53 protein-coding genes, 3 tRNA genes, 1 rRNA gene and 1 riboswitch (1 of these 58 running past the window's edge) are annotated in these 57671 nt (G+C 53.5%); of the genes, 36 read left to right on the forward strand and 21 right to left on the reverse strand.

Features of this window, described 5'->3' with window-relative positions; all coding sequences use genetic code 11:
* The 12 genes from rrf to thiH all read left to right on the forward strand — a co-directional run.
* A 5S ribosomal RNA gene (gene rrf / locus E6C74_RS17045) occupies positions 1 to 101 on the forward strand; the annotation flags it as partial.
* A gap of 85 nt (positions 102 to 186) precedes the next feature.
* Positions 187 to 263, forward strand: a tRNA-Asp gene (locus E6C74_RS17050).
* A gap of 89 nt (positions 264 to 352) precedes the next feature.
* A tRNA-OTHER gene (locus E6C74_RS21010) sits at positions 353 to 438 on the forward strand.
* Positions 439 to 471: 33 nt separating this feature from the next.
* Positions 472 to 548, forward strand: a tRNA-Trp gene (locus E6C74_RS17055).
* Positions 549 to 714: 166 nt separating this feature from the next.
* On the forward strand, positions 715 to 2097 hold the full coding sequence (locus E6C74_RS17060) for a multicopper oxidase family protein (RefSeq protein ID WP_136487256.1): 1383 nt from the start codon (positions 715 to 717) through the stop codon (positions 2095 to 2097).
* 140 nt (positions 2098 to 2237) lie between these two features.
* Positions 2238 to 2621: a fluoride efflux transporter CrcB gene (crcB, locus tag E6C74_RS17065; RefSeq protein WP_136487257.1), complete on the forward strand. Its 384-nt coding sequence runs from the start codon at positions 2238 to 2240 to the stop codon at positions 2619 to 2621.
* Positions 2622 to 2673: 52 nt separating this feature from the next.
* A riboswitch (TPP riboswitch) is annotated at positions 2674 to 2772 on the forward strand.
* Between the two features lie 108 nt (positions 2773 to 2880).
* The gene (gene thiC / locus E6C74_RS17070; RefSeq protein ID WP_136487258.1) at positions 2881 to 4830 is read left to right on the forward strand and encodes a phosphomethylpyrimidine synthase ThiC; all 1950 of its coding nucleotides are present in this window, start codon (positions 2881 to 2883) and stop codon (positions 4828 to 4830) included.
* Positions 4831 to 4832: 2 nt separating this feature from the next.
* The gene (locus E6C74_RS17075; RefSeq protein ID WP_136487259.1) at positions 4833 to 6059 is read left to right on the forward strand and encodes a thiamine phosphate synthase; all 1227 of its coding nucleotides are present in this window, start codon (positions 4833 to 4835) and stop codon (positions 6057 to 6059) included.
* Entirely contained in the window at positions 6049 to 6807 is a 759-nt protein-coding gene (locus E6C74_RS17080; RefSeq protein ID WP_136487260.1) for a HesA/MoeB/ThiF family protein, read from the forward strand. The genes E6C74_RS17075 and E6C74_RS17080 overlap by 11 nt, the downstream gene beginning before the upstream one ends.
* A gap of 4 nt (positions 6808 to 6811) precedes the next feature.
* A complete protein-coding gene (gene thiS / locus E6C74_RS17085) occupies positions 6812 to 7018 on the forward strand; it encodes a sulfur carrier protein ThiS (protein ID WP_136487261.1) in 207 nt (68 codons plus the stop codon).
* A gap of 5 nt (positions 7019 to 7023) precedes the next feature.
* Positions 7024 to 7848 (forward strand): thiazole synthase, encoded by an 825-nt coding sequence (locus tag E6C74_RS17090; RefSeq protein ID WP_136487262.1) that lies wholly within the window; start codon positions 7024 to 7026, stop codon positions 7846 to 7848.
* A gap of 15 nt (positions 7849 to 7863) precedes the next feature.
* Complete coding sequence (gene thiH / locus E6C74_RS17095; RefSeq protein ID WP_136487263.1) at positions 7864 to 8976, forward strand: 2-iminoacetate synthase ThiH; 1113 nt, start codon at positions 7864 to 7866, stop codon at positions 8974 to 8976.
* 113 nt (positions 8977 to 9089) lie between these two features.
* On the opposite strand, the gene choV is transcribed toward thiH, so the two are convergent.
* The 8 genes from choV to E6C74_RS17135 all read right to left on the reverse strand — a co-directional run bounded on the left by choV (position 9090) and on the right by E6C74_RS17135 (position 19079).
* Positions 9090 to 10274 carry a choline ABC transporter ATP-binding protein gene (gene choV / locus E6C74_RS17100; protein WP_136487264.1) on the reverse strand — a complete coding sequence of 395 codons (1185 nt, stop codon included), beginning with the start codon at positions 10272 to 10274 and terminating at the stop codon, positions 9090 to 9092.
* Between the two features lie 2 nt (positions 10275 to 10276).
* Positions 10277 to 11113, reverse strand: a complete 837-nt coding sequence (choW, locus tag E6C74_RS17105; RefSeq protein WP_136487265.1) for a choline ABC transporter permease subunit — start codon at positions 11111 to 11113, stop codon at positions 10277 to 10279.
* A gap of 45 nt (positions 11114 to 11158) precedes the next feature.
* Positions 11159 to 12088 carry a choline ABC transporter substrate-binding protein gene (locus tag E6C74_RS17110; protein ID WP_136487266.1) on the reverse strand — a complete coding sequence of 310 codons (930 nt, stop codon included), beginning with the start codon at positions 12086 to 12088 and terminating at the stop codon, positions 11159 to 11161.
* A 10-nt stretch (positions 12089 to 12098) separates the two neighbouring features.
* A complete protein-coding gene (gene betA, locus E6C74_RS17115; RefSeq protein WP_136487267.1) occupies positions 12099 to 13820 on the reverse strand; it encodes a choline dehydrogenase in 1722 nt (573 codons plus the stop codon).
* Positions 13821 to 13829: 9 nt separating this feature from the next.
* The gene (gene betB / locus E6C74_RS17120; protein WP_136487268.1) at positions 13830 to 15290 is read right to left on the reverse strand and encodes a betaine-aldehyde dehydrogenase; all 1461 of its coding nucleotides are present in this window, start codon (positions 15288 to 15290) and stop codon (positions 13830 to 13832) included.
* A 23-nt stretch (positions 15291 to 15313) separates the two neighbouring features.
* Positions 15314 to 15916 carry a transcriptional regulator BetI gene (gene betI, locus E6C74_RS17125; RefSeq protein ID WP_136487269.1) on the reverse strand — a complete coding sequence of 201 codons (603 nt, stop codon included), beginning with the start codon at positions 15914 to 15916 and terminating at the stop codon, positions 15314 to 15316.
* Positions 15917 to 16181: 265 nt separating this feature from the next.
* A complete protein-coding gene (locus tag E6C74_RS17130; protein ID WP_136487270.1) occupies positions 16182 to 17972 on the reverse strand; it encodes an aminopeptidase P family protein in 1791 nt (596 codons plus the stop codon).
* 156 nt (positions 17973 to 18128) lie between these two features.
* On the reverse strand, positions 18129 to 19079 hold the full coding sequence (locus E6C74_RS17135) for a LysR family transcriptional regulator (RefSeq protein WP_136487271.1): 951 nt from the start codon (positions 19077 to 19079) through the stop codon (positions 18129 to 18131).
* 147 nt (positions 19080 to 19226) lie between these two features.
* Between E6C74_RS17135 and E6C74_RS17140 the strand changes: the two genes are divergently transcribed.
* Both E6C74_RS17140 and E6C74_RS17145 read left to right on the forward strand, forming a co-directional pair.
* On the forward strand, positions 19227 to 20387 hold the full coding sequence (locus E6C74_RS17140; RefSeq protein WP_206208438.1) for a multidrug effflux MFS transporter: 1161 nt from the start codon (positions 19227 to 19229) through the stop codon (positions 20385 to 20387).
* Between the two features lie 119 nt (positions 20388 to 20506).
* Entirely contained in the window at positions 20507 to 20788 is a 282-nt protein-coding gene (locus tag E6C74_RS17145) for a hypothetical protein (protein ID WP_136487273.1), read from the forward strand.
* A 192-nt stretch (positions 20789 to 20980) separates the two neighbouring features.
* Here E6C74_RS17145 and asnC read toward each other — a convergent pair whose 3' ends face one another.
* Entirely contained in the window at positions 20981 to 21445 is a 465-nt protein-coding gene (asnC, locus tag E6C74_RS17150; RefSeq protein ID WP_136487274.1) for a transcriptional regulator AsnC, read from the reverse strand.
* A 228-nt stretch (positions 21446 to 21673) separates the two neighbouring features.
* On the opposite strand from asnC, the gene E6C74_RS17155 reads away from it, so the two are divergent.
* Positions 21674 to 22456 carry a class I SAM-dependent methyltransferase gene (locus tag E6C74_RS17155; protein ID WP_136487275.1) on the forward strand — a complete coding sequence of 261 codons (783 nt, stop codon included), beginning with the start codon at positions 21674 to 21676 and terminating at the stop codon, positions 22454 to 22456.
* A 172-nt stretch (positions 22457 to 22628) separates the two neighbouring features.
* Positions 22629 to 23057 (forward strand): hypothetical protein, encoded by a 429-nt coding sequence (locus E6C74_RS17160; protein WP_136487276.1) that lies wholly within the window; start codon positions 22629 to 22631, stop codon positions 23055 to 23057.
* Between the two features lie 112 nt (positions 23058 to 23169).
* Here E6C74_RS17160 and E6C74_RS17165 read toward each other — a convergent pair whose 3' ends face one another.
* Positions 23170 to 24054 carry a carboxylate/amino acid/amine transporter gene (locus tag E6C74_RS17165; protein ID WP_136487277.1) on the reverse strand — a complete coding sequence of 295 codons (885 nt, stop codon included), beginning with the start codon at positions 24052 to 24054 and terminating at the stop codon, positions 23170 to 23172.
* A 57-nt stretch (positions 24055 to 24111) separates the two neighbouring features.
* Positions 24112 to 24537 carry a universal stress protein gene (locus tag E6C74_RS17170; RefSeq protein WP_136487278.1) on the reverse strand — a complete coding sequence of 142 codons (426 nt, stop codon included), beginning with the start codon at positions 24535 to 24537 and terminating at the stop codon, positions 24112 to 24114.
* Between the two features lie 163 nt (positions 24538 to 24700).
* Here E6C74_RS17170 and ftnA point away from each other — a divergent pair, with 163 nt between their 5' ends.
* The 3 genes from ftnA to E6C74_RS17185 all read left to right on the forward strand — a co-directional run bounded on the left by ftnA (position 24701) and on the right by E6C74_RS17185 (position 26920).
* On the forward strand, positions 24701 to 25228 hold the full coding sequence (gene ftnA, locus E6C74_RS17175) for a non-heme ferritin (protein ID WP_136487279.1): 528 nt from the start codon (positions 24701 to 24703) through the stop codon (positions 25226 to 25228).
* A 77-nt stretch (positions 25229 to 25305) separates the two neighbouring features.
* The gene (uspB, locus tag E6C74_RS17180; protein WP_136487280.1) at positions 25306 to 25629 is read left to right on the forward strand and encodes a universal stress protein UspB; all 324 of its coding nucleotides are present in this window, start codon (positions 25306 to 25308) and stop codon (positions 25627 to 25629) included.
* Positions 25630 to 25732: 103 nt separating this feature from the next.
* Positions 25733 to 26920, forward strand: coding sequence for an NAD(P)/FAD-dependent oxidoreductase (locus E6C74_RS17185; RefSeq protein WP_168797050.1), 1188 nt, complete (start codon positions 25733 to 25735; stop codon positions 26918 to 26920).
* Positions 26921 to 27004: 84 nt separating this feature from the next.
* On the opposite strand, the gene yjfF is transcribed toward E6C74_RS17185, so the two are convergent.
* The 7 genes from yjfF to E6C74_RS17220 form a co-directional block, all read right to left on the reverse strand.
* Positions 27005 to 27994 (reverse strand): galactofuranose ABC transporter, permease protein YjfF, encoded by a 990-nt coding sequence (gene yjfF, locus E6C74_RS17190; protein WP_136487282.1) that lies wholly within the window; start codon positions 27992 to 27994, stop codon positions 27005 to 27007.
* Positions 27991 to 29007 (reverse strand): galactofuranose ABC transporter, ATP-binding protein YtfT, encoded by a 1017-nt coding sequence (gene ytfT / locus E6C74_RS17195; RefSeq protein WP_136487283.1) that lies wholly within the window; start codon positions 29005 to 29007, stop codon positions 27991 to 27993. Before ytfT ends, yjfF begins: the two co-directional genes overlap by 4 nt.
* Positions 29008 to 29017: 10 nt before the next feature.
* The gene (gene ytfR / locus E6C74_RS17200; RefSeq protein ID WP_136487284.1) at positions 29018 to 30523 is read right to left on the reverse strand and encodes a galactofuranose ABC transporter, ATP-binding protein YtfR; all 1506 of its coding nucleotides are present in this window, start codon (positions 30521 to 30523) and stop codon (positions 29018 to 29020) included.
* 111 nt (positions 30524 to 30634) lie between these two features.
* Positions 30635 to 31594 (reverse strand): galactofuranose ABC transporter, galactofuranose-binding protein YtfQ, encoded by a 960-nt coding sequence (gene ytfQ, locus E6C74_RS17205; RefSeq protein ID WP_136487285.1) that lies wholly within the window; start codon positions 31592 to 31594, stop codon positions 30635 to 30637.
* A gap of 349 nt (positions 31595 to 31943) precedes the next feature.
* Positions 31944 to 32930: an L-arabinose ABC transporter permease AraH gene (gene araH, locus E6C74_RS17210; protein ID WP_136487286.1), complete on the reverse strand. Its 987-nt coding sequence runs from the start codon at positions 32928 to 32930 to the stop codon at positions 31944 to 31946.
* 17 nt (positions 32931 to 32947) lie between these two features.
* Positions 32948 to 34462 carry an L-arabinose ABC transporter ATP-binding protein AraG gene (gene araG, locus E6C74_RS17215; protein WP_136487287.1) on the reverse strand — a complete coding sequence of 505 codons (1515 nt, stop codon included), beginning with the start codon at positions 34460 to 34462 and terminating at the stop codon, positions 32948 to 32950.
* A 76-nt stretch (positions 34463 to 34538) separates the two neighbouring features.
* Positions 34539 to 35537 (reverse strand): arabinose ABC transporter substrate-binding protein, encoded by a 999-nt coding sequence (locus E6C74_RS17220; RefSeq protein ID WP_136487288.1) that lies wholly within the window; start codon positions 35535 to 35537, stop codon positions 34539 to 34541.
* A 361-nt stretch (positions 35538 to 35898) separates the two neighbouring features.
* Between E6C74_RS17220 and E6C74_RS17225 the strand changes: the two genes are divergently transcribed.
* From E6C74_RS17225 to E6C74_RS17250, 6 genes are all read left to right on the forward strand, one after another.
* Positions 35899 to 37593, forward strand: a complete 1695-nt coding sequence (locus E6C74_RS17225) for a ribulokinase (RefSeq protein WP_136487289.1) — start codon at positions 35899 to 35901, stop codon at positions 37591 to 37593.
* Position 37594: 1 nt separating this feature from the next.
* Complete coding sequence (locus tag E6C74_RS17230) at positions 37595 to 38344, forward strand: L-ribulose-5-phosphate 4-epimerase (protein WP_136487290.1); 750 nt, start codon at positions 37595 to 37597, stop codon at positions 38342 to 38344.
* A gap of 13 nt (positions 38345 to 38357) precedes the next feature.
* Positions 38358 to 39860 (forward strand): L-arabinose isomerase, encoded by a 1503-nt coding sequence (araA, locus tag E6C74_RS17235; protein WP_136487291.1) that lies wholly within the window; start codon positions 38358 to 38360, stop codon positions 39858 to 39860.
* Between the two features lie 57 nt (positions 39861 to 39917).
* Positions 39918 to 40460 (forward strand): hypothetical protein, encoded by a 543-nt coding sequence (locus E6C74_RS17240; RefSeq protein WP_136487292.1) that lies wholly within the window; start codon positions 39918 to 39920, stop codon positions 40458 to 40460.
* Between the two features lie 65 nt (positions 40461 to 40525).
* Positions 40526 to 41365 carry an arabinose operon transcriptional regulator AraC gene (gene araC, locus E6C74_RS17245; protein WP_136487293.1) on the forward strand — a complete coding sequence of 280 codons (840 nt, stop codon included), beginning with the start codon at positions 40526 to 40528 and terminating at the stop codon, positions 41363 to 41365.
* A gap of 80 nt (positions 41366 to 41445) precedes the next feature.
* Positions 41446 to 42276, forward strand: coding sequence for an HDOD domain-containing protein (locus E6C74_RS17250; protein WP_136487294.1), 831 nt, complete (start codon positions 41446 to 41448; stop codon positions 42274 to 42276).
* A 9-nt stretch (positions 42277 to 42285) separates the two neighbouring features.
* Here E6C74_RS17250 and E6C74_RS17255 read toward each other — a convergent pair whose 3' ends face one another.
* Positions 42286 to 43191, reverse strand: coding sequence for a DMT family transporter (locus tag E6C74_RS17255; RefSeq protein WP_136487295.1), 906 nt, complete (start codon positions 43189 to 43191; stop codon positions 42286 to 42288).
* Positions 43192 to 43318: 127 nt separating this feature from the next.
* Here E6C74_RS17255 and rmuC point away from each other — a divergent pair, with 127 nt between their 5' ends.
* From rmuC to tatC, 7 genes are read left to right on the forward strand one after another with little or no spacing between them, the layout of a single operon-like run.
* A complete protein-coding gene (gene rmuC / locus E6C74_RS17260; protein WP_136487296.1) occupies positions 43319 to 44842 on the forward strand; it encodes a DNA recombination protein RmuC in 1524 nt (507 codons plus the stop codon).
* Positions 44843 to 44890: 48 nt separating this feature from the next.
* Positions 44891 to 45670, forward strand: coding sequence for a bifunctional demethylmenaquinone methyltransferase/2-methoxy-6-polyprenyl-1,4-benzoquinol methylase UbiE (ubiE, locus tag E6C74_RS17265; protein ID WP_136487297.1), 780 nt, complete (start codon positions 44891 to 44893; stop codon positions 45668 to 45670).
* A 9-nt stretch (positions 45671 to 45679) separates the two neighbouring features.
* Positions 45680 to 46285, forward strand: coding sequence for an SCP2 domain-containing protein (locus tag E6C74_RS17270; RefSeq protein ID WP_136487298.1), 606 nt, complete (start codon positions 45680 to 45682; stop codon positions 46283 to 46285).
* Positions 46282 to 47916, forward strand: coding sequence for a ubiquinone biosynthesis regulatory protein kinase UbiB (gene ubiB, locus E6C74_RS17275; protein WP_136487299.1), 1635 nt, complete (start codon positions 46282 to 46284; stop codon positions 47914 to 47916). The genes E6C74_RS17270 and ubiB overlap by 4 nt, the downstream gene beginning before the upstream one ends.
* Positions 47917 to 47966: 50 nt before the next feature.
* Entirely contained in the window at positions 47967 to 48212 is a 246-nt protein-coding gene (gene tatA / locus E6C74_RS17280; protein ID WP_136487300.1) for a Sec-independent protein translocase subunit TatA, read from the forward strand.
* 3 nt (positions 48213 to 48215) lie between these two features.
* Positions 48216 to 48608 (forward strand): Sec-independent protein translocase protein TatB, encoded by a 393-nt coding sequence (gene tatB, locus E6C74_RS17285; RefSeq protein ID WP_136487301.1) that lies wholly within the window; start codon positions 48216 to 48218, stop codon positions 48606 to 48608.
* Between the two features lie 57 nt (positions 48609 to 48665).
* Entirely contained in the window at positions 48666 to 49418 is a 753-nt protein-coding gene (gene tatC / locus E6C74_RS17290; RefSeq protein ID WP_136487302.1) for a twin-arginine translocase subunit TatC, read from the forward strand.
* A 144-nt stretch (positions 49419 to 49562) separates the two neighbouring features.
* On the opposite strand, the gene E6C74_RS17295 is transcribed toward tatC, so the two are convergent.
* Positions 49563 to 50324, reverse strand: coding sequence for a TatD family hydrolase (locus tag E6C74_RS17295; protein WP_136487303.1), 762 nt, complete (start codon positions 50322 to 50324; stop codon positions 49563 to 49565).
* Positions 50325 to 50555: 231 nt separating this feature from the next.
* Between E6C74_RS17295 and hemB the strand changes: the two genes are divergently transcribed.
* From hemB to polA, 3 genes are all read left to right on the forward strand, one after another.
* Entirely contained in the window at positions 50556 to 51599 is a 1044-nt protein-coding gene (gene hemB / locus E6C74_RS17300) for a porphobilinogen synthase (protein ID WP_136487304.1), read from the forward strand.
* 73 nt (positions 51600 to 51672) lie between these two features.
* Positions 51673 to 52101, forward strand: a complete 429-nt coding sequence (locus tag E6C74_RS17305) for a GNAT family N-acetyltransferase (protein ID WP_136487305.1) — start codon at positions 51673 to 51675, stop codon at positions 52099 to 52101.
* Between the two features lie 675 nt (positions 52102 to 52776).
* A complete protein-coding gene (gene polA, locus E6C74_RS17310) occupies positions 52777 to 55578 on the forward strand; it encodes a DNA polymerase I (RefSeq protein WP_136487306.1) in 2802 nt (933 codons plus the stop codon).
* Positions 55579 to 56393: 815 nt separating this feature from the next.
* Here the strand turns inward: polA and yihA are convergent.
* The gene (yihA, locus tag E6C74_RS17315; protein ID WP_136487307.1) at positions 56394 to 57056 is read right to left on the reverse strand and encodes a ribosome biogenesis GTP-binding protein YihA/YsxC; all 663 of its coding nucleotides are present in this window, start codon (positions 57054 to 57056) and stop codon (positions 56394 to 56396) included.
* A gap of 146 nt (positions 57057 to 57202) precedes the next feature.
* Between yihA and E6C74_RS17320 the strand changes: the two genes are divergently transcribed.
* Positions 57203 to 57671: the 5' portion of a c-type cytochrome gene (locus E6C74_RS17320; protein WP_136487308.1), read on the forward strand. Its footprint extends 149 nt past the window's final position; 469 of the gene's 618 nt are visible here — the first part of the coding sequence; the start codon lies at positions 57203 to 57205; its stop codon lies beyond the right edge, outside the window.

Consider the following 57671-nt stretch of genomic DNA (forward strand, 5'->3'; position numbering starts at 1 on the left):
GTTTTGGACCCACCTGACTCCATTCCGAACTCAGAAGTGAAACGAAACAGCGTCGATGGTAGTGTGGGGCCTCCCCATGTGAGAGTAGAACATCGCCAGGCTTTAATTACTTGCTTCAGATTGCTCCTTTTTTAAGGAATAGCCTGAAAGCAAAAACGAGAAAAGACTTAATAGTCTGACCAATGCGGAGCGGTAGTTCAGTTGGTTAGAATACCGGCCTGTCACGCCGGGGGTCGCGGGTTCGAGTCCCGTCCGCTCCGCCACTTATTCGAAACCCTAGCAGCAATGCTAGGGTTTTCTCAAATCTGGTGTTTCATAATCTGCCAGAGACAATTTGGGTACCTATTTCTAGGGGTGTAGCTCCAATTGGCAGAGCAGCGGATTCCCCTGATTTTGGGAATTGGCGCGTGTTGGGAGTTTGAATCTCTTCAAGACCCAAAGTATCCAGATACAATTTGATGACCTATTTCTAGGGGTGTAGCTCCAATTGGCAGAGCAGCGGATTCCAAATCCGCGTGTTGGGAGTTCGAATCTCTCCACCCCTGCCATATTAAGAAGCCTCAGCAGTAATGCTGGGGCTTTTTTACGTTTAGAAGCACAAATACTTATCCAATCTACTCCCCATATCTGGCATATTTCTGCGTCCTGTCATTTACATTTTGTGGCCAATCAGTTTTATTACCAATATCAAGGTTATATTTATCAGGAATGGTTATGGAACTCACTCGGCGCCGCTTGCTGCAATTCGGTTCGGCGATTGGAATTGGAGCGGCGTTGCCAGCATGCTCTTTGCTGCGTCTTAGTTCAGACGAAGACAGTTATGTGTATCACCTGACCGCACAACCCGCTACCGCTGAACTGGTTCCCGGTTATCAGACCGACGTCCTCGGTTTCAATGGTTCCATTCCGGCGCCGACGATTCGTTGTCGGCAGGGTAAAAAGGTGACCATCCATTTCACTAACAAACTGAACCAACCGACGACCATTCACTGGCATGGTTTGCGTATACCGATTGCGATGGATGGCGTCCCTTTCCTGAGTCAGGCTCCGATTATGCCGGGTGAGACTTTTACCTATGAGTTTACTCCGCCGGATGCGGGGACTTTCTGGTATCACCCGCATATGAACAGTGTCAATCAACTGGGTATGGGGCTAGTTGGTATGCTGGTTGTGGAAGAAGCGGATCCGGTTGTGTTTGATCAGGAGTTCTCCCTGATGCTGAAACACTGGCACATCGATAAGCAGGGGCAGTGGAAACAGCGTATGATTCCACGCTACAGTGCTCGTATGGGGACTCCTGGCGAGTGGGGTACGGTTAACGGGCAGCATAATCCCCAGTACCCGATTAAGCACAATGCAACCGTGCGAGCGCGTATCGCCAATGTTGACAACACCATCACCTATCCGATAGCGGTGCAAGGCGTCGATGCCTGGATCGTGGCGATTGACGGCAACCCGATTACTACCCCGTATTTACTCAAAGAACACAAGATGGGCCCGGGGATGCGCCTGGATATCGCCTTCATTGCACCAGCCGCCGGGCAGACGGTTTACATTCGCCAGATGAAAGGTAAATTTGCATTTCCGCTGTGTGAGTTTGTCAGTCAGGAATCCTGGCTGGCTGAGGAGAAATCGATTCCCCGTCTGCCATTAAATCCGATTCCTGAAGTGGACTTATATCGTGCCGAAGAGATCGATTTTGTCTTTGAGTGGGAGGGGGCGGTGACACCCGCAGATGAGTCCGGAAACGCGGTACCGGATTTCTGGTTGATCAATAAACGCGCCTGGGAAGGGATGAGTGCCGGTAATATTCCTAAGCCGCTTGCGACGCTGACGCGCGGTAAAAGCTATATTTTTAACCTGCGCAATGTTACTCAGTATCACCATCCGATTCACCTGCATGGTCATACCTTTACCGTGATTGAACTTAATGGTCAGCCTGTTAAAGAGCCGTTTCATACCGATACCGTGTTACTGGGCAAGAATGGTAGCGCCAAGGCGGCATTTGTGGCTGATAACCCGGGACGCTGGATGTATCACTGTCATGTGATAGAGCATATGCATACCGGGCTGATGGGCTATATTGAAGTGGTCTAGATGTGACTCCTGTAACTTTTTTAAAATCGGCTGTTTAATGTATCAGGCTACTGAAAAAGAAAACTATTTTTTCCTTTCTCCGCGCTGATCTTGAGCGATAAATCGTTACAATAGGTTACAAATTAGTACGGAGAGGTTACATGGGACAATTATCAATTTTGGGCCTGATAGCTTTAGGTGGGGCGATTGGTGCCTGCTCACGTTATCTGGTCTCAGAGTGGTGCATTACTTTATTCGGGCGCAGCTTTCCATACGGTACTCTGACCGTGAACATCGTAGGTTCTTTCATCATGGGATTATTGATTGCTGCGTTTGAAAATGAATGGCTGGCACCTTATCCGTGGCGTCAGGTGGTTGGGTTGGGATTTCTCGGTGCCTTGACTACTTTCTCGACCTTTTCAATGGATAACGTATTGATGATGCAACAGGGCGCTTTTGTGAAAATGGGCCTGAATGTATTGCTTAATGTCACGTTGAGTATTTCTGCTGCCTGGCTCGCTTACCAGTGGTTAGTTCGAGCCTGATTAAAAACTCGACATTAACACTTGGTTAACGCAACACGATTCTCTATAATCGATTCACTTGTCGGAGTGCCATAAGGCTGAGACCGTTTATTCGGGATCCGTTGAACCTGATCTGGTTAGTACCAGCGAAGGGAACAAGAGAAGACTTTCTCTGGCGATCTGTGGATCGTCATATCTTCAGTAACCAGATTTGTCTGCTTACCTCTTGTCGCAACTATCCGCCAAGCATTTATCCCTAAAATCCTAAAAGGAAAATGCTATGTCGTCGAATCGCAAACAAGCGAGACTGGAAGCTCAACAGTTTATTGAATCGCTTTCTGTTCAACCTTATCCCAATTCTCAAAAAACATACGTCACCGGCTCTCGTCCGGACATTCGCGTGCCGATGCGTGAAATTTCTCTGGCTGACAGTCTGATCGGTGGCAGCAAAGAGCAGCCGGTTTACGAGCCTAATGAGCCGGTGAGTGTCTACGATACTTCCGGTGTGTACACCGATCCCGAGCATACCATTGACCTTTATCAAGGGCTGCCAAAGCTACGTGCTGAATGGGTGGCGGAGCGCGACGATACCGAGCTGCTGGATGCGATGAGTTCCGAGTATGCCCGTGAGCGTCTGGCTGATGAAACACTAGATGAACTACGCTACGGCAATCTACCGCAGATTCGCCGCGCGAAAGCAGGTCAGTGCGTCACTCAACTGCATTATGCCCGTCAGGGAATGATTACCCCGGAAATGGAGTTTATCGCCATTCGGGAAAATATGGGCCGACGTCGTTACCAGGATGAGCAACTTAATCAGCAACATCCGGGGCAAAACTTCGGCGCAAATCTGCCACGGGAAATTACGGCAGAATTTGTGCGTCGTGAAGTGGCCGAAGGACGAGCCATTATCCCGAGTAATATCAACCATCCTGAATCTGAACCTATGATCATCGGCCGTAACTTCCTGGTCAAAGTCAACGCCAACATCGGTAACTCTTCGGTCAGCTCCTCGATTGAAGAAGAAGTTGAGAAACTGGTGTGGGCGACGCGCTGGGGTGGTGATACCGTGATGGATCTGTCGACCGGACGTAATATTCATGAAACACGCGAATGGATTCTGCGTAACAGCCCGGTGCCGATTGGTACCGTACCTATGTATCAGGCGCTGGAAAAGGTCAACGGTATTGCTGAAAACCTGACCTGGGAAGTGATGCGTGACACCTTACTTGAACAAGCAGAGCAGGGGGTGGATTACTTTACTATCCATGCCGGTTTGTTGCTGCGCTATGTGCCTATGACTGCCAAACGGGTCACTGGCATTGTTTCCCGCGGTGGATCGATTATCGCCAAATGGTGTCTGGCACACCATGAAGAGAACTTCCTTTATACTCATTTTCGAGAGATATGTGAGATCTGTGCCAAGTACGATGTGGCGTTGTCGCTGGGTGATGGCCTGCGTCCAGGATCGATCGCAGATGCTAATGATGAAGCTCAGTTTGCCGAGTTGCGTACTCTGGGTGAGCTGACTAAGGTGGCGTGGGAATACGATGTGCAGGTGATGATTGAAGGCCCGGGGCACGTTCCGATGCACATGATTAAAGCCAATATGGACGAGCAGCTGGAGCATTGTCATGAAGCGCCGTTCTACACCTTAGGCCCGCTAACTACGGATATTGCCCCGGGTTATGACCACATTACTTCCGGTATCGGTGCGGCGATGATTGGTTGGTTTGGTTGTGCGATGTTGTGCTACGTCACCCCCAAAGAGCACCTTGGCCTGCCGAATAAAGAGGATGTGAAGACTGGCCTGATTACCTACAAATTGGCCGCCCATGCTGCTGATTTGGCCAAAGGTCATCCTGGTGCGCAGATCCGTGATAATGCTCTGTCGAAGGCGCGTTTTGAGTTCCGCTGGGAAGACCAGTTTAACCTGGCGCTGGATCCGGTGACTGCCCGAGCTTTCCATGATGAAACCCTGCCGCAGGAGTCAGGTAAGGTTGCCCATTTCTGTTCGATGTGCGGTCCGAAATTCTGCTCGATGAAGATCTCCCAGGAGGTGCGCCGTACTTACGCTGATTACACGGCGTCGAGTAATGACGCGATGACAGTGACATTGCTGGATGATCCCCTGGAAGGGATGCGGCAGAAATCGCAGGAGTTTCTTAGCTCAGGTTCTCAGCTCTATCATCCGGCTGTGACCAGTCCAGAGAGCATGGCTGAGGAATAACCGTGAAATTACTGATCCCATCTCATTGTGTTGTGATGACGGGAGACGTGCAGCGGGTACTGTTACTTGCCAAACAACAAGGTTTGCATATCGATCACATTGAGTTGGGCGTTAGCCCAACTCAGCATTTCCACCTTGTTGCTGACACGACTCTTCGTTTATCAAGCAATCTGTTTGTATTAAATCACCTCTCGCTTGGCAGCGAGTCTGCTCCGGATCTTTGTATTGATTACATCGGCGCAGGCAGTCACTTGACCAGCTCATTATGTCCAGCAGTCGCTACGGTCGCTATCGGCGTAGCCGGTTGCAACGGGCTGGAAGATACCTGGTGGTATGGCGATGAACAGCGTCGGCTGATTCATCTGCGGGCATTAACCGCGCAGCAGCAACGACAACATCTGACCTGGCTGCTGAGTTTGCTCGCTCTTGATTTTGCCTTGGAGGATGCGTTGGTGCTGTCTCGGGCTGCACTCAATGTTTCACGTGAAACATGGCCGCGCGATTATCGCGATTTTCCCCAGCCGGAACCTCAGGCCATCTACCGTGGTGTTGCGCCGTTTGCGTTATTGGATAAAACATCGCTCGGGCTCTATCCGGTGGTGGATGACGTACGTTGGATTGCCACCTTGTTGCCGCTTGGCATCAAGACGATTCAGCTGCGCATCAAAGACCCCGCCCAAGCTGATCTGGAACAGCAGATTATCCAGGCGATAGCGTTGGGCCGCGAACATGGTGCCCAGGTGTTTATCAATGATTACTGGCAATTGGCACTTAAGCATGGTGCATTCGGTGTTCATCTCGGCCAGGAAGATCTGTTACTGGCCGATCTGGCGGCAATAGCAAAGGCCGGCATTCGCCTCGGACTCTCTACCCATGGCTATTTCGAGTTACTGCGTATCCATCAGCTGGCACCCAGCTATATCGCGTTGGGACATATTTTCCCGACCACGACTAAACAAATGCCATCCAAACCCCAGGGATTGGTGCGGCTGAAACGGTATCAAAGCTTGCTCGATAGTCTTCCTTATGGCGAGCATGTCGGAGTACCCAGCGTGGCGATTGGCGGTATTGATCGCAGCAACGCCGCTCAGGTTCTCGAGTGTGGGGTAAGCAGTATTGCTGTGGTCAGGGCAATTACCCAGGCTGAGGATGTCGGCCTGGCTGTTAGCCAACTGCAGCGGTTTCTTCCCGCGCCTGCGAGCGTGACGGAGGCCGGTGATGTTAAGTGATCAACAATTTATGCGCTATCAGCGTCAGGTTGCGTTACCGCAGATCGGTGAAGCGGGGCAGCAGCGTTTGCTCAACAGTCAGGTCCTGATTATTGGCTGTGGCGGATTGGGCAGCGCGGCGGCGCAGTTTCTCGCCGCCGCCGGGGTCGCAAGGCTGGTAATTGCCGACGATGATCAGGTCGCACTTTCCAATCTGCATCGTCAGCTGGCTTATCGCGTGCAGGATGTCGGCCAACCCAAAGTACGTGCTTTGGCGCGCAGTCTACAAGCACTCAATCCAGACTGTCAGGTACGTACGGTTGAGCGCTACATGGATGCCACCTTACTGAATCTGGAAGTGGGCTTAGCCGATGTGGTGCTCGACTGCAGCGACAATCTGCCGACACGTCACCAGGTTAACCGGGCTTGTCATCAGGCCGGAGTGTGTCTGATTTCAGGCTCGGCCATTGGCTGGGAGGGTCAGTTGATCCCGCTCGATTTTACTCAGCGTCCCCAGGGCTGCTATCAGTGTGTGGTACCCGAGCAGGAATCGGCGGCTGCGCTGCGCTGCTCCGACATGGGTGTGGCCGGCCCTGTGGTCGGCAGCATAGGTAACTTACAGGCTCTGCTCGCTGTGCAGAAATTAATTCAGCTTGAGGAGTTTCACAGTCACTACATGCAACGTTTCGATGCGCTGAGTATGCAGTGGCAAAAGTGGCAACTGATCGCCGATCCACACTGTTTACAGTGCGGGTGTGGCAAGGAATGAAGGTATGACTATCACCATCTTTATTAATCAGCAAGCACACCAGATTAAGGCGGCGACCAGTTTGCAGACACTGCAGCACGAACTGGGCCTACCGACACTAGGCTGTGTGTTTGCCATCAACCAACAAGTTATACCCAAAGGCTTATGGTCTGAGACGCTACTCAATCAGGGTGATCAGATCGCACTGTTTCAGGCCATCGCAGGAGGCTAATATTTATGTCTGTAACGAATTCTATATCTAAGCAATCCAAGCGCGAAATTTTAGCTGGCAATCCACCGCTGATTATCGCCAATCGCCAGTTCGATTCTCGCTTACTGACCGGAACCGGAAAGTTTTCTGATCGTAGCACTATGGCTAAAGCGATTGCTGTGAGTCAGTCTGAGCTGGTCACTATGGCACTCAAGCGGGTTGATCTCGAACAGCGTGATGACGACATTCTCGCACCGCTGATGGCCAGCGGGATGAACTTGTTGCCGAATACTTCCGGTGCCAAAACGGCGCAGGATGCGATCTATGCCGCACATCTGGCGCGCGAGGCGCTGGGTACTGAGTGGCTGAAACTGGAAATTCATCCCGATCCCAAGTATTTAATGCCGGACCCGATCGAAACTCTGAAGGCGGCCGAACAGTTGGTTAAAGACGGCTTTATTATCTTGCCTTACTGTCATGCCGACCCGGTGCTGTGCAAACGGTTAGAAGAGGTCGGTTGTGCGGCCGTCATGCCGCTGGGTGCGCCGATCGGGACCAATCAGGGACTAAGCTCAAAAACCTTCCTGGAGATTATCATCGACCAGGCGAACGTACCGGTCATTGTAGATGCCGGTATCGGTGCGCCATCGGATGCCGCGTTGGCGATGGAGATGGGCGCAGATGCGGTATTGGTCAATACCGCAATCGCCACGGCACGTGATCCGCTGGTGATGGCTAACGCGTTCCGGTTGGCAGTGGAAGCGGGCCGAATGGCTTATCTGTCTGGCCTGGCGACTCAGCAACAGAGCGCGTCTGCGTCGAGTCCGTTTACGGCATTCCTGGATAATTGAGCGGGATGATTGAGTATGAGTTTTATTGATCAATTTAACCAGCTCGGCTGGGATGATATTAAGTTGTCGGTGTATGCGAAAACCCGGCACGACGTAGAACGGGCACTGGCCAAAAGCAAACGCGATCTGGAAGATTTTAAAGCGCTGATTTCGCCTGCGGCGGAAGGGTATCTGGAACAGATGGCGCAGCTTTCTTACCAGGCGACCCGACGCCGTTTTGGCAATACGATGTCGTTCTACATTCCGCTCTATCTGTCCAACCTGTGTGCCAACGCATGTACTTATTGTGGCTTTTCGATGGAAAACCGCATTAAGCGTAAAACACTTAATGAGGAGGAAATCCGGGCTGAAATCGCCGCTATCAAGCAGATGAAATTTGATAGCGTATTGCTGGTGACTGGTGAGCATGAAACCAAAGTCGGCATGAACTACTTTCGGCATATGCTGCCGATCATTAAGCCGTCGTTTCACTATCTGGCGATGGAAGTGCAGCCACTGCAGCAGCAGGAGTATGCAGAACTCAAGACGTTGGGATTGGATGCCGTGATGGTTTATCAGGAGACGTATCATCCATCGACGTACGCCCAGCATCATCTGCGTGGTAACAAAATGGATTTCGAGTTTCGGCTTGAAACTCCAGATCGCCTGGCGCGAGCCGGGATAGATAAAATCGGTTTAGGTGCCCTGATTGGTTTAGAAGACTGGCGTACCGATTGCTTCTATGTTGCGGCCCACCTTGATTACCTGGAGCGGACTTACTGGCAGTCACGCTACTCGATTTCGTTTCCGCGCCTGCGGCCGTGTGAAGGGGCTTTGCAGCCTAAATCGGTGATGACGGACAAACAGTTGGTGCAGCTGATTTGCGCTTTTCGGTTGTTTAATTCTGAGGTTGAATTATCACTTTCCACCCGAGAAACGCCGGCCTTTCGCGATAATGTTGCACCGCTTGGCATAACCAGTTTGTCAGCGGCATCGAAAACCCAGCCCGGTGGCTATGCGGATCCGAAAGCGGAGCTGGAGCAGTTTGCTACCAGTGATGAACGTTCAGCGCTTATGGTAGAACAGGCGATGCAAGCGCGAGGTTTGCAGCCGGTCTGGCATGACTGGCATGCAGTCTATTCCGGTTAGCCTGAGGTTTGAATGACCCGGCTTATGTTTCACGTGAAACATACACAAATAAGGCGACCTCTGGTCGCCTTATTTGTGTGGCCGATGTGAGCAGTATTAGAATGAAGTCTTCATCAGGCAGCTTGTGCCTGGTGGTATTTACCCAGCAGAGCATGGTAAAAATCGTGATCGCTCAATGTACCGAGCAGACGATTTTCTTCCATCAGTAAAATCGGGTTACCAGTACGGTAGCGAATTTCAATCGCCTGACGCATATCAATGTCCGGGCTGGCCATGACCAATGTTTGTGGATTCAATGACTGCAGCGATAACTCAGCATGCCACTCAATCAGCTCAACCGGGCTATCGCCACACACAACCCATTGTTGTTGCTGTTTCTCAACCCACAGATCTGACTGCTGGCAGATTTGCCAGCGCCCATTGTCCTGAACCAGGCTGTCGCTGCTGTTCATCAGCGAACGGCCTTTGAGCACATTGAGCGGATTAGTGTGGGCGACAAAATCTTTCACGTATTGCGTTTCCGGCGTCAGGACTATCTGTTCCGGCTTGCCATACTGAATCAACTTGCCGGATTCCATAATCGCAATACGTGAGCCGATTTTCAGCGCTTCATCCAGATCATGACTGACGAAGATGATGGTCTTATTGAGCTGCTTTTGCAGCAGCAGCAATTCATCCTGCAGCTGGCTGCGGATCAGGGGATCGAGAGCCGAGAAAGGTTCGTCCATTAACAGAATGTCGCTGTCCATGGCGAAGGCGCGCGCCAGACCGACCCGTTGCTGCATACCACCGGACAGCTCATGAGGCAGTTTGTTTTCCCATTCGGCCAGGCCGACCATGGCCAGTTTTTCCCGTGCCTGGGCACGGCGTTGCTGTTTGCCGATGCCTTGCATTTCCAGGCCAAATGCCACGTTATCCAGCACGCTCAGCCACGGCATGAGGGCAAATTTCTGAAATACCATTGAGACTTTGTTGGTGCGCAGATGGCGCAGCGTATCGGCGTCGCACTGCGCCAGGTCGATACTTTGTTCACCATCCTGGATTTTCAGAGCGCCGCGCGTGACCGGATTGAGGCCGTTAACCGCGCGCAGCAGGCTGGATTTACCTGAGCCGGACAGACCCATCAGCACGCAGATTTCACCTTGTTGCACATCGAGTGTCACATTATCAACGCCGACCACCAGACCGGTCTGGTCGATGATCTCCTGGCGGCTTTTGCCCTGATCGAGCAGTTCCAGAGCCGGTGCTGTGTTTTGGCCAAACACCACGTCGAGATTTTCAATACTGATCGCTGGCATGATTATGCCTCCTTGCTGTTAGGTGCTTTACACAGACGGTCGAGAATAATAGCGACCAGGACAATCGCCAGACCGGCTTCAAACCCTTGGGAAATATTGACCGTATTGAGGGCACGAATAACGGGTTTGCCCAGGCCATCTGCGCCGACCAAGGCGGCAATAACTACCATCGACAGTGACAACATAATGCATTGGGTAATGCCGGCCATGATGCTCGGCAGGGCGGCCGGTAGTTCCACTTTGAACAGCAGTTTCATCCGGCTGGCTCCGAAAGCTTTACCGGCCTCGATCAGTTCTTCCGGCACTTTAGTGACGCCAAGATAGGTGAGGCGGATTGGAGCGGCTATGGCGAAAATGATGGTGGAAATCAGTCCGGGCACAATGCCCAGTCCGAACAGAACCAGAGTCGGGATCAGATAAACGAATGTAGGTACCGTCTGCATCAGATCCAGAATCGGGCGCAGTACGGTATACAGCCATGGTCGGTGCGCAGCCATGATGCCAAGCGGAACGCCGAGCAGAACCGAAATCGTAGTGGCGGCAAAGACCAGTACAAAGGTTTCCAGCATCTCCTGCCAGTAGCCCAGGTTAAGGATCAGCAGCAGCGCGGCAATAATAAACACCACCAGGGAAAGGCTGCGGTGCAGCCACCAGGCCAGTGCTGCGGTGATAATGATAGGGACCGCTGGCGGGAACCATTTGAAGACATCGACTAACACCATGATGATGTTTTCCAGTACGAAAGAGATGGTATCGAATACGCCCGAAGCATGCAGAGTCAGCCAGTCCACACCGGCTTCCATCCAGTGGCCCAACGGAATTTTGTGATCGCTAATCATAGTGTGCAGTTCCTTATAGCGGGTGGCTTGTGCCACCCGGCGGGGTTATACGTCAGAGTTGAGATAATCAGTTACGGCTTTCTCCGCAGGCTTGCCATCACGCGTGGTGACATCTTTCAGCCACGGGGTCAGCACGTCAGGATGCTGACGCAACCAATCTTTGGCGGCTTGTTCCGGGCGCTGGCCCTGATTGAGGATGGCTTCCATCAGGCTGTTTTCCATCTCAAGACTGAACTGCAGATTACTGAGCAACTGGCCGACATTCGGGCACTGTTGGGTATAGTCATGGCGCACGTTGGTGTAGACGTTGGCACCGCCATAATTAGGGCCGAAGTAGTCATCACCGCCGCTGAGGTATTCCATCTCAACATTGCTGTTCATCGGGTGCGGCGCCCAGCCGAGGAAAGCTATCCATTGCTGGCGGCGTACCGCCCGTTTGACCTGCGAGACCATGCCGGCTTCGCTCGACTCCACCAGATCAAATTGCTTGAGGTCGAACGCATTGTTGTCAATCATTGACTGGATCAGGCGGTTACCATCGTTGCCCGGCTCGATGCCGTAGATGCGGTGTTTAAACTGATCGGCATGCTTGGCAAGATCGGCAAATGACTTAACCCCGGCGTCATACACGTACTTAGGTACGGCCAGGGTGTACTTGGCACCTTCGAGATTGGCACGGATGGTTTGTACGCTGCCGTTGTCACGGTACTTGGCAATATCGCCTTCCATGGTTGGCATCCAGTTACCGAGAAAGACATCGATGTCGCCGTTGGCCATGGAAGAATAGGTCACCGGTACCGACAACAGATCGGTCTTGGTCTGATAGCCCAGGCCGTGCAGCAGCTCAGTGGTCACGGCTGTCGTTGAGGTGATATCGGTCCAGCCGACATCGGCAAAACGAACGGTGTCGCAGCTGTTGGCATAGGCGTTGATTGACAGCAGTGTGGCTGCTGAGAAGGTCATGACTTTACGCATTGAACTGTCCTTATTTTATCATTAATTCCACACCGGACTGCGTGTCTAGCGCACGCTGCGGTGGTGTTTCTCTTTGTTGGGTCTGCCAGTGCGCAGCGATCCACACCGGCTCTGGTTCGGCAGGAAGCGGCGCAGTCCCGAGTAGCATGTCGGCAGCGCGCTCGGCGACCATAATGGTTGGCGCATTGAGGTTACCGTTAGGAATGGTCGGGAACACGGAGGAGTCGACCACCCGCAAGCCGGCAATGCCGCGTACCCGGCACGCTTCATCCAGCACCGCCATTGCATCATCGGCTGCCCCCATTTTGCAGCTGCATGACGGGTGGTAAGCACTCTCGACATTCTGTTTTACCCAGGCATCGATTTCGGCATCAGTGCTGATGGTGTTGCCTGGCTGGATTTCAGCGCCGCGATACTCATCCAGCGCTTGCTGGGCGAGGATTTCACGCGTGAGGCGGATACAGTCACGCCAGTCCTGGATATCTTGCTGTTCAGACAGATAACGGAACAGAATGGCCGGTTTATCGGCCGGATCGGCGGAGCGAATCCACACCCGGCCGCGACTGAGTGGCTTATTCGGGCCGACATGGACCTGAAAGCCGTGACCGTCGAAGGCGGTGCGACCGTCATACCGCATGGCGGCTGGTAAAAAGTGGTATTGCAGATTGGGCCATTTCAGTCCGGCCCGCGAGCGGATAAAGGCGCATGACTCGAAATGATTGGTGGCACCCAGGCCTTGCCTGGTCAGCAGCCACTGCGCCCCGATCATGCCTTTACTGACCAGGCCCAGTTTGCTGTTAAGGGTGATCGGCTGCTGACAGCGATACTGGAAATAGATTTCCAGGTGATCCTGCAGGTTTTCACCCACTCCGGGTAATTCATGTTCCACTTTGACACCGGCATTTTCCAGTACGTCACGCGGGCCGATACCAGACAGCTGCAACAGCTGTGGTGAGCCGATGGAGCCAGCGCACGACACGACTTCCTGTGTTGCTGTGGCGGTTTCAATCCGGCCATTACGTTCAAACTCGACTCCGACCGCACATTTGTTTTTCAGCAGGATTTTACGCGTCAGTACTCCTTTGAGCAGAGTCAGGTTAGGACGCTTGAGCGCACGGCGCAGATAGGCGTTGGAGGTTGAGGCGCGTACGCCGTTATCCACCGTCATATGCATGGCGCCAAAGCCTTCCTGCTGGTAGCCGTTGTAATCTTTGGTGTACGGATAACCGGCTTGCTGCCCGGCATCGATGAAAGCCTGGTAGAGCGGGTTGAGTTCCATATCGTTGCCGTTACAGGTCGCCAGCGGGCCGTCACCGCCGCGGTACTCATCAGCGCCGCCGCTCCAGGTTTCTGCCTTCTTAAAATAAGGCAGGCAGGAGGCGTAATCCCAACCGGTCGCTCCCTGCTGTTGCCATTCATCAAAGTCACAGGCGTGACCACGGACATACACCATGCCGTTGATCGATGAACTGCCACCCAGCACTTTTCCGCGCGGGCAGTGCAGGGTCCGTCCGTCCAGACCAGGTTCGGGCAGGGATTCAAACTGCCAGGCATATTTGGCACTGTTCATCGGGTATGAGAGTGCTGTCGGCATCTGGATGAAGACACTTTTGTCGCCTCCGCCGGCCTCAAGCAGCAATACGGAATGTTCCCCGCTGGCGCTGAGGCGATCGGCCAGTACGCAGCCTGCCGACCCGGCGCCGATAATGATGTAATCAAATGTCTGGGTCATAACTGCTCCTCAGGCGTACGGGCCGGCAAAATCGTCCAGTTCAATCAGGACGCTTTTGGTCTGGGTGTAGTGGCTCAGGGTTTCCATACCGTTCTCGCGTCCGACACCGGACTGTTTGTAACCGCCGACCGGCATGGGGGCCGGAGAGTCACCCCAGGTGTTAACCCAGCAGATACCGGCTTGCAGCTGGTGGATCACGCGGTGCGCGCGTGACAGGTTCTGGGTGAATACGCCGGCGGCCAGGCCATAGTGGGTGTGATTGGCGCGGCGGATCACTTCCTGTTCATCACTGAACTTGAGTACCGCCATCACAGGGCCAAAGATTTCCTGCTGCACGAACGCCATATCGTCGCTGCAGTCGGTAAACACAGTGGGAGCGACGAAGTTACCATTGGCCAGACCGTTATCGGTGACCTGATAGCCGCCGGTCAGCAAGGTGGCGCCGCTGGTTTTGGCGCTTTGGATTGCGTCCAGAACCTTGTGCATATGATCGCGCGAGATCAATGCACCGATTTGAGTGCGCGGATCCTGCGGATCGCCGACGATCAGTTTTTCGCTGCGGATTTTGAGCTGATCAATGAAATCGTCGTACAGACTTTCATGGACAAAAACCCGGGTTCCGTTAGTACACACTTCGCCCTGAGTGTAGAAGTTTGCAACCATGGCCGCTGATACTGCCTGGTCGAGCTTGGCATCTTCGAACACCAGCAGTGGCGATTTACCACCCAGCTCCATGGTGACCGATTTGAGGCTGCGCGCACTGTCTGCCATGACCGCCTTACCTGTACCGGTTTCACCGGTAAAGGACACCTTGGCGATCGCCGGGTGGGCGGTCAGCATCTGGCCGACACGACCGTCCCCCTGAACGACGTTAAATACCCCGTCCGGCAGGCCAGCTTCGCTGAAAATCTGTGCCAGCTTCAGCGCTGTCAGCGGTGTTTCTTCCGAAGGCTTGAAGATCATCGCATTGCCTGCTGCCAGCGCAGGGGCCGCTTTCCACATTGCAATTTGAATCGGGTAGTTCCAGGCACCGATACCGGCACAGATACCGAGTGGCTCTTTGCGGGTGTAAAAAAACTGATTGGCGCTGAGTGGTTGCTGTTCACCCTGCAGAGCGGGTGCCAGACCCGCAAAATATTCAATCACATCGGCACCAGTGGCGATGTCGACACAGTCTGCTTCCTGAATCGGCTTACCGGTATCGAGCACTTCCAGTTGCGCCAGTTCATCGTTACGCTCGCGCAGTATACGCACTGCGTTGAGCAGGATTCGGCTGCGTTCCACCGCGCTCATCGCCGACCAGACAGCAAATCCGGCCTGGGCGGATTCGATTGCCTGTTGCACGTCCTGCTCGCTGGCGAGTCCCAAAACAGCCAGTGGCTGACCCGTTGCCGGGTTATATGAGGTAAAGGTTTCCCCGGACGACGCGCGTTGCAGCGAGCCGCCTATATAAAGTGATGCTTGTTCCATGTGAAGACCTTGTGGTTAAAGACCTAACTTGTCATCGGTGCGTATTGCGCCAGTTGTATGTCTAGGTAATCGTTAATTAACAGTCGGGCTTGCTCGGCATTGATCCCGGCAGGGTTCAGTGCGCCGCGCAGCCAGATTCCATCAATCAGAGCGGCGATGCCGTGGGCCACCTGGTTAGCGCGGTGGCGGGGCAGAAGAGAATTCAATTCAATTTTAAGATGTGAGAGCAGACGCTTTTCGTTGACACGTTGTAAACGATGTAATTGTTCGTCATGCATCGAATAGGTCCAGAAGGCGAGCCAGGTTTTCACGACCTGACTTTCGGCCTGAAAGCCTAAGAAGTTGGCATTGACGATGGCATTGATACGCGCCTGATGATCATTTTTCGGCAGTTTGGCCAGTGCCTGAGTTACGGTAATCGAATGTTGGCGCAATATGGCGCGCATGGTTTCTTCCAGCAGGCCATGTTTGCCACCAAAGTAGTGATTGATGATCCCGGTTGAGACGCCGGCCTCGCGGCTGATCAGTGCGATGCTGGCCGCATGTAATCCCACTCGCTCGATGACTGCCATCGTGGCCTGAACCAACTGTGGCTTGCGTATGTCTGGCATTCCTACCTTGGGCATCTGCACTCCTTATCATTTTTAATTGAACGATTAGTTAAATATAACTTAGCCAAAAAATAATTAGATCTCAAATCAAATTGTTGAGTATTTAGTGTTCTATATGGTGTGGGTTTATATTTTATTTAAATAAAAACAATTGCTTAACTAGTAAATATTTTTTTGATTCGAGGTGGAAAGTTTTGAATCGTATACAAGTGACAAAAAGTGACAGGCAAAAAAATCCCCGAGCGGCAAGGCTCAGGGATGAACAGTCGGATGGGACGGGTTATGGATGCTGCAGTGGCTGGGTGGCCTGTTGCAGCCAGGCTTTCACCTCTCCGTCGACTAACGGACTGACTTCCTGCCACACCGTTTGATGATAGTGGTTGAGCCATGTCAGCTCAGGCTTGGTCAGCATGTTGATGTTAATCGCGCGCACATCGATCGGGCAGCGGGTCAGCGACTGAAAACCGAGGACGGAAAAATCACCCTGAGTGGCAAATTCGCTGACCAGCTCGAGGTTTTCTATCCGGATACCAAAACCGTCAGCTCGGTAGTAACCCGGCTCGTTCGACACCACCATACCGGGGCGCAGTGCGACCGGGTTATGGACTTTGCTGATGCGCTGTGGCCCCTCGTGGACACTGAGGAAATGGCCGACACCGTGGCCGGTGCCGTGATCATAATCGTAACCGTGCGCCCACAGGTGCTGACGCGCCAGCGCATCGAGCTGGTGGCCGCAGGTCCCTTGCGGGAAGCGTGCTGTCGCCAGAGCAATGTGGCCTTTCAGGACTAGGGTGAACTGCTGTTTCATCTCGTCACTGACTTCGCCGATGGCGATGGTACGGGTGATGTCTGTGGTGCCGTCACTGTACTGGCCGCCTGAATCGACCAGATAGAGGCTGTTCATGCTCAGCTGACCCGGCTGTGGCTGGTTGATGTGATTGTAGTGACACATGGCGGCATTACTGCCAGCCGCGGAGATGGTATCAAAACTCAAATCGGCCAGGCTCGGATCGAGTTCGCGCAAGGCTTGCAGTTTATCGGCCAGTGCCGCTTCATCATGCAGACGTCCGGCGGCGACTTCGCTGTCGAGCCAGGCGAGAAATTTCGCCATCGCCGCGCCATCCCGGATATGGCACGCTTTCATACCGGCCACTTCCGTGGCGTTCTTGGCCGCTTTAGGCAGCAGACAAGGGTCGGCGTCACTGACTAGCTCAGCACCCGCGTTTTGCAGGGTGAGGGTAAACCAGGCATTGCTGGTGGCGGGATCCACCAACACGCGGCGTCCGCTCAGGGCTGCGAGCTGCTCGGGCAGAGCTTCAGGTGGATGGACACGAACCCCCGGACCGACGTGTTCGGCAAAACCTTGTGCCAGACGAGCCGGGTCGAGGAAGAAATCAACGCTGGCATCAGCATGGATGATGGCGTGTGACAGCAGAACCGGCAGGCGGGACACGTCCAGGCCACGAATATTCAGCAACCAGCAGATGGAATCAAGTTCGGTTAAAATGGCGCTATCTACAGTCTTTTTGCGCAGAATTTCGGCGATTGTGTGGCGTTTTTCGCTGCTGGATGTGCCGACCAGTTCGTTGCCCATCAGGCGCATCGCAGAGACCAGAGGCTGCGGACGGTCATGCCACAGCTGATCAATCGCGTTGTGGTCATTGGCAATAAGCTGCAGTTCGCTGCCCAGTGTGGTTTGTGCCGCTGTCAGCCAGCTGGCGCGGTGCATACGCGGGTCATAACCGATTTTACTGCCTGTCGGCAGGCTCTGTTTCAGCCAGGCCAGGTAGGGCTCTTCAATCAGGTGACGGTATTCAAACCACTGCGCCGGAACCTGTTTGCGTACCTGAACGGTGTAGCGGCCATCGACGAAAATCGCCGCTTTGTCCCGGGTGATCACGGCGGCACCTGCCGAGCCGGTAAAACCGGTCAGCCAGTGCAGGCGTTCATTGTGGGCCGGCACATATTCGCCGAGGTATTCATCTTCGTGAGGGACGATCAGAGCGTCCAGACCCTGCTGGGTCAGCCAGTCACGCAGGGCGGTGACGCGTTGGGAAATAGAATCGGGCATCTGTGATTATCCTTATTAACATCCTTACTTATGGTGCATGGATTGCACGTCCGGGACGGAGCGAAATAAGCTACTCCTTTTATTATGGCTGTGCAAATGTACGCCATGCGGGGTGTTGAATGATTTATCAGCCGGGTGACTGACTTTTCTAGCGCTTTACTGACTTTGGCGCAGGTGCAACGTTTTGCTGTAAATGATCTGGCGCAGCCAGCTCAGCGCCGGGTCGTTATCACGGTCGCGGTGCCAGAATAAAGTATACGCCATCGGCGGGAATTCGAGCGGCAGGGGCAGTACGGCCAGCCCCATCTGCTGTGCCACCAACTGGGTAAAATGGCTTGGCGCAGTGAAGACAAAGTCGGTGTAGGTGCACAGACTGGCGGCGCTGTTAAAGTCCGGCACAGTTATGGCAATGTCACGTTCCAGCCCCTGATCGGCGAGGCGGTAGTCGAGCAGCCAGCGATCATTGCCGTCACAGCGCACCTGAACATGACGCAGCGCCAGATATTGCTGCAGATTCCACGGCTGCTGCAGCACCGGATGGTCACGGCGTACCACACACATCTGGCTGTCGCGATAAATTTCCTGCTCGCAGATATCGCTCGGCGGCAACATGGTCAGACGGGCATCATTAATATCGATGTCTTTGCCGGTCAGGCCCAAATCCAGCTCACCCAGTTGCAGTTTTTTAAAGGTCTGCTCGCTCCAGGTGTGAGTACTGATGTTGATGTTCGGTCCCTGATTGAAAATGGCCGGTAAAAAGTGGGGCAGAATCAGTGAGTAGACACTCTCTACGGCGGCAATGTGAAAGCGGTATTCGCTCGATTTAGGGCAGAACTGCTCCGGCTGGGTGATCAGTTCGAGCTGATTAACCAGAATATCCAGCTTGGGCTGCAGAAACACCACTTTTGGTGTCGGTTTGAGACCGTGTGAGGTGCGTACGAAAAGAGGGTCGTTGAACTGCTCGCGCAGTTTAGCCAGTGATTTGCTGACCGCTGACTGGCTCAGGCATAACCGATGGGCAGCTCGGGTGACATTGAGTTCTTCACTGAGCACTTTCAGGCACACCAGCAGGTTGAGATCGATGCGGGCTAGCTTTTCAATCTTCATCTGATTTTCCTAAATGGAATAATAGGGATGATTATAAGCCATTTTTACTCATATCATGCCTGGTTTATAGTCCACGGCGAGATCTTAATCACTGAAGTTGGAGTAAACGTGAGCGTGACGCAATCTGTTGGTCCCGGCAAACTACAAATGGTGCTGCTGACCCTGCTGGTTCTTTTCAGCCCTTTGGCCATTGATATTTATCTGCCCGCCTTGCCGCAGATTTCGCAGACGTTTCACGTGGAACACGCTCTGGCCCAGGATACGATCACCTGGTTTCTGTTTGCTATGGGAATCGGCCAGTTGTTTGCCGGACCGTTAGCAGACAAACTCGGTCGTCGAACTGTTGCATTAGGAGGGATAGGTATCTACGCGTTGAGCGCTTTATTGGCGTGGAGTGCTCAAAACATCGAGTGGATGCTGACTGCCCGTCTGCTACAAGGCTTAGGTGCATGTGCAACATCGGTAGCAGCCTTTGCAACAGTTCGCGATATTTTCGGTCCGCATCGCAGCGGTAAAATGATCAGCTACCTCAACGGGGCGATCTGCTTTATTCCGGCCCTGGCACCGATTCTCGGCAGCTGGCTGACCCAGCAGTTTGGCTGGCGCAGTAATTTCAGCTTTATGGCTGCTTTTGCGGTTGTGGTCGGACTGCTGATGCTGGTCACCATGCGCGAAACCAACCCGACTACCGACAAACAGGCGGTGTTTAAACTGAGCCGCTACTGGTCGGTGATTAAAACCCCGTCTTTCCTGTTTCATGCCAGCTTGTGTCTGTTAGCAATGGCCGTCATTCTGGCGTATGTCACCTCTGCTCCTGTGGTGCTGATGACCAACCTGGGGCTAGATATGAACCAGTTCACCTTCTGGTTCGGCATCAACGCGGTCATCAATATTATCGCTTGTCTGACGGCGCCGCGCATTATGGACCGCTTTGGTACTCATACAACGCTGGTGATGGGCATTACGGCTCTGCTGGTGGCCGGTGTGAGCATGTTGCTGTTGGCTCAGGTGGCGACTCCATTCGCGTTCATGCTGCCAATTTTTATCTCTTCGATGGGGTTTGCCTGGGTGCTGGGGGCGGCGGCCGGTAAAGCACTGGCGCCGTTTGGTGATAAGGCCGGTACCGCGGCCGCTTTGTTAGGTTTGTTCCAAATGAGTGGCTCAGGTCTGGTGGTCGGTCTGTTGCAGCGGTTAGACTTGCAGCCGCAGATGCTGATTGGATTACATATGTGGCTGATCGCGCCAGCGTTGTTGGTTCTGTTTTCGAAAGCCGGGCGCGCCTGGCATCAGTGGGCACTGGACTCTTAGCTTCAGTTGCAGTGTTCGCCTGGGTAAATTCACCCTAAGGGCTATTTTCTAAACGACACAACGCGTGTATATTGTAGTTTCTTTCGTTCTTTAGAATAACTCTTTGGAATCTCTATACGATGTCTATGACGACCTACGAAATGGCTCGCATCTGGGAGCAGCTTGATGATTCACCAGAAAAAGTCATGTTTGGTAAATTGCTTGCGGAGTTGGGCAATCAAAGTAGCGAGCGCATTCGCAGCGCCGCGAAGCAAGTTCCGCTACCGGTACTGCGTGATCTGGTTTACCAGTTTCAGCAAGTGATCGATTCGCGCAAGCATGAACAGGTTGATCTGCTGGCAAAAGAGCTGGCTAAACAGGGCATCTCCGCTGACGAGTTGCTCAGCTACCTGAACAAGTAAGCGCTCTCGGGACTCTGCGGGTCCGCAATAGCGCTGAAATGATAAGCCCGGGCATTGCTCCGGGCTTTTTGCATTCTCGCTACCCACTGGCATTCTCGCTGGCAACTGGCATGCTAGCTGAGCAGTGGCATTGTGGCGGGTAGGTCTTGCCTGGCGTACATCCTGCCAGTGTATGTGGTTGGTTTTGCTGCTTCAGGGATTGACGTTGCGGTTGATCGGGTTCTGCAGTGAAATCAGAGTTTCGGTTGACTGCACTTCGTCAATCGCCTGCAGTTTATCGATCAGGACATACTGCAGCTCTTCAATCGATCGGCACATCAGTTTGACGAAAATATTGTACGCCCCGGTGGTGTAATAGGCTTCGACCACTTCATCCAGTGCATTGAGCTTGGCCAGCGCCGAGTGGTAATCGCGCGCGGCATTCAGGTTGATACCAATAAAGCAGCATACGTCGTAACCGAGCTTTTTGGTGTTGACCACCACTTCGGTGCCCTGAATGATGTCGGCGGCTTTCATCTTTTCTATCCGTACATGGATAGTGGCCGGACTGACATTAAATTGTTTCGCCATCTCCGCGTAGGGAGTGCGTGCGTCATCCATCAAAATCTTCAGAATCGCACGATCCAATTCATCCAGTTTGGTTGATGCTAGTTGCATATAAAATCCTGGCGGTTGTTCAACGGTTGAGTGTTACCCTGGCTGAGGAGAGCAGATATCATCCTGAGTGATATCATTAATTGCTGATTGTGCCAAGTGGTGTCGCGGCCTGAGATGTTTTTTCGCGCTCTGTCCGGCACTTCCGGGCCCTGCAGAACCTTTAGCCGCGCCGGACAAAATCGGCTAAACTGGCGCCCAATCTAACTTTCTCTTTGCTGGAGTAACACCTTGCAGCTACAACTGATTTGTGAAGCCCCGCACCGTGCCCTGCAATTGCAGCATATCGCGCAGCGCTGGCAGTTGACCCACGATGCCAGCAGTGCGTTTGCGCTGGTTCTGACCGAAGAGCGTCTTGAACTGCGTAAAACTGATGAAGCGAAACTGGGCGCGATTTACGTCGACTGGGTGAGTGGTGCGGTGGCGCACCGGCGTAAATTCGGCGGTGGTAAAGGGCAGGCGATTGCCAAAGCGGCCGGGCTGAACAAAGGCGTAACTCCGACAGTGCTGGATGGAACCGCCGGGTTAGGCCGCGATGCCTTTGTGTTGGCCTCGCTGGGCTGTAAGGTGCAGATGGTGGAGCGTCATCCGGTGGTGGCGGCGCTGCTCGATGATGGTCTGGCCCGCGCCCGAGAGGATGCGGAGATCGGTCCTTGGGTCTCAGAGCGGGTCAGTCTGCTGCATGCTTCCAGCCATGACGCGCTCGATAAACTGGCTGATGATGCCAGCTTCCAGCGTCCGGATGTGGTCTATCTTGACCCTATGTATCCCCATCCGGAGAACAAGAAAAAATCGGCTCTGGTCAAGAAAGAGATGCGTGTGTTCCAGTCTCTGGTGGGCGCCGACCATGATGCCGATGGCTTGCTGGCACCGGCGTTGCAATTGGCGACTAAGCGGGTGGTGGTCAAGCGCCCGGATTATGCCGATTGGCTGGCCGGGCAGAAACCGAGTATGGCGATTGAAACCAAGAAAAACCGCTTTGATGTGTACGTCCTGGCGGCGATGGGCGAGTGAGCGGATGAGTCTGTTGGCTTGCGGTCTGTAGTCTCTCGCTACCCTGGCCTTGCTCAGTCTTGATTCACCCGCGGCAGTGATTAGCATTCTTCACAATCAGAGCTTGCGTTTGGTCGCGCCCGGCGTTATATCTAACTAAGAATTATTCTTATTCTTACCGGAGCGTCACCTTATGGCCACACGTCTGTGCAAATTAAATCGTCGCGATATTGCCGCCTCGCTGGATGACATTCAGGCGATGGTGGCACAGCCTAGTTACATGTGCCGTTCTTGTGCCCGTTCCTGTGCGGATAAGTCGGCGTTGTGCAAACCCCAGGCGCTGGCCAAGCAGCACACTCAGCAGAAGTCACTGCTGCCGGTGGTTAATGTCGACAGTAAACCAGCCAAAGCGGCCAATAAGGCGGCGTTAAAGCTGGCGAAGAAGACGCTCAAAAAGCAGAAAAAATATCAAAAGAAGCTGGAAAAAGTGCTTAAAAAGCAGCGTAAACTGATGCGCAAGCAGCAGGCATTGCAGTCTAAATTCAGTGTACTGCAGGGGGCGGGATCCGATCTGAACGTCACTCCGGTGCTCGATACAGGTTTCAGTGCGCAGATGCATTAATTGTCAGTCTCACAACCAATAAAAAGGCCCACTACCTCGGCAGTGGGCCTTTTTGTTGCTCCCGGCCAGCGAGTCATGGGCGGACACGTTGGGCATGCAGCAAAGCTGCGCCTTAACGGCTGGCGCGCTGGTAGCTGAGTTCGGCGCGACGTTTGACCCAGGTTTCATTGACCCACAGCGACAGCAGAATGATGGCACCGCCAATCAACAGACGCGGCAGATCGACATCCCGGTTCCAGATCAGAATATTGACCAACAGGCCGGCTGGCACCAGGGCATTGTTCATAATTGCCAGCGCGCCGGCATTGACCAGACAGGCGCCGCGGTTCCAGGCAAAATAACCGAAACCGGAAGCAATCACGCCAAGGTAAAGCAGGATGCCCCACTGCAGATGGGTGGTCGGCAGTCGTTCCGGATTACCGAGCAGCAGGAAGGCCACACTGGCGACCACTAACGCGCCGAGGTAGAAGTAACCGAAAATGGTGCGTTGTGGCAGCTCTACCTGTTCTTTTTCCATCACATATTTGTACAGCACCTGACCGATGGCAAAGCAGATGTTCGAGCCCTGAACCACCATGAAGCCGAGGAAAAAGTTTTCATTCACACCGGCAAATTTGATCACTGCCGCGCCGGCCACCGCAATCGCAGCCGTCACCAGATACCAGGGTGAAAAGCGCCCTTTGAGCAAATCATAAATCAGGGTGACATAAATCGGTGTGAAAACGGTAAACAGCAGCACTTCCGGTACCGAAAGCAGCTCGAATGACGGGTAGTAGAAGCAGTACATCAGACCGAGCTGAAAACCACCGGCTGCCATCAGTTTCAGTGCCAGTTTGCCCGGCACCTGCTTGAATTTGAGGAAAGGTAGAAAGACGACACTGGCCAGTGCAATCCGGATCCAGACCGAAAACCAAGCATCGACCTGACCAGCCAGATAGACGCCAATCAGGCTGAACGAAAAGGCCCAAAGAAGGGTCACTGCAGACAAATAAATCATGATTAAAACGTTTCAATCGAAAAAGTGCCTGCAGTGTAACTGAGTTTTAAATCAGCGTCAGTCTTTGAGTGGCACTACCAGCAGGTCGACAGGTGAGCAATTAATAAGCTGACGGGTCGAGGAGAGCAGTTTACTCCAGAAATCCTGATGATGGCCGCACACCACCAGGTCAATCTGGAACTCTTTGATGGTATCGCACAGTTCGTTGTTGAGGTCACCGCTGCCGACCAGGGTATGTTTGATCGGGAAATTAGCGTACTGAGCCAGTTCCTGCAGTTGCTTTTGCGATGTTTCCATCGAGTGATGCTGGGTTTCCGCCAGATTGATGTCAATCAGGCCGGTGTAAAGTTCGGCGTAATTGACGTCGATATGAACAAAAGAGATCTCAGCATTGAGAGGCGTGGCCAGTGCAACCGCTTTGTCGATCAGGTGTTTGCTGTCTTCTGAAAGATCGATAGCAACTAAAATGTGTTGATAGCTCATAATGCTCGCTCCTAGTCAGTAATCCACTACAGATTAGCACCTCGGCGCGAAATTTTTTGCCATCCGGATCAAATATCCTTCGCCATTGGTGCAGGTCGCCTCACAATAGCGATTGAACATGTTATAGTCAGCTCAGTGATTTATAACGTATTAGGAGCGTCCGATGCTATCGCAAGCCATGGTTGAACAACTCAATGATCAAATTAATCTCGAATTTTTTTCATCCAATCTATACTTACAAATGAGTGCTTGGTGTGAGGACAAAGGATTTGATGGTGCGGCTGAATTTTTACGCGTCCACGCCGTAGAAGAGATGCAGCACATGCAACGTCTGTTCACTTACGTAAGTGAAACCGGTGCAATGCCTATCCTGGGTGCGATCGCAGCGCCAAAACACGATTTCGCGAGTCTGGGTGATGTATTCCGCGAAACTCTGGAACATGAGCTAATGATTACACAGAAAATCAATAAACTGGCACATGTGGCGTTCACATCTCAAGATTACTCAACGTTTAACTTCCTTCAGTGGTACGTGGCGGAACAGCACGAGGAAGAGAAGTTGTTTAAAGGGATTGTAGATAAGCTGGATCTGGTTGGTGAAGACGGTAAGGCATTGTTCTTCATCGATAAAGACTTGGCAGCATTGGCAAAAGCAGGCTCATCTTCGGTAATGGATGCCCCCGCTGGGTAATCATCTCAGCAAAAAGACCAATTGAAGCGATCGTCTTTTTCTCTGGGCATACTTACTCGAGGTGTAGGGAGGAAAAGATGATCAGTGGAGATATTCTTCTATTAGCGCTCATGATAGTAACCGGAGTCAACCTGTTACGTTATCTGACCGCGTTACGCTCACTCATTTATATCATGCGCGAAGCTCATCCGTTGCTTTATCAGCAAGTGGATGGCGGTGGTTTCTTTACCACCCATGGTAATGTGACCAAACAGGTGCGTTTGTACCATTATCTGAAAAGTAAAGAGTATCACCATCACCACGATCCGGTTTTTACCGGCAAATGTGATCGGGTGCGTGAGCTGTTTATCCTCTCTACCACCTTAGTGGTCGTGACGACAGTCGCTTCATTTATGCTGTAACACGGTCAATTGGCAAGCGGGGTTTTTGCCGTTAGAATACCGCCCCGAGTGAGTAAGGATGTGCGCTGCACATCCTTTTTTATTGCAGTTGAGTGTGGAAATTATGAGTGAAAAAGTCGATGTGGTGGTCATTGGAGCCGGTGCTGCCGGGCTGATGTGTGCGGCCGAAGCCGGTAAACGGGGCCGTCGGGTGCTGGTCATCGATCACGCCAAAAAACCGGGGCGCAAAATCCTCATCTCTGGTGGCGGACGCTGTAATTTCACCAACTACGATGTCTCGGCGGCCAATTACCTGTGCCGCAACCCGCATTTTGTTAAATCGGCGCTGTCGCAGTACACCAATTGGGATTTTATCGCCATGGTGAGCAAGTACGGGATCGACTTTGAAGAGCGCGATCACGGGCAGCTGTTCTGCCTCGATTCCGCCAAAGATATTGTCAATATGCTGCTGGCTGAATGTGACCAGCCGACCATCAGCCAGCGCTATCAGGTTGAAACGCTTGACATCGCCAAGACCGAGAGCGGCTTTAGCCTGCATACTTCGGCGGGTGACATTGAGTGTGAGTCACTGGTGGTGGCGAGTGGTGGTTTATCGATGCCGAAACTGGGTGCAACGCCGTTTGGCTACAAGGTGGCTGAGCAGTTTGGTTTGGCAGTACACACGACCACGGCCGGCCTGGTGCCGTTTACCCTGCATGTCGAAGATAAAGAGGCGTTGGCCGAGCTATCGGGTATTGCGGTACCGGCAGAAATCCGCGCCGAATGTGGTCAGGTGTTTAAAGAAGCGCTGCTGTTTACCCACCGGGGTCTGTCGGGACCGGCAGTACTGCAGATCTCCTCGTACTGGAAGCCGGGCCAGGCAGTCACCATTAATCTGGTGCCGGACGTGGATGTGGAAGAGTTGCTGACCCGCTCGCGTGACAAGCATCCCAACCAGAGTCTGAAAAATACCCTGGCACGGGTGCTGCCAAAACGGCTGGTGGAAGTGCTGATTGAGCGTAAATGGCTGAGCGACAAACCGCTAAAACAGTTTAATTCCAAAGAACTGGCACAGATCACCACCACACTTGAGCAGTGGCGTATCGTGCCGAACGGCACGGAAGGTTACCGCACCGCAGAAGTGACCCTGGGCGGGGTCGATACCGATGCGATTTCCTCCAAAACCATGCAATGCAACAGCGTGCCCGGGCTCTATTTTGTCGGCGAAGTGATGGATGTCACCGGCTGGCTGGGCGGCTACAACTTCCAGTGGGCCTGGTCGAGCGGTTACGTCGCCGGACAATGGGTGTAACGGGCCTGAGACAAGAGTCACGGCCAGAAAAGACAGCCGCTTGGTATGCGCCGCCGGGATGGGTCCTCTCCGGCGGCTTTGTTTTTATCCGCCGCTGAGCGCAGCGCTGCTGAGGTGACGGCGCCGCTCGCTCATTACCAGCAGCAGACGTTGCAGGGCAATAAAGCTGAACAGCAGAATCCCGACAATGATTTTGGTCCACCACGAGCTTAAGGTGCCATCAAAGGTAATGTAGGTCTGAATCAGGCCCTGAATTAACACGCCAAACAGCGAACCAAACACCGTGCCCACGCCGCCTGACAGCAGCGTGCCGCCAATCACCACGGCGGCAATCGCATCCAGTTCGACACCGACCGCCGCCAGCGGGTAACCCGCTGAGGTATAGATGGAAAACACTATTCCGGCGCAGGTGGCGAGAAAGGTCGACAGCATATAAATACCGACGGTTGTGCGTCTGACCGGCACCCCCATCAGGGCGGCAGACGCTGCATTACCGCCGACGGCATAGACGTTATTGCCAAAGCGGGTGCGGTGCGCCAGCAGGATACCGGCGACTACGATCACCAGCATCACCACCGCCATCAGACTAAGCCGGCCGCCGCCGGCAATATGCCAGGCACTGCGTGATAACTCGCGGTACACCGGGTGCTCAATCGGCAGCGACTGCTCAGAAATCAGGAAACTGACCCCGCGCAGGAAAAACATCCCGGCCAGAGTAACAATAAAAGCCGGGATCTTGAGAGCGTCGATCACCCAGCCCATCAGGCCGCCAAACAGCGCGCCCAGCACCAGCACCAGCCCCATGGCCAGATACGGATGCAGGCCCCAGTCTCCGATCACAGTGGCGAGAAATACCCCGCTGAAGGCTACCACCGAGCCGACCGACAAATCGATACCGCCGGATAAGATCACAAATGTCATACCTACGGCGAGAATGCCGAGAAAGGCATTGTCAGTCAGAATGTTACAGATGACCCGGGTGGACAGAAAGGCCGGAAATTCCACCATGCAGTACAGGTAACCGAGCAGAAACACACCAATGGTGATTAACAGCGGAAAATGACGTTGCATCATGATGATTTCCTCTTTAGCAGCTGCAGCACCGCCGGTGATTGCAGTATCAGCACGGTGAGTACCACCATGGCTTTGACAATGTGATTCCATTGCGGCTGATAACCGGACAGCAGAATTCCGGTGTTAATACTCTGGATAATGAAGGCGCCAACCAGGGTCAGCAGCAGGTTGAAACGTCCGCCCATCAGCGCGGTGCCGCCAATCACTACCGCCAGAATGGCATCCATTTCCAGCCACAGACCGGCGTTATTGGCGTCCGCGCCGCGAATATCCGCTGCGACGATAATGCCGGCCACGGCAGCCATGACTCCGCTCAGCATATAGACAGACATCACGATCGCCGGAGTATGGATACCGGCGTTTTTGGCGGCACGGATATTGATACCTACCGATTCGATAAACAGACCGAGCGCGGTTTTTTTGGTCAGAGCCCACAATGCCAGGGTACTCAGTAGCAGCAGTATAATTGGCGTTGGCAGATAGAGCAGCGAGCCGCTGCCAAACCAGGCCAGGCTGGTATTACTGAAGGTGACAATCTGGCCTTCGGTGATGAGCTGGGCCACGCCGCGCCCGGCTACCATCAGGATCAGGGTAGCGACGATTGGTTGGATTTTGCAGATCGCGACCAGAAAGCCGTTCCACAATCCGCATGCAACACCGGACAGCAGGGCGCAGAGTAGAATGGTGCCCGGTGCATAGCCCTGCTGTGCCATGCTGGCCAGCACAGCGCCGCTGATCGCCATCACCGCACCGACCGAGAGATCAATCCCGCCGGTGGCGATGACCAGGGTCATGCCCAGTGCCAGCAGGGCGACCGGCGCACCGCGATTAAAAATATCGATCACGCTGCCAAACAGGCGGCCATCCTGAATATGAATGGAGAAAAAGTTATCGGCGATCAGGGCATTGATAACAAACAGCAGAACCAGCGCTGCCAATTGCGGTGTGCCTTTGGGCAGCGAGCCGGAGCGGTGGCGCTGCTTGCCCAGCGCCGGGGTATTGAGAATGGTCATAACGTCTTCCTTACAGCGCGATAGCTTGCATGATGGCCGGTACAGAGAGATCCGCGGTGGGGATTTCCGCCACCTGACGCCGGTCTTTCAGCACCAGCACCCGATCGGCATAACCGACCAGCTCTTCCAGCTCGGAAGAGATCACCAGCAGGGCGAGGCCGTTGGCACACAGGCTCTCAATCAGACGGATGATTTCGGCGTGGGCACCGACATCGATGCCGCGGGTCGGCTCATCCAGGATCAGAAACCTGGGTTTGGTCAGCAGCCAGCGTGCCAGCAGCACTTTTTGCTGGTTGCCGCCGGAGAGAAACTCAATCGGTTGCTCAATATCCGGGGTTTTAATCTCCAGCTGGCGCACAAAACGCTGTGCGATAGCGTCCTGCTCTTTGCGCGGCACCGGCTTGAACCAGCCACGCTGCGCCTGCAGGGCGAGAATAATGTTTTCCCGCACGGAAGCGGCACCTATGATGCCATCGGTTTTGCGATCCTCCGGACAGTAGCCAAAACCGAGTTGCGCGGCGTGGCGGGCAGAGCGGATGGCAACCGGCTGGCCTTTCAGACGACATTCGCCACTGTCGCTGCGCTCGATACCGAAAATAACCTGCGCCGTTTCAGTGCGGCCTGAGCCGAGCAAGCCGGCCAGGCCGACGATTTCACCGGCATGCACTTTGAGGTCAAACGGGGCGATACAGCCCTGTTTGCCAAATTGGTGAAACTCCACCACAGGTTCATCACTGAGACGGGTTTTACCGGCCCGGTGCAGAGCACTCTGGTCGAGCTCGCGCCCCAGCATCATTTTCACCAGCTCCAGCTGGGGCAGTTGAGCGGTGTCTCGGGTGCCGACCAGCTGACCGTTACGCAGCACGGTAATGCGGTCGCTGATCTCATACACCTGATCGAGAAAATGGGTAATAAACACCAGGCTGATACCACGTTGTTTCAACTGGCGCATGATGGCAAACAGCATGGCGACTTCGTTGCTGTCCAGACTGGCGGTGGGTTCATCGAGGATGAGTATCTTGGCTGACAGTGAGATGGCGCGTGCGATGGCGATCACCTGCTGGATAGCGACCGAAAAATGATTAAGCGGCTGGCTGACATCGATATCGAGCCCGTAACTGCGAACAATATCATGCGCTTCTCTGGCCATCGTGCGGCGATCGACCAGGCCCCATTTACGCGGTTCATTGCCGATAAACAGGTTGTCCATCACCGTCATATTGGGCAGCAGGTTGACCTCCTGATACACGGTGCCGATCCCCAGTTGCTGGGCATGGGCTGTGTTGTGCGGTGTGATGGTCTCGCCATCGAGTTCCACTGTGCCGCCGTCGCGTTGATAGACGCCGGTCAGGGTTTTCACCAGGGTCGATTTACCGGCGCCATTTTCGCCCAGTAGAGCCATGATCTCGCCCCGCTGCAGGGTGAAATCCACCTTATCCAGTGCTTTCACTCCGGGAAAATATTTGCATATCCCGCGTGCACTGAGCAGCGTTGGTGATTGGTGTGCTAAAGACATAATCGCTCCCGAAGGTGCCCGTTGGGCCGGGCACCGCTGAATCTGTCACTCACGCTGAGCGTGAGTGACTTGGATAAGCCAGTTATTCAGATCTGTGATGACGACATCCAATCAGTAGCCCAGATCTTGTTTCAGCTCCAGTTGCGACTGGGCGTCATCCGGCAGGTACAGCTTGGACTCGGTAACGATTTTCTTCGGCGGGACAGTGCCTTTGTCTTTCAGGGCGATCAGGGCATCAAAGGCGGGACCGGCCATGTTCGGCGTCAGCTCGACCGTGGCGTTGGCCTCGCCGTTAAGCATGGCCTTGAAGATGTCCGGCACCGCATCAATGGAGACAATGACGATATCGCTGCCCGGTTTGAGGCCGGCTTCTTTAATCGCCTGAATGGCGCCGATCGCCATGTCGTCATTGTGAGCAAACACCGCGCAGATGTTCTTGCCGTTATTTTCCGCTTTGATGAAACTCTCCATCACCTCTTTGCCCTTGCTACGGGTAAATTCACCGGACTGGGTACGGACTATCTGAACGTTGTCAGCCTGTTTCAGCGCCTCGGCAAAGCCCTGTTTACGGTCAATCGCCACGCTGGCGCCGACGGTGCCCTGCAGTTCAACCACGTTACAGGCTTGGCTGCCGACTTTATCAATCAGCCATTGACCGGCGACTTTGCCTTCCAGCACGTTGTCAGCGGTGATAGCGGTGGTATAGAGCGAGTCATCCTCTACGCTGATGCCGCGGTCGAGCAGAAAGACCGGAATATCATAGTCACGGGCTTCTTCCAGGACCGGTCCCCAGCCCGTCTGCACCACTGGGGCGATAAAGATGGCATCCACGCCCTGGGCGATGAACGAACGGACCGCTTTGATCTGATTTTCCTGTTTTTGCTGTGCATCAGCAATTTTGAGGTTAATACCGCGTTTTTCTGCTTCTGCTTTGGAAACGGCGGTTTCGGCGGCTCGCCAACCGGATTCAGAACCAATTTGTGAGAAGCCGACGGTAAGGGTGTTGGCCAGCAGTGAACCGGACATCAGTACCGCACTGACGGAGGCAGCTAAAGAGAGTTTTTTTAACATGATTTATTCCCTATCTTGTTGATTTTTTTGTTTCACTCTCGGAGTAGACGTATGGCTTTTAGCTATCTGGCGCTGGAATTTTAGAATGTGTTATCAGCGGGCCAGATATGAGAGTGAGTTAATAATAGGTTGATCAATTGTTAAGCAGCTAGAGCTCGGTCACAGAAAGGTTTTGCCAGCAAATATGTCCATTTTATTAGCATTATTGCGCAGTTTGGCGGGTATTCGCCGCCATTTCGCAGCGATTCTTGACCACAGGGCGGACTGAAGGGCATGAATGAGAAGCGGCGCATAAAAAAGCCTCCTTATTGCAGGCAATAAGGAGGCAAAACAGCAGAAAGTTCCCCACTTACTGCGATTTCTGTTTATAGCGGTCAAAAATAACGGCTGCCAGCAGAATTGCGCCGCGCACGACGTATTGGGCAAACGGTGACATATTGAGCAGGTTCATGGCATTCTCAACCGTGCCCAGGATCAGCACCCCGGCAATCACATAAGAGACTTTACCTATGCCGCCTTTGAGCGATACGCCACCCAGAACACAGGCTGAAATTACCACCAGTTCGAAACCGACTGAGGTCATCGGCTGACCACTGGTCATGCGCGCTGCCAGAATCACCCCGGCCAGCGCCGAGATAAAGCCGGACACGGTGAAGATGATCATCTTGGTTTTGACCACGTTGACGCCGGCCAGACGGGCCGCTTCTTCGTTACCACCAATGGCCAGGGTGTTACGGCCATACACGGTGCGGTTGAGCAGGAAAGCAAACACCGCGAAGGTCACTATAGTCAGCCAGATCGGGGTCGGGATACCGAGCAGGGATGAGTTCCCCAGGGCAAAGAAGCTCTCTTCGGTAATGCCGACCGCTTTTCCGTCGGAGATGATGTAGCCCAGACCGCGCGCGATTTGCATCGTCGCCAGGGTGGTGATCAGCGCGTTAATCTGCAGTTTGGCAATCACAAACCCGTTCAGCAGGCCAAACAGCACGCCGGACAACAGACCGGCCCCGACGCCGAGCACCACGCTGCTGGTGGCGTTGATCGCCACCGCCGTTACCACGCCGGAGCAGGCAATGACCGAAGCCACGGACAGATCGAGATCGCCACAGGCGAGACAAAACAGCATGGCACAGGCCACCATCCCGCTCATGGAGATAGCCAGGCCGAGGCCTTTCATATTGATGAAGGTAGCAAAGTAGGGCACAAACAGCGCGCAGAGCAGAAACAGGCCGGCAAACACGATCAGCATGCCGAATTTGTCCCAGATCTTGGCGAAGTTAAAACTTGAGCGGCCAGGCTCGCTATCGATCACTTTGGTAGGGTTGGATAAAGACATAATATTCTTCCTCAGGATTAAGCTGCGACAGCTTCATTGCCCAGCATCGCCAGACGCAGGGCCGCTTGTTCATTAAACTCGTCCCGCTGCAGTTCACCGCTCACGGCACCATCTTTCATCACCAGCAGGCGGTCGGAAATGCCAAGTACTTCCGGTAAGTCGCTGGATACCACCAGTACCGTGACGCCGTTTTCAGCCAGCTTAAAAATCAGTTCATAAATTTCCGACTTGGCACCGACATCGATACCTCGGGTCGGTTCATCGAGCAGGATCACGCTCATTGCCGTCGATAACCAGCGGCCGAGAATTACTTTCTGCTGGTTGCCACCTGACAGTTTGCCGATCGGTTGCTCGAGTGATGAGGCTTTGACATTGAGTGCCTCTTTCTGTGTCTGTGCGTTGCGTTTTTCCCATTCAAAGTCGATCAGGCTGTTGAATTTCAGGTACCAGGGGCGGGCACTGATGTTGGTGTTTTCCTGGACTGACATGATAGGGACGATGCCGTCCGCTTTACGGTCTTCCGAGCACAGGGTGATACCGGCGCGAATCGCATCCTGCGGGGTTTTGATACCGATTTTGACATCATGCAGGTAGAGATCACCGCCTGTTGCGCGTTCAGCGCCGAAAATCAGCCGGGTCAGTTCGGTACGTCCCGCTCCCACCAGACCAAACAGGCCGAGGATTTCCCCCTGTTTGATGTCGAGCGAGACTGGCGCGCTCAGCCCCGGGCCCTGGAAGTTTTCGATGCGTAATCCGCTCTGGCCATGTTGGCGTCCCCGGTAGTTATAGATGTCGTTGATTTCCCGGCCGACCATCAGCTCAACCAGGCGATCGTGGCTCAGTTCGCTGAGGTCATCAAAGGTCTGCACGTGAGTACCGTCTTTAAAAATGGTGAGCGCATCGCACAGATCAAAGATCTCTTCCATACGGTGCGAGACATATAAAATGATTTTGCCGTCATCACGCAGTTCGCGAATCACCTTAAACAGGTTTTTAATTTCCCGTTGTGACAGGCTGCTGGTTGGTTCGTCAAAGGCGATGATTTGCGCGTTGCGGCTCAGCGCTTTGGCGATCTCAACCATCTGCCACTGACCAATCGAAAACTCTTTCAGCGGCCGCGATGGGTCAAAGGTTTCACCCAGACGTTCGAGCTGCACCCGCGCGTTACGGTTGAGGGTGTCGTTATCCACCCGGCCATTCTTAGTCGGCAACTGACCGAGGTAGATGTTTTCCGCCACACTCAGTTCCGGCACCAGGTTGAGTTCCTGATAAATGATCGCGATGCCTTGTTCCAGCGCATCATTGGTGGAGTCAAACAGGTGCTCCTTGCCATCGATCGCCAGGTGACCGTCGGTTGGTTTATGGAACCCGCTCAAGGTTTTCAGTAACGTCGATTTTCCGGCGCCGTTTTCGCCCATCAGAGCATGCACGCTGCCGGCATTGGCGCGGAAGCTGATATTACTCAGAGCTTTAACTCCGGGAAAATGCTTGGAAATGTTACGAAATTCGAGATAAGAGGGGGACTTCGCCATAACGTTTTCTCCGTTTAATCCTTTCTCTCCGTGGAATCCGGTGGCGACCGAAAGGCGGTCGCCACCCTGCAGGGACTTACAGGCCTTTTTTCGCCAGTTCGTCACGGAAGTTGTCGCGCGTGATCAGGACCACATCGGTGACTTCGACGAATTTTTTCGGTTCAACACCGTCTTTGACCCACTTATACAGCGATTCAATACTTTGATAGCCGTGCACGTCCGGGCTTGGCAGCAGAGAGCCATAGAAGCCGGTCGGTTGAGATTTGGCCAGTTCGTTGACGGCATCCACACCGTTGATACCGATACCGATCACGTTGTCGGCACCAAAGCCCTGGCCTTCAGTGGCGCGAATGCCACCCAGTACTGTGTTGTCGTTCATGCCGACCACCAGCCACTGTTTCACGTCCGGGTATTGCACCAGCAGTGAGTTGGCCGCATCCAGTGCACCAGGAATGTCATTGGTTTTGGTTGGGACGCGGTAGATTTGTCCGGCCGGGAACCCAGCCGCTTTCAGTGCGGAAATCGAACCATCCACGCGGCGGCGCGCGGTATCGAGTTCATCGGCAGTAATTGCCATTACACCGGTCGTGGCGGCATCCCAGCCACGTTTGGTCATTTCGTTATACAGCTCCTGACCCTGGCGCTCACCGATGGCCGTTGCTGCCATCATCACCAGCGGCACGTCCGTCATTGGCTGGCCTTTGGCGTTAAGAAACTGGTCGTCGACCGTGACCACTTTAAGGTCATAGCTTTTCGCTTTGGCCATGATGGCCGGACCCAGTTTTGGATCCGGGGTGCAAATCACAAAACCTTTCGCGCCTTGTGCGGCCAGGGTATCGATGGCGTTAAGGGTTTTCTCGCCATCCGGCACCGCCATTTTGACCACTTCAAAACCGAGATCTTTGCCTGCTTGTTCGGCGAACGACCACTCAGTCTGGAACCAGGGTTCTTCCGGCTGTTTAACCAGATAACCAAGCCGCAATTCATCATCCGAACCGAAGAACGCATTGGCAGAAGCACTTAACAAGGTCAATCCACTGAGGACTGCGGTAGAGAGTAGGGTTTTTAGTTTCATTGTTATTCCATCCGCTGGTAGGGGTTTGTTTCGCTATCCATAGTTGAGGATTCCGCGCCAGGTTGAAGTGACCAAAATCACACCTAAAGATTGTAGCAATTTTGTCCATTTATTTAGCGGGAGGGAACATGATGCGGATCTCAGTTGCCAGCTTATGGTGCGAAATTGGCGCTCTGACAGGCTGAAAATCACGGCATTTGCGCACTATTGGTGAGCTTTTTATCGCTTGCCCTTTTTTTAAACAACAGCACGCTTTTATCTATGTGGCGTTTTTATCCATATATCTAGCGGTCGTGGTCATGGTTGCCGCAGCGTAGCGGAGTTATAACAAAATAAAAATCCCACCCTACATGGAGTTGTTATGGAGCATTTTGCTACTCAGCCTGCGTATGTCATCGGTCTTGATTTTGGCTCGGACTCGGTACGTGCCTTACTGGTTAACGCGACCAGTGGCGAAGAGGTGGCCTCCGGTGTCACTTATTATCCGCGCTGGATGCAGGGCCTGTATAACCAGCCGGAACAGTCTCAGTTTCGCCATCACCCGCGAGATTATATTGAAGCGATGACGAGCGCGGTGCAGGCAGCGTTGGCCGCTCAACCGGCCGCCGTGCGCCAGGCGGTGGTTGGTATCGGCGTGGACACCACAGGTTCCACGCCGGCGCCGATTGATGCAGATGGCAATGTGCTGGCGCTGCTGCCGGAGTTTGAGCACAACCCGCATGCGATGTTTATTTTGTGGAAAGACCACACCTCGGTGGCCAAAGCGGAGCGCATCAACCAGCTGGCACATAGCGGTGATTTTACCGATTACACCAAATACATCGGCGGCATCTACTCCTCGGAATGGTTCTGGGCCAAAGCCGCCTGGGTCAGTGAGCAGGATGCGGCGGTCGCAGCCCGGGCGCACAGCTGGGTTGAACTGTGTGACTGGATTCCTGCCTTGCTGAGCGGTAACCAGCATCCCGATACGCTGCGGCGCGGTATTTGTGCCGCCGGACACAAGGCGATGTGGCACGACAGCTGGGGCGGTCTGCCGGATCAGGCATTCTTGTCGGCGATTTCACCCACGCTGGATGGCATGCGCGCGCGCATGTTCAGTCAGGTTTATACCGCTGAGCAGCAGGCCGGGCAACTGAGTACGCAATGGGCGGAAACGCTGGGCCTGCCGGCCGGGATTGCTGTGGCCGTCGGTGAGTTTGACTGTCACATGGGCGCGGTTGGTGCCGGCGCCGGCGCGAATGACTTGGTTAAGGTGATTGGTACCTCAACCTGCGACATTTTAATGGTCGATGCCGGAGACGTTGGCGAGCGCACGATTCATGGTATCTGCGGTCAGGTCAAAGGCAGTGCACTGCCCGCGCTGATGGCACTTGAAGCCGGTCAGTCGGCCTTTGGTGACATTTATGCCTGGCTGAAACGGGTCCTGTTGTGGCCACTGCAGAGCTTCGCAGCGCAGCATCCCGGGGCGCAGCAAACCCTGGATGAACTGGAGCAAGCGCTGATCCCTATGCTGTCTGATGCGGCGGCGCAGTATCAGTTTAATCCGCATTCACCACTGGCAATGGACTGGCACAACGGTCGCCGCACGCCTTATGCCAACCAGCGCCTCAAAGGTGCGCTGGCTGACCTTAATCTTGGCTCGGAAGCGCCGGCTTTGTTCGCGGCGCTGGTGGAGTCCACCGCGCACGGTGCCAAAGCCATCGTGGATTGTTTTGTCGATCAGGGCGTAGACGTGGCGCGGGTGATTGCCATTGGCGGTATCTCGCAAAAATCACCCTATGTGATGCAGATGTGTGCCGATGTGATCGGACGTGAGATTGCTGTGGTGCGTTCAGAGCAGTGCTGCGCGCTGGGGGCGGCGATATTTGCGGCGGTCGCGGCCGGGGTATACGCCGATGCGCAGCAGGCGCAACAGGTCATGGCGAGCCCAATCAGTGCCGTGTATCAGCCGGACCCTGAGTTGCAGGCGCTGCGCGCCCGTCGTTATCAGGGCTATCGTCAGTTAGGTCAGCACCTGGAGCAGCTGGCGGAATTTCATCAAGCGCAGGAGCAATAACATGACTCAACAGGCAACTCTCAATCCGGTGCGCCCGCAGGCTGAGCGTCTGCGTAAGCTGCGCCACGAGGTGTGGCAGGCCAATCTGGATCTGCAGCGCCACAATCTGGTGACATTCACCTGGGGCAATGTGTCCGCGATTGACCGCGAATCCGGCTTGGTGGTGATTAAGCCGAGCGGTGTGGCGTATGAAGATCTCAGCGCTGACAACATGGTGGTGGTCAACCTGGCTGGTGACATTGTTGAGGGAGAATTGAATCCGTCTTCCGACACGGCGACGCATCTGGTGCTGTACCGCACCTATGCACACATCGGCGGTGTGGTGCACACCCATTCACCGCATGCCACGGCCTGGGCTCAGGCAGGTAAGGCCATTCCGGCGCTGGGCACCACGCATGCGGATTACTTCTACGGCAGTATTCCCTGTACCCGCGCGCTGTCGAACGCAGAAATCGCCAGCGATTACGAACTCAATACCGGTCTGGTGATGGTGGAAACCCTGGCAGACCAGGATCCGATGGCGACACCGGGCATGATCGTCAAAGAACATGGCCCGTTCAGTTGGGGCAAAGATGCCCACCAGGCGGTGCATAACGCCGTGGTGATGGAAGTGGTGGCGTCGATGGCGCTGCAGACACTGCAGATCAATCCGGCGGTGGAATACATCAATCAGGCATTGCTCGACAAACATTACCTCCGCAAACACGGCGCCAATGCCTATTACGGCCAGGCCGACAGTCATAAAAAATAAGCAGGGAAATAGAATGAAAGTATTTAACGATAAGCAAGTATGGTTTGTAACCGGCTCTCAGCATCTGTATGGCCCGAAAGTTTTGCAGCAAGTGGCCCAGGACAGCGCTCACATCGTGGCAGGGCTCAACGAGTCTGCGGCGATTTCGGTGCCTATGGTAGATAAAGGTACGGTGAAAACGCCGGACGAAATCCTCGCCGTGTGCCGCGCAGCCAATAACGATCCGGACTGTCTTGGCCTGGTGCTGTGGATGCATACCTTCTCACCGGCCAAAATGTGGATTGCCGGCCTGAGCCAGCTCAACAAGCCGTTTTTACACCTGCATACCCAGTTCAATGCCGCGTTGCCGTGGGATTCGATCGATATGAACTTCATGAACCTTAACCAGAGTGCACATGGTTGTCGAGAGTTCGGTTTCATCGGTACCCGGATGGATATTGACCGTAAAGTCGTGGTTGGTCACTGGCAGAATCCGCAGGTGCATGAGCAGATTGATGACTGGTGCCGCGCGGCGGTAGGTATCGCGGTCGGTCAAAGCCTGAAAGTGGCGCGTTTTGGTGATAATATGCGTCAGGTGGCAGTAACGGAAGGCAATAAGGTTTCGGCGCAGATTAAGTTTGGCTATGAAGTCAACGCTTACGGCCTGGGCGAACTGACCGAGGTTGTCGATGCCGTCTCCGAGGCGGATGTGGCCCGTATGCTGGACGAATACGCGTCGAGCTATGCGATGGATGCGGCGCTGATCAATGACAGTGACCTGCGTAAGATTATGCAGCGTGAGGCCCGGCTGGAAATCGGCATGGAACGCTTCCTCACTTCCGTTGGCGCCAGTGCATTCACCAATACGTTCGAGAACCTGACCGGACTGGGATCGCTGCCGGGCCTGGCGACACAGCGCCTGATGGCGAAAGGCTTCGGTTACGGTGGCGAAGGCGACTGGAAAACGTCGGCCATGGTGCACATCATGAAGCAGATGGGTAAAGGCCGCCGTGGCGGCACTTCCTTTATGGAAGATTACACTTACCACTTTGGCGCGACCGATCAGGTGCTGGGCGCGCATATGCTGGAGGTGTGTCCGAGCATTGCCGCGGCGAAGCCTAAGCTGGAAATCCATCCGCACACCATCGGCCTGCGTTGTGATGTACCGCGCTTGTTGTTCAGTGGTGAGCAGGGACCTGCGCTCAATGTGTCGGTGATTGACCTCGGTAACCGCTTCCGCATGCTGGTCAACTGTCTCAACACGGTTGCGCCGCCACAAAGCCTGCCGCATCTGCCGGTCGCGCATGCCCTGTGGCAGCCTCTGCCGGATCTGCAAACCGCGGCGGCGGCCTGGATCCATGGCGGCGGCGCGCACCACAGTGCTTACAGCCAGGCAGTCAGCGTCGAGATGCTGAGCGACTACGCCGATATGCTGGGCATGGAAATGGTGCTTATCGACCAGCAGACCAATCTGCGTCAATTCAAGTCGGAGCTCAAAATGCAAAGTGTGTACTATCGCTTGGCTTCCGGCGTTTAAGTCGTCTGTCCCCTTTGCGTGCAGAGGGGACGCACAAGCACAAAGAGGTAATGCATAGTGAGCGTAGACGAGTCTTGTCGCGAACCCAGCTTTGATATTCATCATCAGTTGTGGACCCTGAGGGTGTCGACAGCCCGTCCGACAGAGTTTCAGCTCTATCACGCCGGGCAGATGCTCTATCAGGGACGACTGGAATTGACCAATAATGGTGAGCAGCTCGATCTGTCGGCGGCGGAGTGGAAATTTCGTCATCGTGCGGAGCGTATCGAGCAGTGGTGCCAGTGGCATCACAGTGACCGTTTGTCACTCAACATGAATTACTTCTTTCATCAGCAATCGGAGCAGCCAGCGGTGGTGATTGAGTATCTGGCGCGTAACAGCATTCCGACTCGGCTTGATATCCGCCATGTCATCCAGCCTGTCACTGCGCAGCCTTCGCCAATCACGGCGGCCAGCCGTGAGTTACCGGCGCCGTCTTCCCAGCACTGGCAGCGTGCGCGGCATGGCCTGCCGAGTGATTTTATTCGTCAGGCGGCCAAAACCGATCTGTTTCGTGAAGCATTTTCTGCCACCCAGTGGATCGTATTGGAAAAAGTGTGAACTCAAAAATCGCCAAGCTAACAGGCAGCCCCTACACTAGGGAAAAATTCAGCGACTGTTGGTCTATGCAAACAACCGATCCTCTCAAACCTGGCTACAATTTCGATGCACACCTGGTGGCCGGGCTGACGCCGATCATTGAAGGCGATGAACTGGATTACACCATAGATCGTCCCGGCGGTATGAAGGGTTACATTATTAACATCACCAGCAAAGGCGAAGGCACAATCTTTTGCGGTGAACAGATGTTTCACGTGAAACCGGGCGATCTGCTGCTGTTTCCACCCAGCGCTAACCATTTCTATCATCGTAAAACCGACAGTGCATCCTGGTTCCATCGCTGGGTTTATTTCCGTCCGCGTGCGTTCTGGAATGACTGGTTGAGCTGGCAGGAAGAGCGTAACGGCGTGTTCCTGACTCAGGGGCTGGACGCGCAGACGATAGAGCATATCGAAAACCTGTTTGTCGATATTGAATATACCGCCAAGTCGGATATGCCGTATCGCGATGATTTGGCGATTAACCTGCTGGAGCAACTGCTGATCCGCTGTAAAACCGTGCAGCCGGATGTGGTGAGTAAACCGCTTGATCCGCGCATTATCCAGGCGATTAACTATATGACCCAGAACCTCAACCAGGATTTTACTCTGGAGGAGATCGCGGCCCACACCTGTTTGTCACCGTCCCGGCTTGGCCATCTGTTTCGTGATGAAATGAAGATGACCATAACCCAGTGGCGCGATGATCAGCGCATCAGCCGAGCCAAACAACTGTTAGTGACGACTCACTATTCAGTCAATCACATTGGCCGGATCGTCGGTTATTCCGATCCGCTCTATTTTTCACGGGTGTTCAAGCGTAAAGCTGGGGTCAGTCCGAAAATGTACCGCGAGCAAATTACCTGATAAATCTCTCATTATTGCCCTGCTGCCGCGCCGAAATCTGTCCTATAGTATTGCTGTTGGCTGCCACAAGGAGTGCAAGCATGAATCAAGAAGCCCTGATCTCCCGCCTCAATGAATTGCCCCGTATCGAGAGCATCCAGCAGGAACTGCTCAATATGGTTCATCGTGACAATGTCGATTTCAGTGATTTATCGCGCAAGATGTCGATGGATCAGGTACTCAGCGCCCGGGTGCTGCGGATGGCCAATTCGGCCCAGTTTGGCAACGCCGCAAGCAAAGGGGTATCGACCATCAGCGATGCCATTGTCCGCGTCGGCAGTGGTGCGGTGCGCACCCTGATCTCTTCTTCTGTGGTGTCAGGGGTGTTTCCGGCGCTGAAAACACTCAATATCAAAGACTACTGGTCGCATACATTTGAAATAGCCATGATCGCCAGCAAGCTGGCCAAACCGCTCAAACTGGATTCGAATGAGGCCTTTACCACCGGCGTTTTGCATAATATCGGTGAGCTGATGATTCACGCGCTGGAACCGACCAAGGCTGAACAGATTGAACAGCGAGTCCGTCAGGGGGAAAAAGCCAGTGAGGTGCAGCAGGAGTTGCTAGGGGTTGATGCACAACAGCTGGGGGCTCAGCTGGCGAAAGCGTGGAATTTTCCGCCCGAGATGGCGGATGCCATCGAGCATGTCAATCACCCTGGTCAGGCGGAGCAATCGAAACGTCTGGCGTGTGTGCTTTATCTGGCGCGCGATGTCCATCGCCGCTGGGATTCACTGTTTGATGCGCAGGAAAAACAGGCTTTTCTTGAGCGTCATCCGGCGGTGAAAGCACTTAAGCTTGACCCGCAGTACTATGTCGTCATCGATCAGGTGCGCGGTCAGGGCGCTGAACTGGCCCATCAGTTGTTCTAGGCTTTTGTTCTAGGCTTTTTCTGCCGCCAGTTTACTGCGTTTACGTTTGAACTGCTGAATAACCAGGCCGGTGATGATCAGGACCAGCCCGATCAGTGTGGTCGGGTGAATCTGTTCGTCGATGATGGTGGCGAGTAAAATCAGGGATACAAACGGCGAGACAAAAATCAGGTTGCTGATGCGGGCGGTATTATGGGTGTTTTTCAGTGCGCTCAGCCACAGCACAAAGGTAATGCCCATTTCAAACAGGCCGACGTAAGTGACCGCTGCCCAGCCGCTGGCGGTGATGGCGTTCCAGGCGGCGCCTTCATACAGGCTGATCGCAATCGCAAACGGGATGGCGATAACAAAGCCGAGCAGGACGCCGACCACAGGGTCCGCCTTGTTTTTGGTATTCAGAATCCAGTAGCCGGCCCACAGCAAGGTCGAGATCAGGGCCAGTCCGACGCCGAGCGGACTGTCAAACTGCAGACCCAGTACATCGCCTTTAGTGGCGATCACCACCACGCCGAAATAACTCAGTACGCAGGCAATCCAGTCCTGAACACGGATTTTCTGGCCGAGAAACAGCGCCGCCATCAAGGTCAGGGTGATGGCCCAGCTGTAGTTGATCGCCTGAGCCTGAGAGGCCGGCAGCAGGTCGTAGGCTTTGAACAGAATCAGATAGTAAGCGAGCGGGTTGATCAGGCCAAGCAGCAGGTAATAACCGGGGTTAGCAATCAGAGTCGGGACGATCAGCTGGCGTTTACCCTGCCAGCAGCAGATGGCGAGCAGCGCCAGAGCCGAGACGATACAGGCCACGGTCAGCATCTGGATTGGCGTGAACTGGGCCAGGGTCAGCTTAAACGCGGTGGCGACGGTAGACCAGAGTAATACTGCACTCAGCCCTAATCCCAGGGCACGACCTTCATTCATACAAGTTTCCATTCCATGTTTGCTTAGTCGCTAGTCTAAGCGCGGAATAATGTGCCGACAAACTGGACATTTATCCAGTATCGAAATACTCTTTTTGTCAACAACCCAAAGTAAGTAAACCGTTATTATGCAATGGATTATCGACAACCTGGAAGCCTGTCTGGCCGCACTGGGCGCCGCTGCCGTGTCTGGTCTGGCCGTCGGCTGGTGGGTCAAACAAAAATATCAGGTTCAGGCCCAGTTGCTGCAACAGCAACTGAGCAGCGAAGCGCGCTGGCATGAGCAGCAAATCACCCAGTTGCAACAATCACTCAGCAGTGCCCAGCAGGAGCTGGAACAGCTCGATCAGGAGCGTGATAAAGCGGAATTCGAATTGCGCCAGTCACACGGCAAAATGATGGCTGTGCTGGAAAAATTGCGTTATTTCGAGGCGATTAAACAGGAACGGCAGCAATACAGCGATGAGCTGGGCCGGCTGCGGGAAGAAAAAGCGCAGCTTGAAGTGCAACTGCATGAACAACAGGCCCGTCATCAGCAGCAACTGGAATCGAGCCAGGAAAAACTGCAGCTGCTGGAGCGCGCCGAAGAGCGCCTCAAGCAGCAGTTTGAACAGCTGGCCAATCAGGTGTTTGAAGCCAAAACCGCCAAGGTGGATCAGCAGAACCGTCAGAGCCTGGATGGTTTGTTGTCACCACTGCGTGAGCAGCTGGACGGCTTTAAGCGCCAGGTTAATGACAGTTTTAACCAGGAAGCGAAAGAGCGCCATACGCTGGTGCATGAACTGCGTAATCTGCAGCGCCTCAATGAACAGATGGCCAAAGAAGCGCTCAACCTGACGCAGGCGCTGAAAGGTGATAATAAACAGCAGGGTAGCTGGGGCGAGGTGGTGCTGGCGCGGGTACTGGCGGAGTCCGGCCTGCGTGAAGGGCACGAATACCAGACCCAGGTCAGCCTGCAAAACGAGGCGGGTAGACGCTATCAGCCGGATGTGATTGTCCATCTGCCGCATGACAAACAGGTGGTGATTGACTCGAAAATGGCGCTGGTGGCTTACGAGCGTTACTTCCATGCCGAGACGGACGCGGAGCGCGATGTGGCGCTGCGCGATCACCTGCTGGCGCTGCGCAGTCACATCAAAGGGCTGGGGCAGAAGGATTATCATCAGCTCAAAGGCATTCAGAGCCTGGATTACGTATTAATGTTTATTCCGGTTGAGCCGGCGTTCCAGGTTGCGATTCAGGCTGACCCGAGTCTGGTCAAAGATGCGATGGAGCACAACATTATTCTGGTCAGCCCGACCACCTTGCTGGTGGCGCTGCGCACGATCGATAACCTGTGGCGTAACGACCGCCAGAACCAGAACGCCAAGCTCATTGCCGAGCGGGCCAGCCGCCTGTACGACAAGCTGCGTCTGTTTGTCGATGATATGGAAGGGCTGGGCGGTGCGTTGGATAAAGCCAACCAGAGTTATCAGGGCGCAATGAACAAACTGGCCAGTGGTCGTGGTAATGCGATTCGTCAGGCGGAGGGGTTTAAACAGCTCGGGGTGGAAGTCAAACGTTCTATCGGCCAGCAGTGGGTCGAAAAGGCTCAGCATGAAACAGATTTCGGGTTAGAAGAAAGACATCAAGCTGAGGATAAAGTAAACTAATCGCCGCAGTTGCAGTTTAGTCGTGAACACGGCTCAAGAGGAAACACAATGACGGATACCAGAGTGCAAACCAATACAGCAGAGAATCAAGAAACCACCCATTTCGGTTTTGAGACAGTAAAGACCGCGGAGAAAGCGACCAAAGTGGCCCAGGTATTCCACTCAGTGGCAGCCAAATACGACATGATGAATGACATGATGTCGGGGGGGATTCACCGTCTGTGGAAGCGCTTTACCATCGATTGTTCCGGCGCGCGTCCGGGGCAGCGTATTCTGGATCTGGGCGGTGGTACCGGTGACCTGACCGCAAAATTTTCCCGTATCGTGGGCGAACAAGGTCATGTGATCCTGGCCGATATCAACAACTCGATGCTCAATGTCGGCCGCGATAAGCTGCGTGACCGCGGTATTGTCGGCAACGTACATTATGTGCAGGCCAATGCAGAAGAACTGCCGTTTCCAGACAACTATTTTGACTGTATCACCATCAGTTTTTGTCTGCGTAACGTGACTGACAAAGACAAAGCGTTGCGTTCTATGTACCGCGTACTCAAGCCGGGCGGTCGTCTGCTGGTACTGGAGTTCTCCAAACCTCTGCTCGATCCGCTGTCGAAAGTGTATGATGCTTATTCATTCCACATTCTGCCGAAGATGGGCCAGTTGATCGCTAACGACGCCGATAGCTACCGTTATCTGGCGGAGTCGATTCGTATGCACCCGGATCAGGAAACCCTGAAAGGAATGATGGAAGAGGCCGGTTTCGATAATGCCAGCTATTACAACCTGACTGGCGGGATTGTGGCTCTGCACCGCGGTTACAAATTCTAAGGACCGCTTATGCCGTTTGAACCTTTAGTTACGGCGGTGATCGAATCATCGCTTAATACTCTGATTCATGATGATCCTGAACTCGAACGCCGCCTTGCCCGCCTTAAGGGGCAGGTGATCCAGGTTCATCTCAAAGAACTGAATAAGACCCTGACCTTTATCTTCAGCCAGCAGATTGATGTGCTGGCTAACTATGAAGGTGAGCCGGACTGCTATCTGTCGCTCCACCTCTCGGTATTGCCTGAACTGCGTGAGCAGGCCAACATTACCCGTTTGATTAAACAGGACAAACTGGTGCTGGAAGGCGACATTCAGCTGGCGCAGAAATTCTCCCAACTGATGACCGACTGTAAGCCGGATCTTGAAGAATGGCTGTCACGTGTCACCGGTGATGTGGTTGCCCACGGTCTGGTGCAAGGGGTGAAAAATGTCGGCGCTGCATTGCATGCCCGGATCAGCAAACATCAGAATCACCTCGGCCAGGTGCTGACCGAAGAGTGGCGTGTCGCTCCGGCTGCGCTCGAGATCGCCCATTTCTGCGATCAGGTTGATGATGTCAAAAGTCAGGCTGCGCGCGTTGAAGCCCGTTTAGCCAAGTTGTTGGAACGAGTATGACCCTGGCCGAAGTAAAGCGTTTATACCGGATTATCAAAGTCCAGCTTGAGTATGGTCTGGACGAGTTCCTGCCTGATCATCAGTTGGCTCGGGTGCCACGTCTGGCGCGTAAATCGATGTTCTGGATTCGTAACCAGCATGCGGATAAACCACTGGGTGAACGGCTGCGTCTCGCGCTGCAGGCGCTCGGACCGGTGTGGATCAAGTTCGGTCAGATGATGTCGACCCGACGTGACCTGTTCCCGCCGCATATTGCCGATCAGCTGGCCCTGTTGCAGGATAAAGTCGCGCCGTTTGATGGTGCACTGGCCAAGCAGCAGATGGAGAAAGCCCTCGGCGGGCCGCTGGAAACCTGGTTTGATGAGTTTGATATTGAACCGCTCGCCTCGGCCTCGATTGCCCAGGTACACACTGCCAAGCTCAAGTCCAATGGCCGCGAAGTGGTGCTCAAAGTGATTCGTCCGGATATTCGTCCGGTTATCTATGCCGATCTGAAACTGATGTACCGTCTGGCGCGTATTCTGGCCCGGGTTACACCGGAGGCTCGTCGTCTTAAGCCGGTAGAAGTGGTGCGTGAGTACGAAAAAACGCTGCTCGATGAACTGGACCTGCGCCGTGAAGCCGCCAATGCCATCCAGCTGCGGCGTAACTTCGAAGGCAGTGATGAACTGTACGTGCCGGAAATTATTACTGAGCTCAGTAATAAAACTGTCATGGTTTCTGAGCGAATATACGGCATCCAGGTTTCAGACGTTAACCGTCTGCAGGCCAATGGCACCAATATGAAACTGTTGGCTGAGCGTGGTGTAACGGTGTTTTTCACCCAGGTTTTCCGCGACAGTTTTTTCCATGCCGATATGCATCCGGGCAATGTGTTTGTCAGCCCTGAGCATCCGGACAATCCGATGTGGATTGGTCTTGATTGCGGTATTGTCGGCACCTTGAATGCCGAAGATAAGCGCTATCTGGCCGAAAACTTCCTGGCGTTTTTCAACCGCGACTACCGTAAAGTTGCTCAGTTGCATGTTGACTCCGGTTGGGTTCCGCAGGATACCAATATCGATGAATTCGAAGTGGCGATTCGCATTGTGTGCGAACCGATTTTTGCCAAACCGCTGTGCGATATTTCGTTTGGCCATGTATTGCTGAATCTGTTCAACACTGCGCGTCGCTTCAATATGGAAGTGCAGCCGCAGCTGGTACTGCTCCAGAAAACGCTGCTCTACGTAGAAGGTTTAGGGCGTCAGTTGTATCCGCAACTCGACCTGTGGCAAACCGCCAAGCCGTTTCTGGAAAAATGGATGATGAACCAGGTCGGCCCGCAAGCGGTGGTGAATGCCATCAAAGAAAAAGCGCCGTTCTGGGCAGAAAAACTGCCTGAGTTGCCTGAGTTACTGTATGACAGTCTCAAGCAGGGCAAAAATTTGAATACCCGCATGGAGCAGTTTTACCAGGGCTACCGTGACAGTAAGCGCCAGCAGGCGACGGGTAAGTTTTTATTTGGTGTTGGCGCCACTTTAGTCGTATGCTCGGCAATATTGCTGTCCAGCCACTACGAGCAATGGGCGGCAGGCGGTGCGATTGCCGGCGTCGCATTTTGGCTGTTGAGTTGGCGAGCTTATCGTCAGTAGACGTTAATCTCTTGAAATATTTGTGTAACTAATAACCCGAGGTAAAGAAAATGGGTGGGATCAGTATTTGGCAACTTCTTATCATTGCCGTTATCGTCGTCTTGCTGTTTGGTACGAAGAAACTGCGTGGTATCGGTGGCGATCTGGGTGGTGCGGTGAAAGGCTTTAAGAAAGCCATGTCGGAAGATGACCAGACAACGGCGAAGAAAGATGCCGACTTTGAACCAAAGAATCTGGAACAGCAGAAAAGCGAAGCCGCTGCTGCTGAGACAAAGAAAGACAAAGAGCAGGCCTAAATCGTGTTTGATATCGGTTTTTGGGAACTGGTATTAATTTCTGTCGTGGCTCTGGTGGTGTTAGGTCCGGAACGTCTGCCGACAGCCATTCGCAGCGTGGCGAAATTCGTTTCGTCCGCCAAGAACATGGCCAACAGCGTCAAAGATGAACTGGCTCATGAACTCAAGGTGCAGGAGCTGCAGGAAAACCTGCGCAAGGCGGAACAGATGAACATGAAAAATCTGTCGCCAGAGTTGCAGGAATCGGTGGATACGCTTAAGCAGGCTGCGCGTGATGTGCAGCGTCCTTACGCTGCGCAGGCGCAGAGTGAAGCGGCATCATCGGATGCCGAGCCTGTTGTGAGCAATTCTGCTTCAGCCGAGCCGTCCAACACGGCAGAAAAGAAAGCCGACTAATTACTCCGGCCAAGCACTGCTGATGGCAGCTGTCAGGTCCGGTTACATGAGGTTTCAATGTCTTCAGTCGAACAGACTCAACCGTTGATCAGCCATTTGTTGGAACTTCGTGATCGCCTGCTGCGTTGTATCGCAGCGGTGATCGTGGTGTTTGTCGGGCTGATTTATTTTTCGAATACGATTTACGAATTTGTCTCGCGGCCGCTGGTGGATCGTTTGCCGGAAGGGGCGACCATGATCGCCACTGATGTGGCGTCGCCGTTTTTTACTCCGCTGAAACTGACGTTGATCGTCGCGGTCTTTATTGCGGTACCGTTTATTTTGTACCAGGTGTGGGCATTTGTTGCGCCGGGCCTGTATAAGCACGAACGCCGCCTGATTTTCCCGCTGTTGCTATCCAGCTCGCTACTGTTTTATTGCGGTGTCGCGTTCGCCTATTTCGTGGTTTTTCCGCTGGTGTTCGGTTTCTTTACCGCTATCTCGCTAGGCGGGGTCGAGTTTGCGACCGACATCGCCAGTTATCTCGACTTCGTTCTGGCGCTGTTTATGGCGTTCGGAGTCGCGTTCGAGGTGCCGGTGGCGATTATTTTGCTGTGCTGGACGGGTGTCACGACGCCAAAAGAGCTGGGAGAGAAGCGTCCGTATATTATTGTGGCGGCATTCATTGTCGGCATGCTGCTGACGCCGCCGGATATGGTATCGCAGACACTGCTCGCCATTCCGATGTGTCTGTTGTTTGAAATCGGTCTGTTCTTTGCCCGTTTTTACACCCGCAAAGATGACCAGCAAGAGGATGCGGAGCAGGAGTGATTTAGCCTGTCACCACAATCGACGTCGATAAACGAGAAACGGTAAAATAACCAAGAGCGGCCTGCGGGCCGCTCTTGCTGTTTGTGCGCAGCAGGATTGACCTGCGAGCTGGCGTCATCCGGTCTGATGGTCGCTCAGCGCTGATTAGAGCTTAAACAGCGTTTTTGCGTTGTGGGTGGTGATGCGATCAATGTCGGCCACATCGGTCTCTCGCAGTTCAGCGACACGCTGTGCGACCAGCTGGGTATAGGCCGGTTCATTACGCTTGCCGCGATGCGGTACCGGCGCCAGATAAGGGCAGTCGGTTTCCAGAATAACGTAGTTCATATCCAGATGCGGGATGACCTGATCCATTCCGCCATTCTTAAAGGTTGATACACCGCCCAGGCCAAGGTGGAAACCCAGCTCATTAATCGCTTGCGCTTCTGCCACGCTGCCACCAAAACAGTGGAACACACCGCGCAGCTGGCCGTCCTGCTCCTGACGCAGCAAAGTCAGGGTCTCTTCAATCGAATCCCGGGTGTGGATCACCACAGGCAGATCGCGCTGTTTGGCCCAGTTAAGCTGGGTCACGAATGCCATTTGTTGTTCAGTGCGGTAGGTTTTATCCCAGTATAAATCGATACCGATTTCACCCACGGCAATGAAATTATGCCGGTCAAACCAGGCTTCAATCTCGGCCAGCGTTTGGGTGATGTTGCTGTCGACATAACAGGGGTGCAAACCCATCATCGAGCGGCATACCTGCGGGTAAGCCGCTTCGGTCGCCAGCATTGGCGCGATGGAGTCGAGATCGATATTCGGCAGCAGGATCTGCTCGATTCCCTGAGCCAGTGCCCGGCTGACCACCTCGTCACGATCCTGGTCAAACTCACTGGCATAAATATGGGCATGGCTGTCAATCATAGCGCACTCTCGTTCGTTGGCTGTCGAAAAATCCCAGTATACGTGAGTGTGAGCTTGGGGTCATTTTTTGCATTTTTCCCGCCAGATCCTAGCGCCGTGAAGTGGGAGTGATATCATTTCGCCACCAGGCGGTACTATCACCACATCAGGTGATGCCGCAGAGCTGCGAAAAAATGCCTGAGCCAGGGTGGCATCAGCGCCAGTATCAGGTCGAATCATAAGGAGAGTAGAGTGTCTGTATCCATTCAAGGTCAGTTTCCGGGGCGCCGCATGCGCCGTCTGCGTAAGCACGATTTCAGCCGTCGTCTGATGGCGGAAAATCAGCTGTCAGTGGATGATTTGATTTATCCGATGTTTATTCTGATGGGCAAAGATCGCCGTGAAGCGGTGGAATCGATGCCGGGTGTCGAACGTTTGTCGATTGATCTGATGCTGGAAGAGGCACTGTATCTGGCGAATCTTGGTGTGCCGGCGATTGCACTCTTCCCGGTGGTTAACCAGGACGCCAAAAGCCTGTGTGCGACCGAAGCGTACAACCCGGATGGTCTGGTGCAGCGCGCGGTGCGTCTGCTTAAAGAGCATGTACCGCAAATTGGTGTCATCACCGATGTCGCGCTTGATCCGTACACTACCCATGGTCAGGACGGCATTATCGACGACGGCTATGTGATGAATGACGAGACCACCGAGGTGCTGGTTAAGCAGGCGCTGTCACACGCCGCGGCCGGTGCCGATGTGGTTGCACCGTCAGATATGATGGATGGCCGGATCGGTAAAATCCGCGCGGCACTGGAAGAGGCCGGGCATATTCATACCCAGATCATGGCTTATTCGGCCAAATATGCTTCCAATTATTATGGTCCGTTCCGTGATGCCGTCGGCTCTGCCGGTAATCTCAAGGGCGGCAACAAGAAAAATTACCAGATGGATCCGGCCAACAGTGATGAAGCGCTGCATGAAGTGGCGCTGGACATCAATGAAGGGGCGGACATGGTGATGGTCAAGCCGGGTATGCCGTATCTTGACGTGGTACGCCGGGTGAAAAGCGAACTGCAGGTGCCAACGTTTGCTTACCAGGTCTCAGGTGAATACGCGATGCATAAAGCAGCGATTAATAACGGCTGGCTGGCTGAGCGTGAAACCGTGTTTGAATCGCTGCTGTGTTTCAAACGTGCCGGTGCCGATGGCATTCTGACCTATTTTGCCAAAGATGTGGCCGAGTGGCTGGCTGAGGATAATGCCAAGGCGGCTGAATATCTGCGCCGCGCGGACTAAACGAGTCTGTTGCCATTATCCAGGCTGGCCGCAGTGCCGGCCTTTTTTATACCAGAATGACGAGGAGTAAGGGATGCAAATTCGGATCGGAACCCTGCAAGAGGCGGAGCAGGTTGCTGCGCAAATCGCTGAGTTCAGCCGCAGCGAGAACCGCGCCAGTATGGCACTGCGTTTGGCAGGCAAGCGGCATCTTATTCTGGTGGCGGAAGATGAGCAGCAACTATTGGGGTTTAAAATTGGCTATCAGGTCGATGCCAGCACCTTCTACAGCTGGTTTGGTGGTGTGACGGCGGCAGCGCGTAATCGAGGTGTGGCGCAGCTGCTGCTCGAGGCTCAGGAGCGATGGGTAACAGAGCAGGGATATCAGGCGTTAACGGTTAAATCACGTAATCAGTTTCCGGCCATGTTACGTTTACTGCTGAGAAATGGTTATCTTATTGAAAATTTTGAAAAAGTAGACCCTTTGATTGAGAGCCGACTGTACTTGATTAAATATTTTTAAAAATAAATGAGATTTTTTCTCATTTAGAGCTTGACTACGAAATGAGAATCATTATTATTAAACCTGTCTTAGGGAATAAGTGACCAGCCAGACAGTGCGGCACACCACTGGTGACAAAACACAGAAGTTTGGCCGGACACATTCTTTTTGACACGACATTGCTCACATTGCTTCCAGTGTAATATTTTAAGCTTTATGGGAAAGGACAGCTAACGGACTTTCACCTTATATTGCTAGGCGACATTCTCGGATGTCGCTTTTTTTATGCCTGTCATCCGCGCGGGGGCAGCTTTGCAGCGTAATGTTTAACTTTCATGCCTGATCCGAATGATTCGCCAGCACTCTGGCTACCTGCAGCAGGGTGGTTGAGTAAAAGGACAGCGAGTGTCTTTTCCACATTGCATGATCGGAAAAGGATCGTAATGAGATTGATCGATCTTTGTGAAAGTCATTTAAAAATATACACTTAAAATGATTGTATCGCAGTTTATGTGCCATTTAATAACCAGTGGATAAAATCTATGAACAGAGTTATCCACAGGGGGCCGACCAAGGCGGACCAGGTCTGGGGGAATAATTGCTGCCACATAGAGCGCGCTTTGGCGCTTGAACATGGAAACCGGACAGCAGTCATGGCATCCTAAGCGGCATTGTTTCTTGTTGGATAGCAAATCTATGGCCCGCATCCCTGATAACCCGTTAATTCTGATTGATGGTTCTTCTTATTTATACCGCGCTTTTCACGCCTACCCGGGCACCATGAGTAATGGTGAAATCCCGACCAACGCCGTCTATGGTGTGGTTAACATGGTGCGAGCCATGATGCGTCAGTTTGCCAGTGAGCGTATTGCGGTGGTGTTCGACGCCAAAGGCAAAACCTTCCGTGATGATATGTATGCCGAGTACAAGGCGCACCGTCCGCCAATGCCGGATGATCTGCGTTGTCAGATAGAGCCGCTGCATCAGGTGATCCGTGCCATGGGTCTGCCGCTGCTGTCGATTGAAGGCGTGGAAGCGGATGATGTGATAGGTACCCTGGCGCACCAGGCGTCGCAAGCCGGTATGCCGGTGCTGATCAGCACCGGTGATAAAGATATGGCGCAGCTGGTGGATGACAACGTTACCCTGATCAACACCATGACCAACGTGGTGATGGATCGTGCAGGCGTGATCGAAAAATTCGGCATCCCGCCGGAGCTGATCATCGATTATCTGGCGCTGATGGGCGATAAAGTCGATAACATTCCGGGTGTGCCCGGGGTGGGTGATAAAACCGCGACTGCGCTGCTGCAGGGTATCGGTGGTCTGAATGATCTGTATGACAAGCTGGATGATATTGCCGCGCTCGGTTTCCGTGGTTCGAAAACCATGGCGAAAAAGCTGCAGGATAACCGCGACAATGCCATGCTGTCCTATCAGTTGGCGACCATCAAACTGGACGTCGAGCTGGACTGCACACCAGAAAGTTTGCTGAAAAATACCCCAGACCGTGATGCTCTGATTGAACTGTACGGCAAGCTGGCGTTTAAATCCTGGCTGACCGAACTGCTGGAAGGTGGCAACGGCGTGGTGGAAGCGGCGGAAAAAACCGGCGCCAGCGCAGCGTCCAGTGGTGCGAAAACCTCTTCAGTGCCTGCGGCGGATACCTCAGCAGTGACGATTGATCGCAGCCATTACGAAACCATTGTTGATGAAGCGGCGTTTGCCCGCTGGCTGGATAAGCTGCAAGCGGCTGAAGTGTTTGCGTTTGATACCGAAACTGACAGCCTGGACTACATGGTGGCCAATCTGGTCGGTGTCTCATTCGCGGTAGCGGAAGGCGAAGCGGCTTATGTGCCGGTCGCGCATGATTATCTCGATGCGCCGCAGCAACTGGACCGCGACTGGGTATTGGCCCAGCTCAAGCCCATTCTGCAGGATGCACAGCAGGCCAAAGTGGGCCAGAACCTCAAATACGATGCCAGTGTGCTGGCCCGTTATAACATCGAACTGCGCGGTATTAAGCACGATACCATGCTGGCCTCTTACGTTTATAACAGCGTCGGTGGTAAGCACGATATGGACAGTCTGGCACTGCGTTTCTTGCAGCACAGTTGTATTTCGTTTGAGCAGGTGGCCGGCAAAGGCAAAAACCAGCTGACCTTTAACCAAATCGATCTTAAGCAGGCTGCGCCTTACGCGGCAGAAGATGCCGATGTGACGCTGCGTTTGCATCACCGTCTGCAGCCGCTTATCGATCAGGATGAGTCTTTGCAGCGTATCTATCGTGACATTGAAATGCCACTGGTGCCCGTGTTGTCGCGTATTGAGCGTACCGGAGTCCTGATCGATGACATGCTGCTTGGTGCGCAGTCGCAGGAGATTGCTCACAAGCTCGATGAACTAGAGCAGAAGGCGTTTGATATCGCCGGTCAGGAATTTAACCTCAGCTCGCCAAAACAGCTGCAGACCATTTTGTTTGAGCAGATGCAATTGCCGGTGGTGAAGAAGACGCCGTCCGGTACTCCGTCGACCAACGAAGAAGTGCTGCAGGAGCTGGCTCTGGATTACCCGTTGCCGGCCGTGATTCTGCAATACCGCGGTCTGGCCAAATTGAAATCGACGTACACCGACAAACTGCCGAAAATGATTAACCCAAGTACCGGCCGGGTGCACACCTCTTATCATCAGGCGGTGACGGCGACCGGGCGTTTGTCCTCGACCGATCCTAACCTGCAGAATATCCCAATCCGTAATGAGGAAGGGCGTCGTATCCGTCAGGCGTTTATTGCGCCACACGGCTGGAAAATTATGGCTGTCGACTACTCGCAGATTGAACTGCGTATTATGGCGCATCTGTCCGGTGATAAAGCGCTGCTGGAAGCTTTCCAACAGGGTAAAGATATCCACGCCGCGACCGCAGCGGAAATTCTCGGAGTCAGTATTGATCAGGTCAGCAGCGAACAGCGCCGCCGTGCCAAAGCGGTGAACTTCGGTCTGATCTATGGCATGAGTGCTTTTGGCCTCGCCAAGCAACTTGGCATTCCGCGTGGTGAAGCGCAGCAGTATATGGATACTTACTTCGAGCGTTATCCGGGCGTGATGCAGTACATGGAAGATACCCGCAGTACGGCAGCCGAACAGGGCTATGTGGAAACCATCTTCGGACGTCGTCTTCATTTGCCGGAAATTCAGTCGCGCAACGGTATGCGTCGTAAAGCGGCTGAGCGTGCGGCAATCAACGCTCCGATGCAGGGCACGGCAGCGGACATCATCAAGAAAGCCATGCTGCTGGTCGATGAATGGATCGAAGCGGAAGGGGCTGGTCGGGTGAAACTGCTGATGCAGGTCCACGATGAACTGGTGTTTGAAGTCGAAGAGTCAGCTTTGTCCGAAATTGAAAGTAAAGTACAGAATCTGATGGAATCTGCCGCATCTCTGGCGGTGCCTTTAGTGGCTGAATCTGGTCACGGTAACAACTGGGATGAGGCACACTAGACAGAATATCGCCTAATCCACTGAAATATCATGAGCCAGCGCACAGTCGCTGGCTTTTTTTTATCAATAAAAAAGTAAGTGTATTTCAGAAGTTTATGTTGCTTAATAAAAATTTAATGAAAAAAAACTACAAAAGGAGTTCCCATTTGTGACCAATTGTTGTACATTAACTTCCGTAGGGTACAGAGGTAAGATGTTCTATCTTTCAGACCTTTTGTTTCACGTTATTGGATTAGGCTGATTCAGCCGCCCCAGTCACACTTTTGACTGGGGCGTTTTTTATTGGGCCGCGTTTAATCTGAAGCTGCCCGTTTGCTACTCTCTGAACTGATTTTATCCACGTGGTCTGCCTGACCAAGCCCATTCTCCTGCTCTGTCACTCTGCGAACAACGGCGAAAGCCAGTAACCATTTCTGTAATTCATCGTCATTCACACTTTTGGTTATTTCTGCGAGTAAACTAAGCGGATCGGACGGCCGTTTTGTTTCTATCTTGATGATCTATATGGTTTAGTTGTCATTTTTTTCGGTCGGGAAGGTGAGTGAATTTCGTGATCCGGCCATATTGTAATCTGGCGTAAATTAATCAATCCTAGCGCCATAACAATAATTACCTCCTATTTCTCTCCCGTTGCCCCACCAGGATGGTGGGGATTTTTATTTGTGTCCTGGGCCAACTGTTGCTTGTGAAAGCTGTTTTGTTTGAACACGGCGTGGTGCGCAAATACGGCGCGCACTGATTGACGGGCGAAAAAAAGCCCTGCGTGTGCAGGGCAATCAAATAATAAGTGGGCGTAAATTGCAGTTGGTTAGCGTTTACTGCTGTGGATCATCAAACTGCTCGGCTGCGGCTTCCTCGGCGGCCAGCTGTGCCAGCATTGGTGCAAACCAGCTATCGAGTTTGTGACGTAATACATCGACACCGATACCATTGTGGGACGAAAACGCATCCACTTTAACATCGCCGCCCAGCTCCAGCGCATCCTGACGCACTTTCAGTAACTGAGCTTTACGCGCGCCGCTTTTCAGTTTATCGGCTTTGGTCAGCAGCACCTGGACCGGAATGTTGCATTCCACTGCCCAGATAATCAGCTGCTGGTCGAGATCTTTCATCGGATGGCGAATATCCATCAGCACCACCAGACCTTTCAGACAGGTACGCTTTTGCAGGTATTCCCCCAGTGACTGTTGCCACTTTTTCTTCATTTCCAGCGGCACCTGGGCAAATCCATAGCCAGGCAGATCGACAATATGACAGCCTTCGGTCACCTTAAATAGGTTGATCAGCTGAGTACGGCCGGGAGTTTTACTGGTCTTCGCTAAGTTTTTTTGGTTAGTTAACTTATTGAGAGAACTGGATTTTCCAGCGTTTGAGCGTCCTGCAAACGCAATTTCGATACCTTCATCAGCGGGAAGATGGCGAATGTCTGGCGCACTGGTGATGAAATGCGTGTTTTGATAATGAATTTTTACGCTCACTGTTAACTCCATCTCGACTTTGAGTTGTCGATTGATTACTTTTTGGTGAAATTGTGTAATATAACCGTGCTCGGCATAAGGTCGCTTATTGTACCATGAGTGGTACCTTCTGGTACTGGAAGCTTGATAATTATAAATGGAATGTCATGAAGAAATTAGCGCTAATCTTAAGTCTTTTAGCCAGCTGCTCTGCATGGGCCCAAGGCAGCATTGAAGCTGGTAAAGCAAAATCCCAAACGTGTGTTGCCTGCCATGGTGCAGATGGCAACAGTCAAATTACCACTTACCCTAAACTGGCCGGTCAACACGCTAAGTATATTGAGAAGCAGCTGAAAGATCTCAAGCTTGGTATGTCGAGCGGTGGTGCACAAGGCCGTTATGATCCGGTGATGAGCGCGATGGCGATGCCATTGAGCGAAGAAGATATGGCCGATCTGGCTGCCTATTATGCATCGCTGCCGATATCACCGAACTCCACCCCGGAAGACGTGGTAGCAAAGGGCAAGGTGCTGTATACCGCCGGTGATGTGTCCCGCGGACTGACGGCATGTATTGCCTGTCACGGCCCGCGCGGTAACGGCACCGAACTGTCCGGTTTCCCGAAAATTTCGGGCC

Origin of the sequence: Vibrio sp. H11 (assembly GCF_004804295.1) — a bacterium.
GTDB lineage: Bacteria > Pseudomonadota > Gammaproteobacteria > Enterobacterales > Vibrionaceae > Vibrio > Vibrio ostreae.

Excerpts from the sequence above, each read along its gene's own strand:
- E6C74_RS17060 (WP_136487256.1), top strand. The coding sequence starts at position 715 with ATGGAACTCACTCGGCGCCGCTTGCTGCAATTCGGTTCGGCGATTGGA.
- crcB (WP_136487257.1), top strand. The coding sequence starts at position 2,238 with ATGGGACAATTATCAATTTTGGGCCTGATAGCTTTAGGTGGGGCGATT.
- thiC (WP_136487258.1), top strand. The coding sequence starts at position 2,881 with ATGTCGTCGAATCGCAAACAAGCGAGACTGGAAGCTCAACAGTTTATT.
- E6C74_RS17080 (WP_136487260.1), top strand. The coding sequence starts at position 6,049 with ATGTTAAGTGATCAACAATTTATGCGCTATCAGCGTCAGGTTGCGTTA.
- thiS (WP_136487261.1), top strand. The coding sequence starts at position 6,812 with ATGACTATCACCATCTTTATTAATCAGCAAGCACACCAGATTAAGGCG.
- E6C74_RS17090 (WP_136487262.1), top strand. The coding sequence starts at position 7,024 with ATGTCTGTAACGAATTCTATATCTAAGCAATCCAAGCGCGAAATTTTA.
- thiH (WP_136487263.1), top strand. The coding sequence starts at position 7,864 with ATGAGTTTTATTGATCAATTTAACCAGCTCGGCTGGGATGATATTAAG.
- choV (WP_136487264.1), bottom strand. The coding sequence starts at position 10,274 with ATGCCAGCGATCAGTATTGAAAATCTCGACGTGGTGTTTGGCCAAAAC.
- choW (WP_136487265.1), bottom strand. The coding sequence starts at position 11,113 with ATGATTAGCGATCACAAAATTCCGTTGGGCCACTGGATGGAAGCCGGT.
- E6C74_RS17110 (WP_136487266.1), bottom strand. The coding sequence starts at position 12,088 with ATGCGTAAAGTCATGACCTTCTCAGCAGCCACACTGCTGTCAATCAAC.
- betA (WP_136487267.1), bottom strand. The coding sequence starts at position 13,820 with ATGACCCAGACATTTGATTACATCATTATCGGCGCCGGGTCGGCAGGC.
- betB (WP_136487268.1), bottom strand. The coding sequence starts at position 15,290 with ATGGAACAAGCATCACTTTATATAGGCGGCTCGCTGCAACGCGCGTCG.
- betI (WP_136487269.1), bottom strand. The coding sequence starts at position 15,916 with ATGCCCAAGGTAGGAATGCCAGACATACGCAAGCCACAGTTGGTTCAG.
- E6C74_RS17130 (WP_136487270.1), bottom strand. The coding sequence starts at position 17,972 with ATGCCCGATTCTATTTCCCAACGCGTCACCGCCCTGCGTGACTGGCTG.
- E6C74_RS17135 (WP_136487271.1), bottom strand. The coding sequence starts at position 19,079 with ATGAAGATTGAAAAGCTAGCCCGCATCGATCTCAACCTGCTGGTGTGC.
- E6C74_RS17140 (WP_206208438.1), top strand. The coding sequence starts at position 19,227 with ATGGTGCTGCTGACCCTGCTGGTTCTTTTCAGCCCTTTGGCCATTGAT.
- E6C74_RS17145 (WP_136487273.1), top strand. The coding sequence starts at position 20,507 with ATGTCTATGACGACCTACGAAATGGCTCGCATCTGGGAGCAGCTTGAT.
- asnC (WP_136487274.1), bottom strand. The coding sequence starts at position 21,445 with ATGCAACTAGCATCAACCAAACTGGATGAATTGGATCGTGCGATTCTG.
- E6C74_RS17160 (WP_136487276.1), top strand. The coding sequence starts at position 22,629 with ATGGCCACACGTCTGTGCAAATTAAATCGTCGCGATATTGCCGCCTCG.
- E6C74_RS17165 (WP_136487277.1), bottom strand. The coding sequence starts at position 24,054 with ATGATTTATTTGTCTGCAGTGACCCTTCTTTGGGCCTTTTCGTTCAGC.
- E6C74_RS17170 (WP_136487278.1), bottom strand. The coding sequence starts at position 24,537 with ATGAGCTATCAACACATTTTAGTTGCTATCGATCTTTCAGAAGACAGC.
- ftnA (WP_136487279.1), top strand. The coding sequence starts at position 24,701 with ATGCTATCGCAAGCCATGGTTGAACAACTCAATGATCAAATTAATCTC.
- uspB (WP_136487280.1), top strand. The coding sequence starts at position 25,306 with ATGATCAGTGGAGATATTCTTCTATTAGCGCTCATGATAGTAACCGGA.
- E6C74_RS17185 (WP_168797050.1), top strand. The coding sequence starts at position 25,733 with ATGAGTGAAAAAGTCGATGTGGTGGTCATTGGAGCCGGTGCTGCCGGG.
- yjfF (WP_136487282.1), bottom strand. The coding sequence starts at position 27,994 with ATGATGCAACGTCATTTTCCGCTGTTAATCACCATTGGTGTGTTTCTG.
- ytfT (WP_136487283.1), bottom strand. The coding sequence starts at position 29,007 with ATGACCATTCTCAATACCCCGGCGCTGGGCAAGCAGCGCCACCGCTCC.
- ytfR (WP_136487284.1), bottom strand. The coding sequence starts at position 30,523 with ATGTCTTTAGCACACCAATCACCAACGCTGCTCAGTGCACGCGGGATA.
- ytfQ (WP_136487285.1), bottom strand. The coding sequence starts at position 31,594 with ATGTTAAAAAAACTCTCTTTAGCTGCCTCCGTCAGTGCGGTACTGATG.
- araH (WP_136487286.1), bottom strand. The coding sequence starts at position 32,930 with ATGTCTTTATCCAACCCTACCAAAGTGATCGATAGCGAGCCTGGCCGC.
- araG (WP_136487287.1), bottom strand. The coding sequence starts at position 34,462 with ATGGCGAAGTCCCCCTCTTATCTCGAATTTCGTAACATTTCCAAGCAT.
- E6C74_RS17220 (WP_136487288.1), bottom strand. The coding sequence starts at position 35,537 with ATGAAACTAAAAACCCTACTCTCTACCGCAGTCCTCAGTGGATTGACC.
- E6C74_RS17225 (WP_136487289.1), top strand. The coding sequence starts at position 35,899 with ATGGAGCATTTTGCTACTCAGCCTGCGTATGTCATCGGTCTTGATTTT.
- E6C74_RS17230 (WP_136487290.1), top strand. The coding sequence starts at position 37,595 with ATGACTCAACAGGCAACTCTCAATCCGGTGCGCCCGCAGGCTGAGCGT.
- araA (WP_136487291.1), top strand. The coding sequence starts at position 38,358 with ATGAAAGTATTTAACGATAAGCAAGTATGGTTTGTAACCGGCTCTCAG.
- araC (WP_136487293.1), top strand. The coding sequence starts at position 40,526 with ATGCAAACAACCGATCCTCTCAAACCTGGCTACAATTTCGATGCACAC.
- E6C74_RS17250 (WP_136487294.1), top strand. The coding sequence starts at position 41,446 with ATGAATCAAGAAGCCCTGATCTCCCGCCTCAATGAATTGCCCCGTATC.
- E6C74_RS17255 (WP_136487295.1), bottom strand. The coding sequence starts at position 43,191 with ATGAATGAAGGTCGTGCCCTGGGATTAGGGCTGAGTGCAGTATTACTC.
- rmuC (WP_136487296.1), top strand. The coding sequence starts at position 43,319 with ATGCAATGGATTATCGACAACCTGGAAGCCTGTCTGGCCGCACTGGGC.
- ubiE (WP_136487297.1), top strand. The coding sequence starts at position 44,891 with ATGACGGATACCAGAGTGCAAACCAATACAGCAGAGAATCAAGAAACC.
- E6C74_RS17270 (WP_136487298.1), top strand. The coding sequence starts at position 45,680 with ATGCCGTTTGAACCTTTAGTTACGGCGGTGATCGAATCATCGCTTAAT.
- ubiB (WP_136487299.1), top strand. The coding sequence starts at position 46,282 with ATGACCCTGGCCGAAGTAAAGCGTTTATACCGGATTATCAAAGTCCAG.
- tatA (WP_136487300.1), top strand. The coding sequence starts at position 47,967 with ATGGGTGGGATCAGTATTTGGCAACTTCTTATCATTGCCGTTATCGTC.
- tatC (WP_136487302.1), top strand. The coding sequence starts at position 48,666 with ATGTCTTCAGTCGAACAGACTCAACCGTTGATCAGCCATTTGTTGGAA.
- E6C74_RS17295 (WP_136487303.1), bottom strand. The coding sequence starts at position 50,324 with ATGATTGACAGCCATGCCCATATTTATGCCAGTGAGTTTGACCAGGAT.
- E6C74_RS17305 (WP_136487305.1), top strand. The coding sequence starts at position 51,673 with ATGCAAATTCGGATCGGAACCCTGCAAGAGGCGGAGCAGGTTGCTGCG.
- polA (WP_136487306.1), top strand. The coding sequence starts at position 52,777 with ATGGCCCGCATCCCTGATAACCCGTTAATTCTGATTGATGGTTCTTCT.